Annotated in this window: 46 protein-coding genes and 1 pseudogene (2 of these 47 only partly in view); 30 read left to right on the forward strand and 17 right to left on the reverse strand. The window is 61.7% G+C overall.

Features of this window, described 5'->3' with window-relative positions:
- Window positions 1-1,775: the 5' portion of a S9 family peptidase gene (locus tag BLV47_RS31550; RefSeq protein WP_092320439.1), read on the reverse strand. The gene continues 280 nt to the left of window position 1, outside the view; the window shows 1,775 of its 2,055 coding nt (coding positions 1-1,775); it begins with the start codon at window positions 1,773-1,775; its stop codon lies beyond the left edge, outside the window.
- Window positions 1,776-1,875: 100 nt separating this feature from the next.
- Between BLV47_RS31550 and BLV47_RS31555 the strand changes: the two genes are divergently transcribed.
- From BLV47_RS31555 to BLV47_RS31565, 3 genes are read left to right on the forward strand one after another with little or no spacing between them, the layout of a single operon-like run.
- Window positions 1,876-2,370 (forward strand): MFS transporter, encoded by a 495-nt coding sequence (locus tag BLV47_RS31555; protein WP_092320440.1) that lies wholly within the window; start codon window positions 1,876-1,878, stop codon window positions 2,368-2,370.
- 32 nt (window positions 2,371-2,402) lie between these two features.
- Window positions 2,403-3,179, forward strand: coding sequence for a class II glutamine amidotransferase (locus tag BLV47_RS31560; protein WP_092320441.1), 777 nt, complete (start codon window positions 2,403-2,405; stop codon window positions 3,177-3,179).
- Window positions 3,180-3,189: 10 nt separating this feature from the next.
- The gene (locus tag BLV47_RS31565) at window positions 3,190-3,732 is read left to right on the forward strand and encodes a DUF2937 family protein (RefSeq protein ID WP_092320442.1); all 543 of its coding nucleotides are present in this window, start codon (window positions 3,190-3,192) and stop codon (window positions 3,730-3,732) included.
- A gap of 104 nt (window positions 3,733-3,836) precedes the next feature.
- On the opposite strand, the gene BLV47_RS31570 is transcribed toward BLV47_RS31565, so the two are convergent.
- On the reverse strand, window positions 3,837-4,757 hold the full coding sequence (locus BLV47_RS31570; RefSeq protein ID WP_092320443.1) for a LysR family transcriptional regulator: 921 nt from the start codon (window positions 4,755-4,757) through the stop codon (window positions 3,837-3,839).
- Window positions 4,758-4,894: 137 nt separating this feature from the next.
- Between BLV47_RS31570 and BLV47_RS31575 the strand changes: the two genes are divergently transcribed.
- The 4 genes from BLV47_RS31575 (at window position 4,895) to BLV47_RS31590 (ending at window position 8,618) form a co-directional block, all read left to right on the forward strand.
- A complete protein-coding gene (locus BLV47_RS31575) occupies window positions 4,895-6,178 on the forward strand; it encodes an MFS transporter (protein ID WP_092320444.1) in 1,284 nt (427 codons plus the stop codon).
- Between the two features lie 72 nt (window positions 6,179-6,250).
- Complete coding sequence (locus tag BLV47_RS31580) at window positions 6,251-7,003, forward strand: 5-oxoprolinase subunit PxpA (RefSeq protein WP_092320445.1); 753 nt, start codon at window positions 6,251-6,253, stop codon at window positions 7,001-7,003.
- Window positions 7,000-7,704, forward strand: a complete 705-nt coding sequence (pxpB, locus tag BLV47_RS31585) for a 5-oxoprolinase subunit PxpB (RefSeq protein ID WP_092320446.1) — start codon at window positions 7,000-7,002, stop codon at window positions 7,702-7,704. The genes BLV47_RS31580 and pxpB overlap by 4 nt, the downstream gene beginning before the upstream one ends.
- Complete coding sequence (locus BLV47_RS31590) at window positions 7,701-8,618, forward strand: 5-oxoprolinase subunit C family protein (protein ID WP_092320447.1); 918 nt, start codon at window positions 7,701-7,703, stop codon at window positions 8,616-8,618. Before pxpB ends, BLV47_RS31590 begins: the two co-directional genes overlap by 4 nt.
- 72 nt (window positions 8,619-8,690) lie before the next feature.
- On the opposite strand, the gene BLV47_RS31595 is transcribed toward BLV47_RS31590, so the two are convergent.
- Window positions 8,691-9,869 carry a vWA domain-containing protein gene (locus BLV47_RS31595; protein WP_092320448.1) on the reverse strand — a complete coding sequence of 393 codons (1,179 nt, stop codon included), beginning with the start codon at window positions 9,867-9,869 and terminating at the stop codon, window positions 8,691-8,693.
- 164 nt (window positions 9,870-10,033) lie between these two features.
- A complete protein-coding gene (locus BLV47_RS31600) occupies window positions 10,034-10,879 on the reverse strand; it encodes an AAA family ATPase (RefSeq protein ID WP_047284378.1) in 846 nt (281 codons plus the stop codon).
- 263 nt (window positions 10,880-11,142) lie between these two features.
- On the opposite strand from BLV47_RS31600, the gene cysK reads away from it, so the two are divergent.
- From cysK to BLV47_RS31620, 4 genes are all read left to right on the forward strand, one after another.
- Window positions 11,143-12,117, forward strand: a complete 975-nt coding sequence (cysK, locus tag BLV47_RS31605) for a cysteine synthase A (protein WP_092320449.1) — start codon at window positions 11,143-11,145, stop codon at window positions 12,115-12,117.
- Between the two features lie 225 nt (window positions 12,118-12,342).
- Window positions 12,343-13,281 (forward strand): aspartyl/asparaginyl beta-hydroxylase domain-containing protein, encoded by a 939-nt coding sequence (locus tag BLV47_RS31610; RefSeq protein ID WP_060838044.1) that lies wholly within the window; start codon window positions 12,343-12,345, stop codon window positions 13,279-13,281.
- 350 nt (window positions 13,282-13,631) lie between these two features.
- Window positions 13,632-14,495: a DMT family transporter gene (locus tag BLV47_RS31615; protein WP_092320450.1), complete on the forward strand. Its 864-nt coding sequence runs from the start codon at window positions 13,632-13,634 to the stop codon at window positions 14,493-14,495.
- 342 nt (window positions 14,496-14,837) lie between these two features.
- Entirely contained in the window at window positions 14,838-15,209 is a 372-nt protein-coding gene (locus BLV47_RS31620; RefSeq protein ID WP_092320451.1) for a hypothetical protein, read from the forward strand.
- Window positions 15,210-15,280: 71 nt separating this feature from the next.
- On the opposite strand, the gene BLV47_RS31625 is transcribed toward BLV47_RS31620, so the two are convergent.
- The 3 genes from BLV47_RS31625 to BLV47_RS36305 form a co-directional block, all read right to left on the reverse strand.
- Window positions 15,281-16,174, reverse strand: a complete 894-nt coding sequence (locus BLV47_RS31625; protein ID WP_092320452.1) for a DMT family transporter — start codon at window positions 16,172-16,174, stop codon at window positions 15,281-15,283.
- 71 nt (window positions 16,175-16,245) lie between these two features.
- Window positions 16,246-17,967: a methyl-accepting chemotaxis protein gene (locus BLV47_RS31630; protein ID WP_425272213.1), complete on the reverse strand. Its 1,722-nt coding sequence runs from the start codon at window positions 17,965-17,967 to the stop codon at window positions 16,246-16,248.
- A gap of 104 nt (window positions 17,968-18,071) precedes the next feature.
- On the reverse strand, window positions 18,072-18,245 hold the full coding sequence (locus BLV47_RS36305; RefSeq protein ID WP_167365727.1) for a hypothetical protein: 174 nt from the start codon (window positions 18,243-18,245) through the stop codon (window positions 18,072-18,074).
- Window positions 18,246-18,287: 42 nt separating this feature from the next.
- Here BLV47_RS36305 and aceK point away from each other — a divergent pair, with 42 nt between their 5' ends.
- The 5 genes from aceK (at window position 18,288) to BLV47_RS31655 (ending at window position 26,331) form a co-directional block, all read left to right on the forward strand.
- The gene (gene aceK / locus BLV47_RS31635) at window positions 18,288-20,009 is read left to right on the forward strand and encodes a bifunctional isocitrate dehydrogenase kinase/phosphatase (RefSeq protein WP_092320454.1); all 1,722 of its coding nucleotides are present in this window, start codon (window positions 18,288-18,290) and stop codon (window positions 20,007-20,009) included.
- A gap of 131 nt (window positions 20,010-20,140) precedes the next feature.
- Window positions 20,141-24,052 (forward strand): ATP-dependent RNA helicase HrpA, encoded by a 3,912-nt coding sequence (gene hrpA / locus BLV47_RS31640; protein WP_092320455.1) that lies wholly within the window; start codon window positions 20,141-20,143, stop codon window positions 24,050-24,052.
- Window positions 24,053-24,287: 235 nt separating this feature from the next.
- Window positions 24,288-25,409, forward strand: coding sequence for a beta-ketoacyl-ACP synthase III (locus BLV47_RS31645; protein ID WP_092320456.1), 1,122 nt, complete (start codon window positions 24,288-24,290; stop codon window positions 25,407-25,409).
- Between the two features lie 80 nt (window positions 25,410-25,489).
- A complete protein-coding gene (locus BLV47_RS31650; protein ID WP_060838052.1) occupies window positions 25,490-26,104 on the forward strand; it encodes an RNA polymerase sigma factor in 615 nt (204 codons plus the stop codon).
- Window positions 26,098-26,331, forward strand: a complete 234-nt coding sequence (locus BLV47_RS31655) for an anti-sigma factor family protein (RefSeq protein WP_060838053.1) — start codon at window positions 26,098-26,100, stop codon at window positions 26,329-26,331. Before BLV47_RS31650 ends, BLV47_RS31655 begins: the two co-directional genes overlap by 7 nt.
- A gap of 127 nt (window positions 26,332-26,458) precedes the next feature.
- On the opposite strand, the gene BLV47_RS31660 is transcribed toward BLV47_RS31655, so the two are convergent.
- From BLV47_RS31660 to BLV47_RS31670, 3 genes are all read right to left on the reverse strand, one after another.
- On the reverse strand, window positions 26,459-27,781 hold the full coding sequence (locus tag BLV47_RS31660; RefSeq protein ID WP_092320457.1) for a putative porin: 1,323 nt from the start codon (window positions 27,779-27,781) through the stop codon (window positions 26,459-26,461).
- A gap of 331 nt (window positions 27,782-28,112) precedes the next feature.
- A complete protein-coding gene (locus BLV47_RS31665) occupies window positions 28,113-28,514 on the reverse strand; it encodes a hypothetical protein (protein ID WP_167365728.1) in 402 nt (133 codons plus the stop codon).
- Window positions 28,495-29,862, reverse strand: a complete 1,368-nt coding sequence (locus BLV47_RS31670) for an MFS transporter (RefSeq protein ID WP_092320458.1) — start codon at window positions 29,860-29,862, stop codon at window positions 28,495-28,497. Before BLV47_RS31670 ends, BLV47_RS31665 begins: the two co-directional genes overlap by 20 nt.
- 84 nt (window positions 29,863-29,946) lie before the next feature.
- Between BLV47_RS31670 and BLV47_RS31675 the strand changes: the two genes are divergently transcribed.
- Together BLV47_RS31675 and BLV47_RS31680 are read left to right on the forward strand one after the other, a co-directional pair.
- Window positions 29,947-30,852 (forward strand): LysR family transcriptional regulator, encoded by a 906-nt coding sequence (locus BLV47_RS31675; protein ID WP_092320459.1) that lies wholly within the window; start codon window positions 29,947-29,949, stop codon window positions 30,850-30,852.
- A gap of 86 nt (window positions 30,853-30,938) precedes the next feature.
- Complete coding sequence (locus BLV47_RS31680) at window positions 30,939-32,063, forward strand: GNAT family N-acetyltransferase (RefSeq protein WP_092320460.1); 1,125 nt, start codon at window positions 30,939-30,941, stop codon at window positions 32,061-32,063.
- 16 nt (window positions 32,064-32,079) lie between these two features.
- Here the strand turns inward: BLV47_RS31680 and aqpZ are convergent, their stop codons facing one another.
- From aqpZ to BLV47_RS31705, 5 genes are all read right to left on the reverse strand, one after another.
- Window positions 32,080-32,778 carry an aquaporin Z gene (gene aqpZ / locus BLV47_RS31685; protein WP_092320461.1) on the reverse strand — a complete coding sequence of 233 codons (699 nt, stop codon included), beginning with the start codon at window positions 32,776-32,778 and terminating at the stop codon, window positions 32,080-32,082.
- Window positions 32,779-32,970: 192 nt separating this feature from the next.
- Window positions 32,971-34,803 (reverse strand): ABC transporter ATP-binding protein, encoded by a 1,833-nt coding sequence (locus tag BLV47_RS31690; protein WP_092320462.1) that lies wholly within the window; start codon window positions 34,801-34,803, stop codon window positions 32,971-32,973.
- A gap of 91 nt (window positions 34,804-34,894) precedes the next feature.
- A complete protein-coding gene (locus BLV47_RS31695; RefSeq protein ID WP_016967472.1) occupies window positions 34,895-35,458 on the reverse strand; it encodes a peptidylprolyl isomerase in 564 nt (187 codons plus the stop codon).
- Window positions 35,459-35,461: 3 nt separating this feature from the next.
- On the reverse strand, window positions 35,462-36,265 hold the full coding sequence (locus BLV47_RS31700; RefSeq protein ID WP_092320463.1) for an alpha/beta fold hydrolase: 804 nt from the start codon (window positions 36,263-36,265) through the stop codon (window positions 35,462-35,464).
- Window positions 36,266-36,295: 30 nt separating this feature from the next.
- Window positions 36,296-37,219, reverse strand: a complete 924-nt coding sequence (locus tag BLV47_RS31705) for a PA3225 family LysR-type transcriptional regulator (protein WP_092320464.1) — start codon at window positions 37,217-37,219, stop codon at window positions 36,296-36,298.
- 49 nt (window positions 37,220-37,268) lie between these two features.
- Here BLV47_RS31705 and BLV47_RS31710 point away from each other — a divergent pair, with 49 nt between their 5' ends.
- The 3 genes from BLV47_RS31710 (at window position 37,269) to BLV47_RS31720 (ending at window position 39,459) form a co-directional block, all read left to right on the forward strand.
- Entirely contained in the window at window positions 37,269-37,583 is a 315-nt protein-coding gene (locus BLV47_RS31710; RefSeq protein ID WP_092320465.1) for a 3-phosphoglycerate kinase, read from the forward strand.
- Between the two features lie 157 nt (window positions 37,584-37,740).
- Window positions 37,741-38,340, forward strand: a complete 600-nt coding sequence (locus BLV47_RS31715) for an FMN-dependent NADH-azoreductase (protein WP_092320466.1) — start codon at window positions 37,741-37,743, stop codon at window positions 38,338-38,340.
- 258 nt (window positions 38,341-38,598) lie between these two features.
- The gene (locus tag BLV47_RS31720; RefSeq protein WP_092320467.1) at window positions 38,599-39,459 is read left to right on the forward strand and encodes a carboxylate/amino acid/amine transporter; all 861 of its coding nucleotides are present in this window, start codon (window positions 38,599-38,601) and stop codon (window positions 39,457-39,459) included.
- Between the two features lie 82 nt (window positions 39,460-39,541).
- Here BLV47_RS31720 and BLV47_RS31725 read toward each other — a convergent pair whose 3' ends face one another.
- Window positions 39,542-40,840 carry a mechanosensitive ion channel family protein gene (locus tag BLV47_RS31725; RefSeq protein WP_092320468.1) on the reverse strand — a complete coding sequence of 433 codons (1,299 nt, stop codon included), beginning with the start codon at window positions 40,838-40,840 and terminating at the stop codon, window positions 39,542-39,544.
- A 193-nt stretch (window positions 40,841-41,033) separates the two neighbouring features.
- Between BLV47_RS31725 and BLV47_RS31730 the strand changes: the two genes are divergently transcribed.
- The 9 genes from BLV47_RS31730 (at window position 41,034) to BLV47_RS35880 (ending at window position 56,445) form a co-directional block, all read left to right on the forward strand.
- The gene (locus BLV47_RS31730) at window positions 41,034-42,374 is read left to right on the forward strand and encodes a DEAD/DEAH box helicase (protein WP_092320605.1); all 1,341 of its coding nucleotides are present in this window, start codon (window positions 41,034-41,036) and stop codon (window positions 42,372-42,374) included.
- 408 nt (window positions 42,375-42,782) lie between these two features.
- Window positions 42,783-44,525: a ShlB/FhaC/HecB family hemolysin secretion/activation protein gene (locus BLV47_RS31735; RefSeq protein ID WP_092320469.1), complete on the forward strand. Its 1,743-nt coding sequence runs from the start codon at window positions 42,783-42,785 to the stop codon at window positions 44,523-44,525.
- 27 nt (window positions 44,526-44,552) lie between these two features.
- Window positions 44,553-53,255: a hemagglutinin repeat-containing protein gene (locus BLV47_RS31740; RefSeq protein WP_244168985.1), complete on the forward strand. Its 8,703-nt coding sequence runs from the start codon at window positions 44,553-44,555 to the stop codon at window positions 53,253-53,255.
- A complete protein-coding gene (locus BLV47_RS35865; protein ID WP_143038327.1) occupies window positions 53,256-53,531 on the forward strand; it encodes a hypothetical protein in 276 nt (91 codons plus the stop codon).
- 118 nt (window positions 53,532-53,649) lie between these two features.
- Complete coding sequence (locus tag BLV47_RS35870; protein ID WP_143038328.1) at window positions 53,650-54,117, forward strand: hypothetical protein; 468 nt, start codon at window positions 53,650-53,652, stop codon at window positions 54,115-54,117.
- 433 nt (window positions 54,118-54,550) lie between these two features.
- Complete coding sequence (locus tag BLV47_RS31745) at window positions 54,551-55,000, forward strand: hypothetical protein (protein WP_092320470.1); 450 nt, start codon at window positions 54,551-54,553, stop codon at window positions 54,998-55,000.
- A gap of 134 nt (window positions 55,001-55,134) precedes the next feature.
- Window positions 55,135-55,473 (forward strand): hypothetical protein, encoded by a 339-nt coding sequence (locus BLV47_RS31750; RefSeq protein ID WP_208605322.1) that lies wholly within the window; start codon window positions 55,135-55,137, stop codon window positions 55,471-55,473.
- Between the two features lie 11 nt (window positions 55,474-55,484).
- On the forward strand, window positions 55,485-55,898 hold the full coding sequence (locus BLV47_RS35875; RefSeq protein WP_143038329.1) for a hypothetical protein: 414 nt from the start codon (window positions 55,485-55,487) through the stop codon (window positions 55,896-55,898).
- Between the two features lie 349 nt (window positions 55,899-56,247).
- A complete protein-coding gene (locus tag BLV47_RS35880) occupies window positions 56,248-56,445 on the forward strand; it encodes a hypothetical protein (protein WP_143038330.1) in 198 nt (65 codons plus the stop codon).
- Window positions 56,446-56,658: 213 nt separating this feature from the next.
- Here the strand turns inward: BLV47_RS35880 and BLV47_RS31755 are convergent.
- Window positions 56,659-57,671, reverse strand: a pseudogene (locus tag BLV47_RS31755) (IS3 family transposase); it runs 150 nt beyond the window's last position.

The following is a 57,671-nucleotide window of genomic DNA, read 5'->3' on the forward strand; positions in this document are numbered from 1 at the left end:
TGCGGCTCCTCGGGGTTGCCCCATTCGTCGTATTCGGTGACGGTCAGTGGCAACTCCGGGTCGAGCATGGTGTTGAGTACATCGACGAAGGGCACTTCGGCGATGGCCACCCGGAACAGCTCGGGGCGCTGGTTGAGCACCGCGCCGATCAGCAGGCCACCGGCGCTGCCGCCGCTGATGGCCAACTGCTGGGCGCTGGTCAGGCCCTGGGCGATCAGGTGTTCGGCGCAGGCGATGAAGTCGCCGAAGGTATTCTGCTTGTGTTCCTGCTTGCCGGCGCGGTACCAGGCTTCCCCCAGCTCGCCGCCGCCACGCACGTGGGCGATGGCAAAGGCCACGCCGCGATCGAGCAGGCTCAGGCGCGCGTGGGAAAACCAGGGGTCGAGGCTCTCGCCATAGGCGCCGTAGCCGTACAGGTACAGGGGCGTCGGCCGGCCCAGGCACTCGCGCTTGACCACCAGGCTGATGGGCACCTGGGTGCCGTCGGCGGCGGTGGCCCAGAGGCGCTGGCTGACGTAGGCATCAGGGTCGAACGGGCCCAGTACCGGGGTTTCCTTCAATACCTGCTGCTGGCCGTCGGCCAGTTGCAACTGACGCACCTGGGCCGGGCGATTGAGCGCCTCGTAGCGCAGGCGGATGCGCGAGCTGGAAAACTCCAGGCTGTTGTGCACGTGCAGGCTGTAGGCCGCATCCGGCAGTTGCACACGATAGGCGGGCAGGCCTTGCGGGTGCACTTCGATGATCGGCAGGCCGCCTTCGCGCAGGCTCAGGGTCATGGCGCCGGCGTTGAGGGTCACGCCGTCGAGCATCACCTCGGGGTTGTGCGGCACCAGCCGTTGCCAGTCGCTTTGCTCGGGGATCGCGCCGGTGTCCGCTGCCTGGTAGAGGGCGAAGTTGATGCCTTCGCGGTTGCTGCGGATGAACCAGGTCCACTGGCCGTCGAGCTGGCCATGGTCGACATCGTATTCATGGCCTTCGACCCGGGGCGCCATGCAGGTAAAGGGCTGCTCCGGCCGTGCGGCGTCCAGGACCCAGGTTTCGCCGGTGGTCTTGCTGCCCAGGGACAGCAGCAACTGGCGTTCGGAGCTTGAGCGGTAGCAGTGCAGGAAGAAGCGCCCGTCCGGCTCGTGGAACACTTCCTCGGCGGCCGTGCCGTCCAGGCGGTAGCGCAACAGTTTGTGCGGGCGGTGAGTGTCGTCCAGCTCGCCGAAGAACAGGGTCAGGCTGTCGTTGGCCCAGGTCATGCTGCCGTCGCAGTTGTCGAAGGACAGCTCGCTGACCTTGCCGTTGGCCAGTTCCTTGACGAACAGGGTGTAGATTTCCTCGCCGGTGGTATCGAGGCTGTAGGCCAGGCGCTGATGGTCGGGGCTGATGCTGAAGGCGCCGAGGGAGAAGAATCCGCCGTTGGCCAGGGCGTTGGGGTCCAGCAACAGCTGTTCGCGGCTTTCGTCCACCGTCAGGCTGTCATCCGTCGGACGCGGGCAGCGGTAGTGGCGAGGGTATTCGTCACCGGCGGTGGTGCGGGTGTAATACAGGTACGGGCCCCAGGGCGAGGGCAGGGACAGGTCGGTTTCGAGGATCCGGCCCTTGATCTCCTGGAACAGCGTCTCGCGCAGCGGCGCCTGGTGCGCCAGCTGGGCGTCGAGGTAGCTGTTTTCAGCCTTCAGGTAATCGAGCACCGCGTCGGTGTCGCGTTCCTGCAGCCAGGCATACGGGTCAGCGCCGGCGGCCTTGTGGGCAATCGGGGCACTGCTGTCGTTGGCGGTTAAGGGCATGGTGGGCTCTCGGGCGATGACAAATGAGGGCTGGGCAGACGGCGTTGCAGCCTGACACGGGAAAAGTCGTTATCATAAGCGCCTCTTTGCCTGCCTTGCCATGGACACCATGACCGAGAACGACTATCTGATCGCCTGGGGGCTCTATGCCTTCGCCGCCTTGGGCTGCCTGCTGGTGTGGATGCGCCTGACCCGCTGGATGTGGCGCTGGCTGCGCGAGCCGCTGCGTGTGCTGATGGCGGTGCTGCTGTTCAGCCCCACCATCATCGACTCGGTCAAGGATAAATTTGCCCCGGCCATTGCCATCACGGCCCTGGACATCGCCTTCAAGGTGGGCAACAACGCCTGGCGCGCGGTATCCGACCTGTTCATGTACGGCATGATCGCCTTTGGCGTGTACCTGCTGTTCGTGCTGATCCGCTGGCCCATCGAGCGCGCCGCCAGGGAGCGCCGCGCGCGTAACGAAGCGGCGAAAGCCGCGGCCAAGGCCGCCGAAGTCGAGGATGACCAGCCCTTTGGCGCTGCCGGCAACGACCGTTATGGTCGGCCTGCCGCGGGCACTCCCCTGAATACGCGGGTCGAGCCGCGTCTGTAACCTGGCCCCGGCATTCAAGCGAGAGTCCGAGCATGTGTGAGTTATTGGGCATGAGCGCCAATGTACCGACCGATATCGTCTTCAGCTTTACCGGGCTGATGCAGCGCGGTGGCCGCACCGGCCCCCACCGCGACGGTTGGGGCATCGCCTTCTACGAAGGCCGTGGCCTGCGCCTGTTCCAGGACCCGGCGGCCAGTTGCGAGTCGGAAGTGGCCAATCTGGTGCAGCGCTACCCGATCAAGAGCGAAGTGGTGATCGGCCACATTCGCCAGGCCAACGTCGGCAAGGTCTGCCTGGCCAATACCCATCCCTTTGTCCGCGAACTCTGGGGCCGCAACTGGTGCTTTGCCCATAACGGCCAGTTGGCGGACTTCCAGCCCCAGGCCAGCTTCTATCGCCCGGTGGGCGACACCGACAGCGAGGCGGCGTTCTGCGACTTGCTCAATCGGGTACGCGAAGCCTTTCCCGAGCCGGTGGAGATCGAGCAACTGCTGCCGATTCTGATCCGTGCCTGCAGTGAATACCGCAGCAAAGGCGTGTTCAACGGGCTGCTCAGTGACGGTGACTGGCTGTTCTGCTTCTGCTCCACCAAGCTGGCGCAGATCACCCGGCGCGCGCCGTTCGGCCCGGCCCGGCTCAAGGATGTCGATGTGATCGTCGACTTCCAGGCCGAAACCACGCCCAACGACGTAGTGACGGTGATCGCCACCGAACCGCTGACCGAAAATGAAACCTGGACCCGCTATCAGCCGGGCCAATGGAGCCTGTGGCGGCGCGGTGAATGCGTCAGCCACGGCCAGACCGAATAAGGACATCTCTATGTTGCTCAGTTATCTGCGGCTGGTGTTGTTCGCCGCCGGCCTGCTGGTCGGTGTGCAAGTGCCGGGTTTCATCAGCGACTACGCCAAGCGCGTGGAAGCCCACTTGATTGAGTCGCAGAACAGCCTGCGGGGCTTCCAGGGCACCGCGCAGCAGTTCTTCAAGGGCGACCTGAATGCACTGGTGGCCCACTACCGGGCCAGCGAAGACCCGGTGTTCCGCAGCGATGCCGAGAGCCTGAGCGGCTTGCTGCAGCGCCAGCTGGCCCTGGACAAGCAATACCAGGCCATGCAAGGCCCCTGGTACATCCGCCTGCTGCAAGTGGCCCTGGCGGCCGATCCGCAGATCCGCAAGGAAACCTGGGACGGCTACAGCTACCAGATCCTGTTGACCCCGGAAGCGATGATCTGGGGCATGAGCGGCGCCATGCTGCTGTCCTTTGGCCTTGAGTGCCTGTACCGCCTGATCGATTGGGTGGTCCTGGGTGGCCGGCGCTTGCGCCAGAGCCGACCCATCGAAGAACGCGATCTCAAGGGCCTCTGACCTCTGTAGGAGCCGGCTTGCCGGCGAAGGGGCCCGCAGGTCCTGCGCCTGGCTGCAGATCGCTTTCGCTGGCAAGCCAGCTCCTACGAGGGGGAGGGCGAGGTTTACTGGGGGGCGATCAGCACCAGGTAATCCTCGCCGACCTTCTGCCCATAGCGCTGCACCACGCGCTGGCACAGCTGCACGATGTCCTCCACCAATTCCACGCCGACCCGCCACGACACCACCACCTGCAGGTTCGGTGGGCGCTGGTCGATGGCCAGTAGGGTCAGTTCGCCGCGGGCCAGTTCTTCGCGCACCAGCACCGGCGGCAAAGCGCCAATGCCGAAGCCGTCGCGCAACAGGCGGGTGATGGCCGATACCGAGTTCACGCAATTGAGCCGTGGCGCCAGCACCCCGTTGGCCTGCATCAGGCTCAGCACTTGCTGGTGGGGCAGGGAGTTCTTCGAGTAGGTGATGATCCGCTCCTGGGCGAGTTCCGCAAGGCTGGCGTAGTCACGGTTGTAGATCGAATTGCTGGCGGCGATCCAGCCCACCGGGTGGCTGGCCACTTCCAGGCTGCGGATGCTTTCCTGGCGCAGCAGGTCGGTCTGCAGCACCAGGTCGAGAAAGCCTTTTTGCAGCTGGTCGCACAGATTCAGCGAGGTGTCGGCCACCAGCTCGATTTCCACTTGCGGGTAGTGGTCCATCATTTCCGTCACCAGGGGGCTGAGCCAGGTGTGGATCACCGTGTCCATGACCCCGATGCGAATTCGTCCGACCTTGCTCGACGGCGCCTCGATGGACTGTTTCAGCACATGCAGGGTGTCGAGCATCTGCTCGGCGTGCTCCAGCACCTTGAGCCCTTGCGGGGTCAGGCTGACGCCCCGCGAGTCCCGCAGGAACAGCTTGACTCCCAGTTCGCCTTCCAGCACCGCGATGCGGCTGGAGATCGCTGCCTGGGTGGTGAAGAGTTTTTCCGCGGTGAGGCTGAAGCTCTTGAGCCGCGCCACCCAGACGAAGGTTTCGAGAAATTTGAGATTCATGGGATCAACTTTTCTTATGCCTTGGGGCGGTTTTTATTAGTTGGACGCGCCGGGCGTCCGAGTCGAAGAATGCGCCAACCCACGATATGCGTCGTCTGGGCCCAGAACAACACCAATAAATCACCCTGGAGATCGCCATGAGTGCGCCCGAAACCCTGGCCGCCAAGGCCCCGCGCCGCGCCGGTCCGTTTGACTGGTACCGCGACATAAACCAGCAGGAGCGCCGCACCTTCTGGAGTTGCAAGATCGGTTATGGCCTGGATGGCATGGACACCCAGATGCTCAGTTTCGTGATCCCGACCCTGATCGCGTTGTGGGGCATTACTTCCGCCGAGGCCGGCCTGATCCATACCAGTACCTTGCTGGCCTCCGCCCTGGGAGGCTGGATCGCCGGGATTTTGTCCGACCGCATCGGCCGGGTACGCACCCTGCAATTGACCGTGCTGTGGTTCGCATTCTTTACCTTTCTGTGTGGCCTTGCGCAGAACTACGAACAATTGCTGATCGCCCGGACCCTGATGGGCTTCGGTTTCGGCGGCGAGTGGACCGCCGGGGCGGTGCTGATTGGTGAGGTGATCCGCGCCAAGAACCGTGGCAAGGCGGTGGGCATGGTGCAATCCGGCTGGGCCCTGGGCTGGGGACTGACGGCGCTGCTGTATGCGCTGCTGTTCTCCCTGCTGCCGCCGGAAGATGCCTGGCGTGGCCTGTTTATGCTGGGCATCCTGCCGGCGATCTTCGTGATTTTCGTCCGTCGCCTGGTCAAGGATCCCGAGGTCTACCGGGAAACCCGCGCCCGTGAAGTGCCAAGCAATCCGGCGCGGTTCTACGAGATCTTCGCCCCGGGGATTCTCAGCACCACCCTGCGTGCGTCCTTGCTGGCGGCAGGGGCCCAGGGCGGCTACTACGCCATCACCTTCTGGCTGCCGACCTTTCTCAAGACCGAGCGCGGCCTGAGCGTGTTGAGCACCGGCGGCTACCTGGCCATGGTGATTGCCGGCTCCTATGTGGGTTATGTGATCAGCGCCTACCTGACCGACATTCTCGGGCGCAAGAAGAACTTCGTGCTGTTCGCCGCAGGGTCTTTCACCATCGTCCTGCTTTATACGCAGATGCCGGTGAGCAATGCCGTGATGCTCTGGCTGGGCTTTCCCCTGGGGTTCTTCGCCTCGGGGATCTTCAGCGGCATGGGGGCGTTCCTCACCGAGCTGTTTCCCACGCGCATCCGCGGTTCCGGCCAGGGCTTCTGCTACAACAGCGGCCGGGCGCTGGCGGCACTGTTTCCGCTGCTGATCGGCCTGCTCAGCCAGCATGTGCCCCTGAGCGTGGCCATCGGCACCTTTGCCGCGGTGTCCTACGGGGTGGTGGTGCTGGCGGCCCTGAGCCTGCCGGAAACCCGCGGCAAGGAACTTGAGGCGCGCTAACTGATAATCTGCGCGGGCATTGTGCGACAGCCCTGCAGCTGATCTACAACAAGAACCACAGGAGCACTGACCATGAGCCGCCTGTTATTGAATTGCGACATCGGCGAAAGCTTTGGCAACTGGACCTTGGGCCTGGATGCCGAGGTGATGCCCTTTATCGACTGCGCCAACATTGCCTGCGGCTTCCATGCCGGCGATCCGGGCATCATGCGCAAGACCGTGGCCCTGGCCCTGGCCAATGGCGTGCGTATCGGCGCCCATCCGGCCTATCAGGACCTGGCCGGTTTCGGCCGCCGCTCCATGAGCTATTCGCCCGAGGAAATCCGCGACCTGCTGCACTACCAGATCGGCGCGCTGGACGGCATCTGCCGGGCCCAGGGCGCGCGGGTCAGCTACGTCAAACCCCATGGCGCGATGTACAACGACATGATGGCCAAGCCGGCCCAGTTGCGCGCGGTGATCCAGGCGGTGGCGGCCTACGATCCGCAATTGCCATTGATGCTCATGGCCACCCGCGACAACAGCGCGGCCCGGGCCCTGGGCGACGAATACGGCGTGACCCTGTGGTTCGAGGCCTTTGCCGATCGCGCCTACGACAACGCCGGGCACCTGGTGTCACGGCAACTGCCGGGGGCGGTGCACCACGACTCGGCCACCATCATCGACCAGGCCCTGACCATCGCCCGGGGCGAGCCCCTGACCGCCAGCGACGGCAGCGCCTTGCTATTGCAGGCCGATACCCTGTGCGTGCACGGCGACAACGCCAGTTCGGTGGCTGCGGTGCAGCGCATTCGCCAGGCCCTGAACCAGCAGTCCGGCCTATGAAGCCACAGGTTGAAGTGGTCGCCATCGATTGCCTGATGGTGCGGCTGTTCGAGGTGATCGCCGAGGACAACATGCCCTGGATGCTGGCCGCCGCCGAAGGGTTGCGGCAGGCCTTTGGCGAATCTCTGGTCGATCTGGTGCCGTCCTATACCACGCTGATGGTGCACTACGACCTGCTGGCCCTGAGTCCGTCCGAGGCCCGGCAGCGGATCGAGGTCGCCTTGACCGATCTGAAGCCCGGCGCCACCCAGGCCGGGCGCGAGCATGTGCTGCCGGTGTGGTACGACCTCAGTGTCGGGCCGGAACTGGCGCTGTTGTCCCGCCGCAGCGGGTTGTCGGTGGCCGAGGTGATCCAGCGTCACAGCCAGCGTGAATATCAGGTGTTTGCCCTGGGGTTCGCGCCCGGATTCGCCTTCATGGGGCTGGTGGAAGAGGTGCTGGCGGCGCCGCGGCTGAACACCCCGCGCAAGCGGGTGGCGGCGGGCAGTGTGGGGATTGCCGAGCGACAGACTGCGGCCTATCCAGTGGTATCGCCGGGTGGCTGGAACCTGATCGGGCGCACTCCGAGTCGGTTGTTCGACCGCGAGCGCGACGGCTACAGCCTGATGCAACCGGGGGACCGGGTGCGCTTTGCCGCGGTGGACCGCAGCGAGTTCCTGCGCCTGGGAGGCGATGACACGCCGTTGGAGGTGCCGGCATGAGCCGTTTGACGATCGAGGCCAGCACCCCGCTGTGCCTGCTGCAGGATGCCGGGCGTTTTGGCGTGCGCCATTTGGGCGTGACCCAGGGCGGGGCGCTGGATTGGGTGTCGATGTCCTGGGCCAACTGGCTGCTGGGCAATGCCCTGGATGCGCCGGTGGTGGAAATCACCCTGGGCGGCTTTACCCTGCTGGCCGAGGACTATTGCCTGCTGGCCCTGGCCGGTGCTGATCTTGGGGCTTATGTCGATGAACGTCCCTTGAGTCCGGGGCGCAGTTTCATCCTGCAAAAGGGCCAGCGCCTGCGCTTTACCCAGCCCTTCCTTGGCGCCCGGGCCTATCTGGCGGCACCGGGCGGTTTTGACGCGCCCAAGGTCCTGGGCAGTTGCGCCAGTGTGCAGCGCGAGGCCCTGGGCGGGCTCGACGGTTACGGTCGGGCGCTGAGCGAGGGTGGGGTGCTGGGCTATTCGGGCACCGGCGGGGCGCTCAAGAGCCTGTCGGCTGCGCAGTTGCCGGATTGGCGATCCGCTGCACCGCTGGAGGTGATCCTCGGCGCGCAGATCGGCCAGTTCAGCGGCCTGAGCCTGTTCGATGCCTTCAACAGCACCTGGACCCTGGACAGCCGTGCCGATCGCATGGGCGCGCGCCTGCTCGGGCCGTCATTGCAGTATCTGGGCCGGCCGATGATTTCCGAGGGTATTCCCCTGGGGGCGATCCAGGTGCCGCCGGATGGTCAGCCGATCATCCTGCTCAATGACCGGCAGACCATTGGTGGCTATCCGCGACTGGGAGCGTTGACGCCCTTGTCCCTGGCACGGCTGGCGCAGTGTCTGCCGGGCAGCGAGGTGCGCCTTGCTCCGGTGGTGCAGGAGACTGCACATCGGCAGCAGGTGGCGTTCTTGCGCAGGTATGGGTGAGTGTCTGAAGGGCTTCGCCAGCAAGCTGGCTCCTACAGTGTCTTGTAGGAGCCGGCTTGCCGGCGAACCGGCTTACTTGGACAGAAAGCGCATGCCTTCTTCCAGGCCGCGCAGGGTCAGCGGGTACATCTGGTCTTCGATCAGCTCGCGAACGATGTTGGTCGAGGCGGTGTAGCCCCAGGTGTCCTTCGGGTAGGGGTTGATCCAGATGAGCTTCTTGTACTTCTCCATGAAGCGCTGCATCCACACATAACCGGCCTCTTCGTTCCAGTGTTCGACGCTGCCGCCGGCCTGGGTGATTTCATACGGGGCCATGGCGGCATCACCGACGAAGATCACTTTGTAGTCGGCGCCGTACTTGTGCAGCAGGTCCTGGGTCGAGGTGCGTTCCGAGCCGCGGCGCAGGTTGTTCTTCCACACCGACTCGTAGATGAAGTTGTGGAAGTAGTAGTACTCCAGGTGCTTGAACTCGGTCTTGCAGGCCGAGAACAGTTCCTCGCAGATCTTCACGTGGGCATCCATGGAGCCGCCGATGTCGAACAGCAACAGCAGCTTGATGTTGTTGCGCCGTTCCGGGCGCATCTGGATGTTCAGCAGGCCGGCGTCGCGGGCGGTGTGGTCGATGGTGCCGTCGATGTCCAGCTCGTCCGCGGCGCCCTGGCGGGCGAACTTGCGCAGCCGGCGCAGGGCCACCTTGATGTTGCGGGTGCCCAGTTCCACCGAATCGTCGAGGTTCTTGTACTCGCGCTGGTCCCAGACTTTCACCGCCTTGCCCTGGCGCTTGCCGGCGTCGCCGACACGGATGCCTTCCGGGTTGAAGCCGCCGGAGCCGAAGGGGCTGGTGCCGCCGGTGCCGATCCATTTGTTGCCGCCGGCGTGGCGTTCCTTCTGTTCTTCCAGGCGCTTCTTGAACTCTTCGATGAGCTTGTCCAGGCCGCCCAGGGACTGGATCTGCGCCCGTTCCTCGTCCGTCAGCGAGCGCTCGAATTCCTTGCGCAGCCAATCCTCGGGGATCAGCGCCTGCAAGTGCTCGTCGAGCTTTTCCAGGCCGTTGAAGTAGGCACCGAAGGCCCGGTCGAACTTGTCGAAATGACGCTCGTCCTTCACCAGGATCGCCCGGGCGAGGTAGTAGAACTCGTCCATGTCGGCGAAGGTCACGCGCTGCTTGAGCGCGTTGATCAGGTCCAGCAGTTCGCGCACCGACACCGGGACCTTGGCCGCGCGCATTTCATTGAACAGGTTGAGCAGCATGACTATCGCTCTCTAATAATCTTTGGGTCTGTTCAGAAGCTCGCCGAGCGGCGATCAGGCAAGGCAAAAACAGGAGAGGAAGCGGAGTTTAGCCTGCTAAGTGAGCATTCCGAACCTGTTTTTAACGCAGCATGATCGACGCGCAGGCCGCTTCTGGGCAGAGCCTAGCGGCTGCCGCGACGGCTCATGAACGCCAGGCGTTCCAGCAACTGCACATCCTGCTCGTTCTTCACCAGGGCGCCGGCCAGGGGCGGGATGGCCTTGGTCGGGTCGCGCTCGCGCAGCACCGCTTCGCCGATGTTGTCGGCCATCAGCAGCTTGAGCCAGTCCACCAGTTCCGAGGTCGAGGGCTTCTTCTTCAGGCCCGGCACCTTGCGCACGTCGAAGAACACGTCCAGGGCCTCGCTGACCAGGTCCTTCTTGATGTCCGGGTAATGCACGTCGACGATCTTCTGCAGGGTGGCGCGGTCGGGGAAGGCGATGTAGTGGAAGAAGCAGCGACGCAGGAAGGCGTCCGGCAGTTCCTTCTCGTTGTTGGAGGTAATGATGATGATCGGCCGTTGCTTGGCCTTGATGGTTTCGTCGATCTCGTAGACGTAGAACTCCATCTTGTCGAGCTCTTGCAAGAGGTCGTTGGGGAACTCGATGTCGGCCTTGTCGATCTCGTCGATCAGCAGGATCACCCGCTCCTCGGATTCGAAGGCCTCCCAGAGCTTGCCCTTCTTCAGGTAGTTGCGGATGTCGTGGACCTTGTCCACCCCCAGCTGCGAGTCGCGCAGGCGGCTGACCGCGTCGTACTCGTACAGGCCCTGGTGGGCCTTGGTGGTGGACTTGATGTGCCAGGTGATCAGCTTGGCGCCGAAGGATTCGGCCAGTTGCTCGGCGAGCATGGTCTTGCCGGTGCCGGGTTCGCCCTTGACCAGCAGCGGACGCTCCAGGGTGATGGCGGCGTTGACTGCCAGCTTCAGGTCATCGGTGGCGACGTATGCGCTGGTGCCTTCGAACTTCATCTGCAATTCCTCGAACGGTGACGGCGAGCTGCCCGGGGCAGGTCGATTGAATGGGGAGTGATGGCGCGACTATAACGCGCAGTCCGGTCGACTGTGAACGTAGACGCCCCATTCAGTCTCTGAATGGAGCGTCACCGGGTGACTTGGTCAGTCTGTGCCGGTGCCGCTTGCGGGCGGCCTGCAGCTCCTGCGGCGCGACTGGACGCTCAAGGGCGCCAGGCATACCCTTGAGCACTTCTTCACTGCTGCATAAGGACCCAGCCATGAGCCGAATTTTTGCTGACAACGCCCATTCCATCGGTAATACCCCCTTGGTGCAGATCAACCGCATCGCCCCGCGCGGGGTGACCATCCTGGCCAAGATCGAAGGGCGCAACCCGGGCTACTCAGTGAAGTGCCGGATCGGCGCCAACATGATCTGGGACGCCGAAAGCAGCGGCAAGCTCAAGCCGGGCATGACCATCGTCGAGCCCACCTCGGGCAACACCGGGATCGGCCTGGCCTTCGTTGCAGCGGCTCGTGGCTACAAACTGATGCTGACCATGCCGGCGTCCATGAGCATCGAGCGGCGCAAGGTGCTCAAGGCCCTGGGCGCGGAGCTGGTGCTGACCGAGCCGGCCAAGGGCATGAAGGGAGCGATTGAAAAGGCCGCCGAAATCCTGGCCAGCGATCCGTCCAAGTACTTCATGCCACAGCAGTTCGATAACCCGGCCAACCCGGCGATCCACGAGAAAACCACCGGTCCGGAAATCTGGAACGACACCGACGGCGCCGTGGACGTGCTGGTGGCTGGGGTCGGCACCGGCGGCACCATCAGCGGCGTGTCGCGCTACATCAAGAAGACCCAGGGCAAACCGATCCTGTCGGTGGCGGTGGAGCCGGCGACGTCGCCGGTGATCAGCCAGAAGCTCGCCGGTGAAGAGATCAAGCCCAGCCATCACAAGATCCAGGGCATCGGTGCCGGCTTCGTGCCGAAGAACCTCGACCTGGCCATGGTCGACCGGGTGGAACTGGTGACCGATGAAGAGTCCAAGGCCATGGCCCTGCGCCTGATGCAGGAAGAGGGGATTCTCTGCGGGATTTCCTGTGGTGCGGCGATGGCGGTGGCGGTACGCCTGGCGGAAACCCCGGAAATGCAGGGCAAGACCATCGTGGTGATCCTGCCGGACTCCGGCGAGCGCTATCTGTCGAGCATGCTGTTCAGCGACCTGTTCACCGAGCAGGAAAACCAGCAGTAACGCCCCCGGGCATTCGCCGGCTTGCCGGCGAATGCTGATCCAAGTCAGCCGCGGGCCTGGTCGCTTGTGCTATTTAAGCGCCTTTGTTGCACGACCGTTAACACTGAATGTTGAGTCGTGCGGGTTTTTCCAGGGTCCAGGAGTGTTTATCATTGCCGGCTGCCAGGTTGGGTGAACACTCCCCCACACAGCCTGCACAGGTGCCTATTTCCAAGGAGTCGTTGCATGAGCTTTTCCTTTGCCGCCAAGTTCGCGGTGTTGTCGCTGTTCGTCGGCAGCATCCTTTACGTGCATCTGCGCGGCAAGGCGCGTCTGCCGGTACTGCGCCAGTTCGTCAACCATTCGGCGCTGTTCGCCCCCTACAACGCCTTGATGTACCTGTTCTCCGGGGTGCCTTCCAAGCCATACCTGGATCGCAGCAAGTTCCCCGAGCTGGATATCCTGCGGGACAACTGGCAAGTGATCCGCGAAGAGGCCATGCACTTGTTCGACGAGGGCTATATCCGCGCGGCGGAGAAGAACAACGATGCCGGCTTCGGCTCCTTCTTCAAGAAAGGCTGGAAGCGCTTCTACCTCAAGTGGTACGACAAGCCACTGCCTTCGGCCGCCGCCCTGTGCCCCAAGACCGTCGAGCTGGTGAGCGCGATTCCCAACGTCAAGGGCGCGATGTTCGCCCTGCTGCCCGGTGGCAGCCACCTCAACCCGCACCGTGATCCCTTTGCCGGTTCCCTGCGCTATCACCTGGGCCTGTCGACCCCCAACTCCGATGCCTGCCGGATTTTCGTCGATGGCGAGGAATACGCCTGGCGCGACGGTGAAGACGTGATGTTCGATGAAACCTATGTGCACTGGGTGAAGAACGAAACCGAAACCACCCGGGTGATCCTGTTCTGCGACATTGAACGGCCGTTGAGCAGCCCGCTGATGACCCGCATCAACCGTTGGGTCAGCGCCCAGTTGGGACGTGCCACCGCGCCGCAGAACCTCGATGACGAGCGCGTCGGCGGGATCAACCAGGCCTATGCCTGGAGCAAGCGTTTCAGCGACAGCTTCAGTGGCGTGGTCAAGCAGTGGAAGCGCCGCAACCCCAAGCTCTACCGCATTCTGCGTCCGGTGCTGGCGGTGCTGGTGCTGGTGCTGCTGTGGAAGTGGCTGTTCGGATAAATCTTGCAACCCATCTCGGGCGCTGGTTATAGTCAGCGCCCTGTGAGTCCTGCTATTCACGTTCTTCCTCTTCGAGAACCATCGGCACATGGCTTTTTCCCCTCTCAACGCGGTAGTGCTTTCAGCGGTCAACGCTGGCGTCGTGCCGTGCGGGAATCAGCAGCCTGTGCAGATCGGTCAGTACCCCTCACCTGTCAGTAGCACGCCGGTGTACGCGGTCGTATCACCGCCGGGCGTTGGCTTTTCGGGCTGATCGGCATCGCTGCCGTTCCCTGTGCCCGCCTGAACCAAACACTACTGAACTTCAGCCTCGGCTGAATTGGCTTCTTGCCTGATTACAGGTGGTATTCATGTTGCTCATTTCCAAAAAGTCCGCGCTTGCGGCGGCTTCCACGAGCCTGTTCGTCCTGCTCTGGAGCAGTGGCGCGATCTTCTCCAAATGGGGGCTGGCCCACGCGTCGCCCTTTGCCTTCCTGCTGTTGCGTTTTGTCCTCGCCCTGATCGGCCTAGTGCTTCTCATGCCCCTGCTCAAGCTGCGGCTGCCTCGGGGCCGCCGGGCCATGGGCTTTGCCATGGCCACCGGGCTGGTGCTGCTGGGGGCCTACCAGATCTTCTACATCCTGGCCCTGGACCTGAAGGTCACCCCTGGCGTCATGGCCACCATCATGGGGGTGCAGCCGATCCTCACCGTGGTGCTGATGGAGCGTCAGCGCTCCTGGAGCCGCCTGTTCGGCCTCGGCCTGGGGCTCGCCGGGCTGATCATGGTGGTGTACCAGGGCATCGGGATGGCGGGGATATCCGTTTCCGGCATGCTCTGCGGCCTGCTGGCCCTGGTCAGCATGACGGCCGGTTCGATCATGCAGAAGCGCATCACCGACAACCCCTTGGGCACTCTGCCGGTGCAATACCTGGCGGGCCTGGTGCTGTGCGCGCTGTTCGTGCCGTTCCAGCCGTTTCACTTCGAGTACAGCGCCGGCTTCGTGATTCCGCTGCTGTGGATGGGGCTGGTGGTGTCGGTGCTGGCCACGCTGCTGCTGTACCGCTTGATCGCTCAAGGCAACCTGGTGAATGTCACCAGCCTGTTCTATCTGGTGCCGGCAGTGACCGCATTGATGGACTTCGTGTTTTTCGGCAACCGTCTGGCCTGGCTGAGCCTGATGGGCATGGGCCTGATCATTGTCGGCCTGGTCTTCGTGTTCCGTAAGAGCGCCTGACAGTTGCGGGCAACTATCTCCTCGGTGGTTGCCCTGACCCGCGGCCGAGCGCAATGCTCGGTCGCTTTTGCGCATTATTGATGCAATTAATGATCGACTATAAGCACGAATAGTGGCTAGATGCCACTATCGTCGTGGAGTTCTTTGCCGGTCAATAAAGGTCTGATTTCAAACCTTGCATGTGCACGTAATGAGCGACTGAAGCGAACCCTCAAGGTTCTTTTGATAACCAGATGCTTGGACTTTTTTGTTGGTATTCCAAATTCGTCCATCAGACAAACCTTAAAAACTAAAGCCGGTGCCTAGACTGACGACACAGTCCTTAAACAAAGGAGAGTCAGTATGAACGTAACGTTCGCTTCAACCGCTTTCGGTTTGCTTTTGGGACTGTCGAGCAGTTGCTTCGCCGCTGCTCCCGTGGCGCAAGGAGTCATCCGCTTTACCGGCAGTATTGTCGAGTCCAATTGCGCGTCCAGCGCTGCCAGCACCGGCTTGAGTCTGCGCCAGTGCCCTCAGGGTTCACGGGGAGGGGCGATTGATGTGACCCGCGTCGGGGCCAGTGTCAGCGCGGTGGATCGTTCGGCGGTCAAGCTCAAGCTCCTGGCCGACAGTGGCTCCCAGGGCCGCTACTACGATCAGCAGTACGCGTTCGTCGATCAGTCCGGCAAGGCGGTAACCTCCGGCACCTACCTGATTACCTTGAGCGTTCCATAAGGCCGCCGCCAGCGTTGCGACTCGGAGCTCCGGCACACCGAGTCGCAGGCTGATCAGAACCAGGCGCTGCTTCAGGTCACCGATTTTACCGAGGGCCGCAGCACCAGCCACAGCGCCACGCCAATCAGCGCACCGCCATACAGGTGCGCCATGGATAGCGGCTCATCCAGCAGCAAGGCCCCCCACAACACGCCGAACGGCGGAATCATGAAGGTCACGGTCATCGACCGCACCGGGCCGATGGCGCTGAGCAGGCGGAAATACAGCACATAGGCAAAAGCCGTGCAGCCCAGCCCCAACCCCAGCAACGACAGCCACACGCTCCAGCCACCCCAGCTGGCTGGCGGCTGGCTGATGGCGTTGTAGGCGAACAGCGGCAACAGCAACAGGCTGGCGCCGAGCATGCTGCCCAGGGCCGAGAGGCGGCTGTCCAGGCCGCCAGCCTGATCCAGCCAGCGCCGGGCAAGGAACCCGGCAAAGCCGTAGCAGGTGGTGGCCATCAGGCAGGACAGGGCACCCAGCAGCAGGTCATGGTCGAAGGCCACGGGCCCGGCACGGGTCAGGATGCCGACGCCGAACAGGCCCAGGCAGACGCCGGCGATCTTGCTCAGGCTCAGCCGCTCATGAAAGAACAGCCCGCCGATCAACACCCCCATCAAGGGCGTGGTGGCATTGAAGATCGCCGAGTAGCCGGCGGGCAGCACCTGGGCGGCCACCGAATACATGGTTGCCGGTATGCCGGAGTTGATGACCCCGAGCAGCAGCACGGTCTTGAGCTTGCCGCGAAAATTCCAGTCGACCCGCATCAGCGCCAGCATGACCAAGAGCCCGAGCGCGGCGATCGACACGCGCAAGAACGCCGTGGGCACGCTGCCCAGCACCGGGGCGATGATGCGCATGAACAAGAAGCTCGCGCCCCAGATGGCGGCCAGGGACAACAGGCGCAAGAGGTCGACAAGTCTCACGGCAATTTCCTTTATCGAAGGGCGGCGATCTTGCCCAGAGCCTGAGAGCATGGCAAACCCTATCGCACCCGCTACAGGATAAATCGTGTCACCAATCCATTAAGGTCCACTGCCAGGCGCGACAATTCCTGGCTGGCGGCGGAGGTCTGGGTGGCGCCCGCAGCTGTCTGGGTCGACAGATCGCGGATGTTCACCAGGCTGCGGTCCACATCCCGGGCCACCAGGGCCTGTTGCTCCGCGGCACTGGCGATCACCAGGTTGCGCTGGCTGATCTGTGAAATCGCCCCGGTGATCTTCTCCAGCGCGCTGCCGGCGCCGTTGGCTTGCTGCAGGGTTTGCCCGGCCTGTTCGGCGCTGCTTTGCAGGGCGCTGACGGTGGCGTCGGTACCGTGCTGGATGCGGCTGATCATCTGTTCGATTTCTTCGGTGGAGTCCTGGGTACGTTGGGCCAGGGAGCGCACTTCGTCGGCCACCACGGCGAAACCACGGCCGGCCTCGCCAGCTCGGGCTGCCTCGATCGCGGCATTCAGCGCCAGCAGGTTGGTCTGGCCGGCAATGGCCCGAATCACCTCCAGCACCTTGCTGATGTCCTGGGCCTGGGACGCCAACCCCTGGGCCTGCTCCGAGGCACCCAGCACTTCGCTGACCAGTTGCTGGATCGAGGCAATGGTCTGGCTGACCTGTTGATGGCCGTGACGGCTGTCCTGGTCCGAGGCTTGGGAGGCTTCGGCGCTGGAGACCGCGTTGCCGGCCACCTCATCCACTGCCGCGCTCATCTGCGTGACGGCGGTGGCGGCCTGCTCGATTTCATCGTTCTGCAACTGCAGGCCGCGGGTGCTCTGTTCCATCACCGAGCTCATTTCCTCGGCGGCCGAGGCCAACTGCTGGGATGATTCGGCGATGCCGCGGATGGTCGAGCGCAGGTTGTCCTGCATGCCGGCCATGGCCGTCAGCAGTTGCGCCGGTTCGTCCCGGCCCTGGCCGTTGACGCTCTGGCTCAGATCGCCGGCGGCAATGGTCCGGGCCACTGCCAGGGCCTGGGCCAGTGGTGCGGTGATGCTGCGGGTCAGCAACCAGGCCAGTAGCAGGGTGCAGGCCAGGGCGACGACGATGATGGTGCCGACGATCCACAGCGAACGTTGATAGAGCGCGGCGGCATCCTCAGCGGCGCCGTCGGCGCCTTGCTGGTTGAACTGGATCAGTTCCTCCAGGGCCGTGTCCAGTTGGTTGCCCAGGGGCGCCAGTTCGACATTGAGCCGGGTGTAGGCCTGTTCTTTGAGACCGGCGTCGATCTGCTGGATGATCTGTTGCATCAGGCTCGTGTACTGGCCAATCAAGTGTTTCAACCGCTCCAGCATGGCCGCTTCCTGCTCGCTGGTCAGCAGGGCCTTGTGTCGTTCCAGACGCTGGGCCAGTTCCTTGCGTTCGTCTTCGATCACGCGCTTGCTTCTTTCCCGGCTCGCAGCCTGGTCATTGACCAGCAGTCGCAGTGTTTCCAGGCGGATGGTGGCGATATTGGCGGCGCTGTCATGGATGTTCTCGATGCTGGGCATCCATGAGGCCTCGATGACTTTTGCACTTTCGCGCAGGGTTGCCATCTGCCCCAGGCAGAACAGCCCGACTGTCACCAGCAAGGCGGCCAGGACCGCAAAACTCAGGCTGGCTCGCAAGCCGATTCGAATATTCCTGATCGACATCATGTGCTCCTTGAATACATTAGAAAAACATTCGTCCCTCGCTGATTTAGCGCTGTTGTTAGGGGAGGGTGGGCGCTTTATATGGCAAAGTGCCATCACATTGAAAGGCCCTGAATAGAGCTGTTTTGCTGGTGATCGTGGGATTGTTAAGGCACAGGGAGGCGTTTTGGCGGTACAGGCTTGAGCCGGGCATCAGGCCTTCACGCCGGGTACTGGAAGGCCTGCGGGTGAATCGATAAAGCCCAGGCTTTGCCGACTTCAGGGTTTTTTATTGACCGATTGGTCGATTTAAAAAAATTGCCGGCAATCGTCAGCAAAGATTTCCCGGCCCGGCGGACCGGGCGAAAAATGCGCTTCTCCTCGGGTCGTTTCACTGGCTAAGCTCTGGCATCGCAAATTCCCGCAGAGGTCTACCTATGCCGCAGTCATGGCCCGCCGCCGATATCGCTCGAATGATCCTCGACGGCTTCGACGACTACCGCGAGCACTTCCGCCAGATCACCGATGGTGCCCGGCAACGCTTCGAGCAGGCGCAATGGCAGGAAGCGCAGAAGGCCTCGGCGGCGCGAATCAATCTGTATGAGGAGAAGGTCGGGCAAACCGTGACTCGCCTGCATCAGGCCTTCAGTGACGATTCATTGATGGAGGTGGCGCAGTGGCCGCTGGTGAAAAGCGCCTATATCAGCCTGATCGACCTGCGTTTCGACGATGAGCTGTCCGAGACTTGGTACAACTCGATCTTCTGCGGCCTGTTCAGTCACGACCTGATCAGCGATGGCTGCATGTTCATCCACACCACCCGGCCCAGCCTGCGTCGGGCCCGGGCCGCGCAAACCCGCAGCTACCGGCCCCAGGGCAACCTGTCGGCGATGCTCGAACAGGTGTTCGCCGACTACCGTTTCAGCGAGGACTATGCCGATCTGGCCGGCGACCTGCGGCGCCTGGAGGCGCAACTGCGGGAGAACCTGCCGGACTGGGTGTGCAAGGACCCGGAGCTGACCCTGGAGCTGTTTTCCTCGGTGCTCTACCGCAACAAGGGCGCCTACCTGGTGGGGCGCATCTTCACCCATGAAGAACAGTGGCCGCTGGTGGTCCCGCTGCTGCACCGCGAGGGCCGGGGCATCCAGATCGACGCACTGATCACCGACGAGGCGGATGTCTCGATCATCTTTTCCTTCACCCGCTCGTACTTCATGGTGGACGTGCCGGTGCCGGCGGAATTCATCGGCTTCCTCAAGCGCATCCTGCCGGGCAAGCACATCGCCGAGCTGTACACCTCCATCGGTTTCTACAAGCACGGCAAGTCGGAGTTCTACCGCGCCCTGATCAACCACCTGGCCAGCACCGATGACCGTTTCATCATGGCCCCCGGGGTACGCGGCATGGTCATGAGCGTGTTCACCCTGCCGGGCTTCAACACCGTGTTCAAGATCATCAAGGACCGTTTCTCGCCGTCGAAGAACGTCGACCGGGCCACGGTGATCGAAAAATACCGCCTGGTAAAAAGCGTCGATCGGGTCGGGCGCATGGCCGATACCCAGGAGTTTGCCGATTTCCGCTTTCCCCTGAGCAAGTTCGACCCGGCGTGCCTTGAAGAACTGCTGGAAGTGGCGCCGTCCACGGTGGCCGTGGAAGACCAGACCGTGCTGATTCGCCACTGCTGGACCGAGCGCCGCATGACCCCGCTCAACCTCTATCTGGAACACGCCAACCCGGACCAGGTGCGCGAAGCGCTGGAGGATTACGGCCTGGCGATCAAGCAACTGGCGGCGGCCAACATCTTCCCCGGCGACATGCTGCTGAAGAACTTCGGCGTGACCCGCCACGGCCGGGTGGTGTTCTACGACTACGACGAAATCTGCTTTCTCACCGAAGCCAACTTCCGCCACATTCCAGCGCCCCGCACCCCGGAAGACGAGATGGCGTCCGAACCCTGGTATTCCATTGGCCCCCACGACGTGTTCCCCGAGGAGTTCCCGCCGTTCCTGTTCGCCGATGCCGGTCAGCGCAAGCTGTTCGACCAGTTGCACGGCGAGCTGTACAACGCCGACTACTGGAAGGGCCTGCAAGACGCCATCCGCGCCGGCAAGATCATCGATGTCTTCCCGTACCGGCGCAAAGGCCTGGAAGACGAGTAGACGTGTAGGAGCCGGCTTGCCGGCGAAGGGGCCCGTGAGGACGCCTTCGCCGGCAAGCCGGCTCCTACGTATTGCCTGCGCTTTTCTGCGACAATCGCGCCCTGCCTAAATAGACGACCCTTGCGTACCTGATGACTTCCGAATCGCCCGCTATCGATCAACTGCTGAAAAACCTCGATCACGCCATGCTCGCCGACCGCCACCGCTTGCGTCGGCAGTTGCTTGAACTGCGCAAGAAGCCCGACGAGGCCAAGCTCGCCCAGTGGCTGGAGCGGATGCAGGCGTCGTGCAACCTGGTGACGGCGCGGCGTGCCAGCGTGCCGCCGATTCGCTATGACGACAGCCTGCCGATCGCCGCCAAGCGCGATGAGATCAAGGACGCGCTGCTCAAGCATCAGGTGCTGATCATCGCCGGCGAGACTGGCTCGGGGAAAACTACCCAGCTGCCGAAGATCTGCCTGGAGATCGGTCGCGGCCAGCACGGCCTGATCGGCCACACCCAGCCCCGGCGGATCGCTGCCCGCAGCGTTGCCAGTCGGGTCGCCGAAGAGCTGGCCACGCCCCTGGGTTCGTTGGTGGGCTACCAGGTGCGCTTCGAGGATCAGAGCGACTCCAGCACCCTGATCAAGCTGATGACCGACGGCATCCTGCTGGCGGAAACCCAGAACGATCGTTTTCTCGAACGCTACGACACGATCATCGTCGACGAGGCCCACGAGCGCAGCCTGAACATCGACTTCCTCCTCGGCTACCTCAAGACCCTGTTGCCACGGCGCCCGGACCTGAAGGTCATCATCACCTCGGCGACCATCGACCTGGAGCGCTTCTCCAAGCATTTCGACAACGCGCCGATCGTCGAAGTCTCCGGGCGCACCTTCCCGGTGGAAACCTGGTATCGCCCCCTGACCCTGGAGCAGGACGAGGAGGGCAACCGGGTCGAGGACGACCTCACGGTGGATCAGGCGATCCTTGCCACCCTGGATGAAATCGCCGCCTACGAGCGCAGTGAACGCCGCAGCCCCGGAGACGTGCTGGTGTTCCTGCCGGGCGAGCGGGAGATCCGCGACGCCGCGGAAATGCTGCGCGAGGCCCAGCTCAAGCACACCGAGATCCTGCCGCTGTACGCGCGCCTGTCGCCGGCGGAACAGCAGCGGATCTTCCAGTCCCATCCGGGCCGGCGCGTGGTGCTGGCGACCAACGTCGCGGAAACCTCGCTGACCGTGCCGGGCATCCGCTATGTGATCGACAGCGGCACCGCGCGCATCAGTCGCTACAGCTACCGGGCCAAGGTCCAGCGCCTGCCCATCGAGGCGGTGTCCCAGGCCAGTGCCAACCAGCGTAAAGGCCGCTGTGGCCGGGTCGAACCGGGGATCTGCGTGCGCCTGTACAGCGAGGAGGATTTCCTCGGCCGGCCGGAGTTCACCGATCCGGAGATCCTGCGCACCAACCTGGCGGCGGTGATCCTGCAGATGCTCCATCTGCGCCTGGGTGAAATCACCGCGTTCCCGTTTATCGAACCGCCGGATGGTAAGGCCATCAGCGACGGTTTCAACTTGCTGCAAGAACTCTCGGCCGTGGACCGCAACGGCCAGCTGACGCCCCTGGGCCGACAACTGGCGCGCCTGCCGGTGGACCCGCGCATGGGCCGCATGCTGCTGGAAGCGGCCAAGCTCGGCAGTCTCCAGGAAGTACTGATCGTTGCCAGTGCGATGTCGATCCAGGACCCCCGCGAACGTCCGCCGGAGCGCCAGCAGGCCGCCGATCAGGCCCACGCGCAATGGAAGGACGTGGACTCGGACTTCGCCGGGCTGGTCAACCTGTGGCGCGGCTTCGAAGAACAGCGCCAGGCCCTGACCGCCAGCCCGTTGCGCAACTGGTGCCGCAAGAACTTCCTGAATTACCTGCGCCTGCGCGAGTGGCGCGACTCGCACCGGCAACTGAGCCTGATCTGTCGCGACCTGCAACTGAGCCTGAACAAGGAACCGGCGGACTACCCGAAACTGCACAAGGCGGTGCTGGTGGGGCTGCTCAGCCAGATCGGCCAGAAGACCGAGGACGGCGACTACCTCGGGGCTCGTCAGCGGCGTTTCTGGGTCCATCCGTCCTCGGGCCTGGGCAAGAAGCGTCCGCAATGGCTGATGACCGCCGAGCTGGTGGAAACCACCAAGCTCTATGCGCGCATGGTGGCCAAGATCGAGCCGGACTGGATCGAGCCCCTGGCTGGCCATCTGGTGAAGAAGAACCACTTCGAGCCCCATTGGGAGAAGAAGCGCGGCCAGGTGGTGGCCTACGAGCAGATCACCCTGTTCGGCTTGATCGTGGTCGGGCGCCGGCCGGTGCACTACGGCCCGGTGGACCCGGTGGTGTCCCGCGAGTTGTTTATCCGCGAGGCCCTGGTGCGCGGCGAGATCCAGTCCAAGGCCAAGTGCCTGAGCGCCAACACCCAGTTGCTGGAGCAGCTCGACGCCCTGGAAGCCAAGGCTCGGCGCCGCGACATCCTGGCGGACGAGGAAACCCTGTTCGCCTTCTACGACGAGCGCCTGCCGGCGGAGATCCACCAGACCGCGACCTTCGACAGCTGGTACCGGGTGCACAGCCAGAAGAACCCGCAGTTGCTGATCATGCGCGAGGAAGACGTGCTGGCCCGCGAGGCCAGCGAAGTCACCGCCAAGCAGTACCCGGACACCCTGCATATCGGCGATCTGGAACTGGCCCTGAGTTATCACTTCGAGCCCAACCATCCCCGCGACGGCGTGACCCTGCGGGTGCCGGCGCCGCTGCTGCCGGCGTTGCCGGCCGAACGCCTGGAATGGCTGGTGCCGGGGCTGATCGAGGCCAAGTGCATTGCCCTGGTGCGCAACCTGCCCAAGGCCCTGCGCAAGAACTTCGTACCGGTGCCGGACTTCGTCAAGGCGGCCCTGCAGCGCATGGTCTTCGCCGAAGGTTCGTTGCCCCAGGCCCTGGGCCGCGAGTTGCTGCGCATGACCGGTGCGCGGGTCAGCGACGAAGCCTGGAGCGAAGCCGCGCAGCAGGTGGAAAGCCACCTGCGGATGAACCTGGAAATCGTCGACGCCCAGGGCAAGTTCCTCGGCGAAGGTCGTGACCTGGCCGAACTGACCGCGCGTTTCGCCGAAGCCAGCCAGGCTGCCCTGGCGGTGCCGCAGACCGCCAAGAGCCAGCAGCCGGTGGAAGCCCGTGTGTTTGCCGCGGTCGCGGAAAAGACCCAGCAGAAGATCGCCGGCCTGTCGATGACGGTGTACCCGGCCCTGGTGGAAGAGGCCGGGACGGTCAAGGAAGGGCGCTTCTCCACCGCCGCCGAAGCCGAGTTCCAGCATCGCCGGGCCCTGCAGCGCCTGCTGCTGCAGCAACTGGCCGAGCCGGCCAAGTTCCTGCGCGGCAAGTTGCCGGGGCTGACCGAGCTGGGCCTGCTGTACCGCGAGCTGGGCCGGGTCGATGCGCTGGTGGAGGACATTCTCCTGGCCAGCCTTGACAGCTGCATCCTCGACGGCGAGGCCAGCCTGCCCCGGGACGGCGCCGGGCTGGCCTCCCTGGCCGAGCGCAAGCGCGGCGCCTGGACCGAGCATGCCGAGCGCCTGGCGCGCCTGACCTTGGAGATTCTCAAGCTCTGGCACGGCCTGCAAAAACGCTTCAAGGGCAAGATCGACCTGGCCCAGGCCGTGGCGCTCAATGACATCAAGTCGCAGTTGGCGAACCTGGTGTACCCGGGCTTTGTCCGGGAAACCCCGGCCCTGTGGCTCAAGGAACTGCCGCGCTACCTCAAGGCGGTGGAGCTGCGTTTCGAGAAGCTCGGCAGTCAGGTGCAGAAGGATCGGGTCTGGAGCACCGAGCTGGCCGGTCTGTGGAGCCAGTACCAGACCCGTGCCCAGAAACATGCCCAGGAAGGCAAGCGCGATCCGCAGTTGGAGCTGTACCGCTGGTGGCTGGAGGAGTACCGGGTGTCCCTGTTCGCCCAGCAACTGGGGACCAAGGTGCCGATTTCCGACAAGCGCCTGAACAAGCAATGGAGCCTGGTCGACGCCTGAGCCAGGCACCCCCGTGCAGGGTCGGCTCCGTCGATCCTGCAATTGCGGCGAAAGATCGGTGGTTATGGCAAACTCCGCCGTCATAAATGCCGGCCCCGGTTATCTGCACCCCAGCCAGCCTGGGCGGATCGGAATAAAGCGATGCCAGGAACGCCTCCTTCAGCGGGAGTCGTCCCTTTACGGTTTGGCACGACGGTGCCAATACCTTCTGCCTCAACACATTAGAGGAACGACCGTGCATAACGTCGTCATCAGCGGCACCGGCCTGTTTACCCCGGCCAACAGCATCTCCAACGAAGAGCTGGTGGAGTCTTTCAACACCTACGTCCAGCAGTTCAACAGCGACAACGCGGCAGCCATCGAGCGCGGCGAAGTGCAGGCCCTGACTGAATCCAACGCCGCTTTCATCGAAAAAGCCTCCGGGATCAAGAGCCGCTTCGTCATGGACAAGGCCGGCATCCTCGACCCGCAACGCATGGTTCCGAACCTGCCGGAGCGTTCCAACGACGAGTGGTCGGTGCTCTGCCAGATGGCCGTGGCCGCCGCCGAGCAAGCCTTGCAACGGGCCGGCAAGACTGCCGCTGACATCGACGGGGTGATCGTCGCCTGCTCCAACCTGCAGCGCGCCTACCCGGCCATCGCCATCGAAGTCCAGGCTGCACTGGGCATCCAGGGCTTCGGTTTCGACATGAACGTGGCCTGCTCCTCGGCAACCTTCGGCATCCAGGCCGCTTGCAACAGCGTGCAGCTGGGTCAGGCCCGGGCGATCCTGATGGTCAACCCGGAAGTCTGCACCGGGCACCTGAACTTCCGTGACCGCGACAGCCACTTCATCTTCGGCGACGCCGCCACCGCGGTGATCATCGAGCGCGCCGACCTGGCCACCTCCAAGCACCAGTTCGAGATCGTCAGCACCAAGCTGCTGACCCAGTTCTCCAACAACATCCGCAACAACTTCGGCTTCCTCAACCGCGCGGCAGAAGAGGGCGTCGGTGCCCGCGACAAGCTGTTCGTCCAGGAAGGCCGCAAGGTGTTCCGCGACGTGTGCCCGATGGTGGCCGAGCTGATCGCCACCCACTTGGCGGAAAACCAGCTCAATGTCGGCGACGTCAAGCGCTTCTGGCTGCACCAGGCCAACCTCAGCATGAACCACCTGATCGTCAAGAAGCTCCTGGGCCGCGAAGCCTCGGTGGAAGAGGCGCCGGTGATTCTCGATACCTACGCCAACACCAGTTCGGCCGGCTCGGTGATTGCCTTCCACAAGTACCAGGATGACCTGGCCAGCGGTTCCCTGGCGGTGCTCAGCTCCTTTGGCGCCGGTTATTCGATCGGCAGCGTCCTGCTGCGCAAGCGTTGATCTAGGCTGATTCGGGTGTGGCGCCGGGCGCTATTGGCGCGTCACACCCTTTCAAACCTGCATGATTGAACGAGGCACGAATGGCTGCTGCTGATGACGCGCAACTGCTAGAGCGCCTTTTGGCGGGTGAGCAAAAGGCTTACAAGGAACTGGTCAGTACCTACCAGAGCGCCATGCGCGCGGTGGCTTACGCGATTGTCGGCAATCGCCATGCCGACGAAGTGGTGCAGGATGCCTGGCTGTCGGTGGTGCGCAATCTGGCGGGCTTTCAGGGGCGCTCCAGCCTCAAGACCTGGCTGCTGACCATCACCGCCAATGCGGCCAAGGGCCGCTACAAGCAAAATCGCCGGGAAGTGTTGCTCGATGACCTGCCCGCGCCCCATGGCACCGTCGGCGACGAGCGTTTCTCTTCCACGGATGGCCACTGGCTGGTGGCGCCTTTCGCCTGGCACGAAGACACCCCCGAAGCCTTGCTGACCGAATCCGAGCTGCGCGACTGCCTGGAGCACACCCTGCTCAGCCTCTCGGAACTGCAAAGCAGCGTCCTGCTGCTGCGCGAGCGCCAGGGCCTGGAACTGGAAGAAATCTGTAATCTTCTGGGGCTCACGCTCTCCAATGTCCGGGTGCTGTTGCATCGGGCACGTCTGAAGGTCTTCGCCACCGTGGAGCATTTTGAGGAAACCGGCCAATGCTGACCTGTAAGGAACAAGTGGCGCGATCCAGTGATTATCTCGACGGCCAGTTGAGCTTTCGCGAGCGCCTGATGGTGCGCCATCACCTGCTGTTCTGCCCCAATTGCCGGCGTTTCATTCGGCAGATGCGCCTGCTCCAGGCCACCTTGCGGGTGCTGCCGGAGCCACCCCTGGAGGGCTTGGATGCCTTGGCCGAGCGTCTGGCGACGCAACGCAGCAAGGACGTCTGAGAGGACAAAACACAGGCCGACGCGGCGACGACGAACGGATGATGGGGGGCGTTGCCCCGCGCCGGACTGTTGAAACCCGGCAGACGCTGCTCGCGCGAGCAGCGTCTGCGGTGTACGAGCTGGTCGCTTAGAACTTGGCTTCGGCGTCCAGTTGCAGGGTGTTGGTATTGGCGTCGCGCTGGGTGCGGCTGGAGTAGTCGGCCTTGGTCAGGAAGTAGGTAGCGCCCAGGGCGAAGTTCTTGTCGATGTCGTAGCCGACCTTGAACTTGTGGCCACGGGAACCGGTGGTGCCGTTGGCGAAGTCGGAGTCGGTAAAGGCACCGACCACGGCATTGCGCTGCACGTCGCGGTAGTTGTAGTCGAGGTTGAAGCCGAACACTTTCGACTTGGCGCCCAGCAGCCAGGCGGTGTCCTGATCGTTCACCGCATCGTTGTTCTTCACGTACTGGCCGTAGAACGACAGCGGCATCGGCAGGCCGCCGATGTCGATCTGGCTGAAGCCTTCGTACAGGCGGAACTGGTTGTCCGCCGAGTTGCCGTTGACCGCCAGGGCGCAAGGGGTGGAGGTGCCGGTGCAACGGCTGTCCTTGTCGTTCTGGTAGGCATAGACGCTGCCGCCGACGGTCAGCTTCAGGTTGTCGGTGATGGCGAAGCGGCTACCCAGTTGGCCGGCGGTCAGGCGCAGGTCGTGACGGAACTGCACGCCTTCACCGTCGACGTTGTCCTTGAGGCTGTAGTTGCCCAGGCTGCCGAACAGCTCGGCGCTACCGCCCAGCGGGTATTTGTAGGTGACGGCCAGGCCTTCAGGGTTGATGTCACTGTCCCAGATCACGTCGCCCATGCTGACCCAGGGTTGCAGCATCTTGCCGCCGATCACGTGCAGGTTCTTGACCGCGTCCGGGTGATAGTCGATGTAGCCCAGGTCCAGCCAGATCTGTTTCTTGTCGAAGTAGTTGTCCATGTCCTGGTTAGTGGAGCGGGCATCGTCGCCGCCGCCGGTGGCGATGCGGATGCCGGTGTCCACCTGCGGGTTGATCTCGCTGTAGGCGCCCAGGCGCGCACGGATGCGCTGACGATCCTTGTCGCGGCCGCCGTTGTTGGCTTCGCCGTCGATCTTGACGGTTTCCTGGCGGATTCGAACGTCGCCCTTGAACTGCGTCTTGGCCGCCCAGGCCAGCTTCTGGTCGAAGGCGCTGAGCTCGTTGGCTTTCTTGGCGGCTGCGGCCACTTGTTCGTTGGTTTCTTGCTGCGCTTGCTGAGCGATTTGCTGGGCCTTCTGATCCTTGGCCAGTTCGGCTTGCAGCTCCATGTACTGCGCCTGGGAAATCGAGCCGTTGGCCTTGAGCATGTCGAGCAGTTTGGCGTCGACCGCAGCACTGGCGGGAACGCTCATGGCCAGTAACAGGCCACCACACAGGGCCGCCGCGGTTTTCGTGGAAGCAAGACGCATAGCAATCTCCGAAGGTAAGAGTGGATGGCTCAACCATCCAGGACACAACCGACCTGTGCAGATCGGAAAACAGTGGTCGGGTAGAACCCGGCGCTCTAAAAACAGGCGCCAGTATCACGATGGTTTATGACAGCGGGGTGGCAAAGTAATGGCGTGTCGATGACGATTGCTGACTGCAATTCCCCCTGTGCGGGGGCGTTGTCGGTGTCGGAGAAGGGGGGAGGTCGAGGGGCGATCAGCCGCCGTTCAGCGGGCCGGTGTCGCGCAGCAAGAGGTCGGAGAACCGGGGCGGATGGCTTGGCCCGAGCTCGGGGCTCGGGCCTGGCGGCGGTCAGGGGCAGGTGGTTTCGTGCAGGTACAGCCACTGCGCCGTGTTGTTCTGGACACGGATGATCGCCAGGGACAGGCGCGAGGTTTCGAGCGAGTCCAGGCGCTGGATTTCCTTGTAGCGGATCGCCGCGCACAGGCCTTCCTGCCACACGCAATGCAGATCGCTGAGCCTGATTTCCAGCCCCGGGCGCTTGCCCAGGCCCGTGTGAAACAGCTGTTGCACCTGCTCGCGGCCGATCAGGGCGCCGCCGGTGGTGACCATCTGGAAGTCTTCGGCCAGCAACGCCAGCAAGGGGTCGAGACAGGCCGCGCCGTCCCCCTGCCGGTTGCTGAAGACGCTGTGAATCAGTTGGTGAATCTGGTGCACGCTGTGTTGCGCTTGTTCAATGATCGAGTTGGGCATGGGTGGCCTTCATGGTGGGGAGTTGGTTCAGGGTCAGCAGCGGCAGCAGACCGGCTGCGGCGGCCAGCAACAGGCTCAGGTGGTAGGCGCCGCTGGCGTCGGTGTAAGCCAGCAGCAGGTTGTAGAGCATCAGCAACCAGGCGGCGCCAAGGCTGAAGGCCATCTGCCGGTTGATGTTCCAGATCACGCTGGCCTGGTGCGTATCGGCGCCGTCGAAGTCCAGCAGGGCGGTGGTTTGCGCGGTGTTGGCGCCGGCACCGCCGCCCAGGCCCATCAGCAGGTAGGCCGCCATCAGCAACGGCAGGTCGGCTGCCGAGTCGACCCAGCACAGGCAGGCGATGCCGGCGCTGTGCAGCACCAGGGCCATGGCGAACAGCCGCGCGGCGCCCAGGCGGTTGTAGCCGCGCCCGCCCGCCAGCATCGCCAGCAGCGCGCCGGCGGCGTACAGCAGCATGAACATGCCGCTGTGCCGGGCGCTCAGGTGCAGGTGCTCCTGGAGGAAGAACAGGCTCAGCAGATTGACCCCGGTGAAGATCCCCGGAATGGCGTGATAGATCGCCACCGACAGGCCCAGGCGCGGGTGTTTCAGCAGCCGCAGTTCGACAATGGGCCGGGCGCAGGACTTGCAGTGACGCCGATAGCACTCGGCCAATAGCAGCCCGACGAGCAGGCTCGGTGCCGCCTGATACGCCGGGTAGCCGCTGCCGTACAGCGACATGCCCAGCAGCAGGCCAGCCAGGCTCGCGCTCACCAGCAGCAGGCCGCGCAGGTCCGGGCGATCCACGGGCGCTGCGCGTTCAGGGGCGATCCAGCACCAGGACAGCAGCGCCGCCAGCAGCGACAGCGGCAGGCTGGCGAAGAACACCCAGCGCCAGGAGCCGTGATCGACAATCGCCCCGCCCAGCGTCGGCGACAGCGCCGGCGCCAGCAGGGCCACGGCCATCACCAGGGTGGAAATCCGCGAGCGTTGCCCGCCCTGGAACAGGTTGAAGGTCAGCGCCTGCCCCAGGGGAATCAGCAGGCCGCCGGCCATGCCCTGGACCAGCCGCCAGAACACCAGCGACATGAAGCTGTCGGCCAGCCCGCACATCAGCCCTGCGCCGCTGAACAGCAGCATCGAGGCGCAGAGCACCTGGCGGTTGCCGAAGCGCCCGGCCAGCCAGGTGCTGACGGCGATCACCAGGGTCAGGCCAAGGATGTAGGCGTTGGCCACCCAGGCCACGGCGGCGCTGGACACCTGCAAGTGGCTGGCAATGCTGGGCAGGGCCACCGCCGACATGAAGATGTTGACGCAATCGATAAAGAACCCGAGGAGAAATACCACCGCCACTTTGTATCTGTAAGTCATGCCGTCGCCCTTTTTGCGCGCAGCTTAGGGAGCTTGGGGGTGGAGTGTCGAGGTGCCTATACTTGACACATTGTTTAATGAGATTTGACAGTGAGCGATCATTTTCACGGCCAGCTGCACCGGGTGCAGACCTTCCTCGCGGTGGTCGACTTCGGTTCCTACACCCGCGCCGCGCAGTACCTGGGGATCAGCAAGGCCATGGCCAGCCTGCATGTGAAGGCTCTGGAGCGGGCGCTGGCGAGCACCTTGCTGGTGCGCACCACGCGGCAGGTGACCCTGACCGAAACCGGCCAGGACCTTTACCACGAATTCAAGGGGATTGTCGCCAATATCGACACAGCCTTCGACAACGTGCTGCATGGGCGCAACCGGGTCAGCGGCAAGCTGCGCATCAGTTCCACGGCGGAGTATGCCGAGACGTTCGTGTTGCCGATCCTGCCGCTGTTCACCGCGCGTTACCCCGAAGTGCGCCTGAGCTATCACTTCAATTCATCGCTGAATGATTTGGTGGCGGAAAAGCTCGACCTGGTGATCCGCCTCGGCCACCTGGCGGATTCGGGCTTCAAGGGACGCCAGCTGGCGGACTACGCCATTGCCCTGGTGGCCAGTCCGGCGCTGCTTGATGGCCGGGAGTTGCGGCGGATCGAGGACCTGAGCGCGCTGCCGTGGATCGGCAACAGCAACCTGGCCGGGCCGCCCGGTTGGACCTTCAACCATCCGCGCCGTGGTGAGGTGGAGGTGAAGGTCAGCCCCGGGCACGAATCCAACTCGGCGACGGCGATTCGCGCCCTGGCCCTGGCGGGCCTGGGGCTGGCGGTGCTGCCGGAGTGGATGGTCCTCGATGACCTGGGCAGCGGCCGCCTGGTGCGGGTTTTGCCCGAATACCGGTTGGCTGCTCAGCCGGTGCACGTGCTGTTTCCCAACAGCGCGCACCTGCCGCGCAAATCCCGGGTGTTCATCGATTTTCTCGCCGAGCACCTGGGGCGTTGAGAACGTGCCCAGGTGCCAGCGGTTTCGGTGAGCCCGGGGATGGGGGATACTCGCCGGGTTGTCCGATCTGAACTCCGGGGACCCCGATGCCGCTGCAATCCTTGAACAGTCTGTCTGCCGTCGATCCCGCGCAATGGGATGGCTTGCTCAAGGACGGGCAACCCTTCGTGCGCCATGCCTTTCTCAGTGCCCTGGAAGACAGCGGCAGCCTTGGTCCGCGCTCGGGCTGGCAGGCCGAGCACCTGTTGCATGTAGAGGACGGCCGCCTGCTGGCGGCCCTGCCCAGCTATCGCAAATGGCACTCCTACGGCGAGTACGTGTTCGATCACGGTTGGGCCGATGCCTGCGCCCGCGCCGGCATCGACTATTACCCCAAGCTGCTGACGGCGGTGCCGTTCAGCCCGGTCAGTGGCGCGCGGGTGCTGGCGGCGACTCAGGCGGATGCGTTCGAGTTGTTGAAAAGCCTGCCCGGCTACCTGGAGATCGAAGGGCTTTCCAGCGCCCATATCAACTTCACCGACGACTTCAGCGACGCCGCCCTGGAACAGCAACCGGGCTGGTTGCAGCGCCTGGGCTGTCAGTTCCACTGGCAGAACCGTGGCTACCGTGACTTTCAGGATTTTCTCGACGCCCTGAGCTCGCGCAAGCGCAAGCAGATGCGCAAGGAGCGCGAGCAGGTGGCGGGGCAGGGCTTTGATTTCCAGTGGTTCGAAGGCCATGAACTGGACGAGGCGCAGTGGGATTTCGTCTATGCCTGCTACGCCAATACCTATGCGGTGCGGCGCCAGTCACCGTACCTGACCCGGGCCTTCTTCAGCCTGCTGGCCGAGCGCATGCCCGAGGCTATCCGCGTGGTCCTGGCCAAGCAGGGCGGGCGCCCGGTGGCCATGGCCTTCAGCCTGGTGGGCGGCGACAGCTTCTACGGCCGCTACTGGGGCTGCCTGGCGGAGTTCGACCGCCTGCATTTCGAGACCTGTTTCTACCAGGGCATGGAGTACGCGATTGCCCAGGGACTGCAGCGTTTCGACGCCGGAGCCCAGGGCGAGCACAAGCTGATCCGCGGCTTTGAACCGGTACTGACCCGGTCCTGGCACTACCTGCGCCACCCCGGGCTGAACACCGCGGTGAAGGATTTCCTGCAACAGGAACGGGCCGGAATTCGCGCTTATGCCGAAGAAGCGAGGGACGCCTTGCCCTATCGGCAGGCGTGACCCTCGCCGTCTTCGCTCAGCTGTCTTCCTCGCCCAGCCAGCGGTAGACCACGCCGCCGATCACCGCGCCGAGGATCGGTGCCAGCCAGAACAGCCACAGCTGCTGCAAGGCCCAGCCGCCGACGATCAGTGCCGGGCCGGTGCTGCGGGCCGGGTTGACCGAGGTGTTGGTGACCGGGATCGAGATCAGGTGGATCAGGGTCAGGGCCAGGCCGATGGCGATTGGCGCCAGTCCCGCCGGGGCGCGCTTGTCGGTGGCGCCGAGGATGATCACTACGAACATCAAGGTCATCACCAGCTCGCAGACAAACCCCGCGGCCATGGAATAGCCGCCGGGGGAGTGGGCGCCATAGCCGTTGGAAGCCAGTCCCGAGGCCAGTTCGAAACCGGGCTTGCCGCTGGCGATGAAGTACAGCAGCGCCGCGGCAATCACCCCGCCGAGCACCTGGGCGACGATATAGGCCGGCAATTCCCTGGCCGGGAAGCGTCCACCCACCACCAGCCCGACGGACACCGCGGGGTTCAAGTGGCAACCGGAGATATGGCCGATGGCGAAGGCCATGGTCAGCACCGTCAGGCCGAAGGCCAGGGCGACGCCGAGCAGGCCGATGCCGACATTGGGAAAGGCCGCCGCGAGCACGGCGCTGCCGCACCCGCCCAGGACCAGCCAGAAAGTACCGAGCATTTCGGTAACGGAACGTTTGAACAAAGACATGGGTGAATCCTTGATAGGTCAACCTATCAACGCGATACAACTGTTATGCATCCCGCAGGTTAACTACAGGTTCCGCTCCGGAACCTAGGGTCAGTACAGCAGGCTTTCGGCGCAATTCCAGTCCGCCTAAAAAAACGCCAGAGCCCCCTGAAATAGCGGGCTCTGGCGCTTGGTGGAGCCGCTGCAGAGGCATCAGTCGATGCCGACGAAACCTCCGGTCTGGTGCTGCCACAGGCGCGCATACAGACCGCCATGGGCCAGCAGTTGGGCGTGGGTGCCGGTCTCGGCGATGCGTCCCTGTTCCAGGACCACCAGGCGGTCCATGCGGGCGATGGTGGAGAGGCGGTGGGCGATGGCGATTACGGTCTTGCCCTGCATCAGGGTTTCCAGGCTTTCCTGGATCGCCGCTTCGACTTCCGAGTCCAGGGCCGAGGTGGCCTCGTCCATGATCAGGATCGGCGCGTCCTTGAGCAGTACCCGGGCGATGGCGATGCGCTGGCGCTGGCCGCCTGACAGCTTGACCCCGCGTTCACCGACATGGGCATCGAAACCGGTACGGCCCTGGGCATCGGACAACAGCGGGATGAAGTCATCGGCGCGGGCCTTGCGCACCGCCTCCCAGAGTTCCTCGTCCGTGGCGTCGGGGCGACCGTAGAGCAGGTTGTCGCGGATCGAGCGGTGCAGCAGCGAGGTGTCCTGGGTGATCATGCCGATGCGTTCGCGCAGGCTTTCCTGGGTCACTTCGGCGATGTTCTGGCCGTCGATGAGGATCTGCCCGCCCTGCAGGTCGTACAGGCGCAGCAGCAGGTTGACCAGGGTCGACTTGCCGGCCCCGGAAGGACCGATCAGGCCGATCTTCTCCCCGGGACGGATGTCCAGGTTGAGGTCGCTGATCACCTTGTTGGCCTTGCCGTAATGGAACTGCACATGCTCGAAGCGCACGCCGCCATTGGCTACGGCCAGCTTGGGCGCCTGCTCGCGGTCGGTGAGCTGCAGCGGCTGGGCGATGGTCTGCAGACCGTCCTCGACCATGCCGATGTTTTCGAAGATGCCGTTGATCACCCACATGATCCAGCCGGACATGTTGACGATGCGGATCACCAGGCCGGTGGCCAGGGCGATGGCCCCGGCGCTGATCAGCGACTGGCTCCACAGCCACAGGGCCAGGCCCGTGGTGCTGACGATCAGCAGGCCGTTTAGGCTGGTAATGGTCACGTCCATGGCGGTGACCACGCGCCCGGCCAGCTGGCTTTTCTCGGTCTGCTCGGCGATCGCCTCGCGGGCGTAGCTCTGCTCGAAGCGGGTGTGGGCGAAGAGCTTGAGGGTGGTGATGTTGGTGTAGCCGTCGACGATCCGCCCCATGAGTTTGGAGCGGGCGTCGGAGGCATCCACCGAACGCTTCTGGATACGCGGCACGAAGTAGCGCATGGCGCCGATGAAGCCCGCGATCCACAGCAGCAGCGGGATCATCAGGCGCCAGTCGGCGTCGGCGAACAGCACCAGGGAGCCGATGGCGTAGATGGTCACGTGCCACAGGGCATCGATCACCTGCACCGAGGAGTCCTGTAGCGAATAGCCGGTCTGCATGATGCGCTGGGCAATGCGTCCGGCGAAGTCGTTCTGGAAGAAGTTCAGGCTCTGGCGCAGCACGTAGCTGTGGTTCTGCCAGCGGATCAGGCTGGTCATGCCGGGGTTGATGGTCTGGTGCATCAACAGGTCGTGCAGGCCCACCATCAGCGGCCGGAACAGCAGGGCCACCACCGCCATCCAGGCCAGTTCCAGGCCGTGGTCGCTGAACACCTGGGCGCTGGGCGTGCCCTGGGCCAGGTCGATGATGGTGCTCAGGTAGCTGAACAGCGACACCTCGATCAGGGCCACGAACAGGCCCACCACCAGCAGGGCGACGAAGCTCGGCCAGACTTGCTTGATGTAGTGGAAGTAGAACGGCAGGACCCGATTGGGCGGGGTGGCGCTGGGGGCGTCGCGGAAGATATCGATCAGTTGTTCAAAACGACGAAAGAGCATGGGGGTCTTGAAGCCCGGGGTGCGGGCTCTCCTGTTCTGAAAGCGGACGGGGCGCCGGTTGCGGCGCCGCCGTCGGGACAGGCTGGCGGATTCAGTCGATGCGCTTGGCCGACTTGATCAGCACCGGGTCCACAGGCACGTTTTGCATGCCTTGCTTGGTGGTGGTCTGGGAATTGACGATCTGGTCCACCACGTCCATGCCGCTCACCACCTTGGCGAATACGGCGTAGCCGGCATCGCGGCCCGGATCGAGGAAGGCGTTGTCGGCGACGTTGATGAAGAACTGGCTGGTGGCCGAGTTGGGGTTGGAGGTGCGGGCCATGGACAGGGTGCCGCGCACGTTATGCAGGCCGTTGGAGGCTTCGTTCTTGATCGGGTCGCGGGTGTCTTTCTGCACCATCTGCGCGGTGAAGCCACCGCCCTGGACCATGAAGCCCGGGATCACCCGGTGGAAGATGGTGTTGGTGTAGAAGCCGCTGTCGACGTAGTCGAGGAAGTTCTTGCTGGAGATCGGTGCCTTGACCGGGTCCAGTTCGACTTCGATCTTGCCGAAGCTGGTGTCCAGCAGGACGTGGGGCGCCTTGGCCGGTTGGGCGGCCATCAGGTTGGCCGCGAACAGCACGGAGCCGGCGACGAGGGCGATTTTTTTCAGCATGGTTCAGTGATCCTGGGTGGTGGTGTCGACTGTGGTTGTAAAGTCCAGCAGGGTTTGGTTGAAGCGCTGCGGCTGGTCCAGCGGCGTGGCGTGACGGGAATCCTCGATCACCACCAGCCGTGCATCCGGCAGCAGTTTGACATAAGCCTCCTTGACCGCCACTGGGGTGTAGTCGTGGTCGGCGCTGACGACCAGGGTTGGACAGGTGATACGGCCCAGACGTTCCTGCACCCCCCAGCCGACGATGGCGTCGAAGCTGGCGAGATAAGCACGTTTGTCGTTTTTTGCCCAGCGCTCGGCCATTTTCCGCCGCAACTCGCCTTGCTCCGGCTTGGGAAACAGCCGCTGGCCCAGGGCCCGGCCGATGGTGGCCAGGCTCAGCACCCGGGCCAGGCTCCAGCGCTTGAACCACTGCCAGTAGTCGTTTGTGCTGCGCACCTTGACTTCGGGGGCGCTGTTGACGATGCACAGGCTCTTGAGCAGTTGCGGCTGATCCACACCCAGCTGGAAGCCGATCATGCCGCCCATGGACAGCCCGACATAGTGCGCGGGGCCCAGGTTCAGGTGTTCGATCAGCGCCACGATATCGGCGGTGAAGCCCGGGATGCTGTAGCGCTCCCGGGGTTTGTCGGAGCGTCCGTGGCCGCGCAGGTCGGGGACGATCAGGCGGTAGCGGCTTGAAAGCTCGGGGATCTGCTTTTCCCAGTCCTGGGCGCTGGAGCCCAGGCCGTGAACCAGCAGCAGGGGATCACCCCGGCCGTATTCCTCGTAGTGCAGGGTGCAACCTTCATGCTCGAAATACGCCATGGCAGAACTCCTGTTCTGGTGGTGGGGATGTCAGGCTTGTTCGGGGGCGGCAAAGGCCGCATCCAGGGGCGCGGTGTCGAAGGTGCGCAGCAGTTCCACGAGAATCTGCGTGGCCGGGCCCAGGGGTTTGTCCTTGTTGGAATAGAGGAAGAAGGTCGGGTGGCGACTGCCGCCCTGGTCCAGGGGCAGGACCTTGAGCAGGCCTTCGCGCAGCTCCCGTTCGATCAGGTGCCGGGGCAGCCAGGCAAAACCCAGGCCGCTGCCAACGAAGGTCGCGGCGGTGGCCAGGCTGCCCACGGTCCAGCGCTGCTCGGCGCCGAGCCAGCCGACATCCCGCGGTTGCTGCCGGCCGGAGTCGCGGATCACCACTTGCAGCTGGCTTTCCAGGTCCTGGAAATGCAGTTCCCGTTGCAGGCGATGCAGGGCGTGTTCCGGGTGGGCCACGGCGACGAACTCCACCGCGCTCAGTTCGGTGCCCAGGTAGCCGGAAATGTTGAAACTGCTGATGGCCAGGTCGGCCACGCCTTCGAGCAGCACCTCCTCGACCCCGGACAGCACTTCCTCGCGCAGGCGCACGCGGCAGCCGCGGCTTTGCGGCATGAAGGCGGTCAGGGCGCGCACCAGCCGCGCATTGGGGTAGGCGGCGTCCACCACCAAGCGCACTTCGGCTTCCCAGCCCTGTTCCATGTGGTGGGCCAGGTCTTCCAGCTGGCTGGCCTGCTTGACCAGTTGCCGGGAGCGACGCAGCAGCACGCCGCCGGCTTCGGTAAGCACGGCCTTGCGCCCGTCGATGCGCAGCAGCGGCACACCGAGCTGGTCCTGCATGCGCGCCACGGTGTAGCTGACCGAGGATTGCGAGCGGTGCAGGGCTTCGGCGGCCTGGGCGAAGCCGCCATGATCGACCACCGCCTGCAGGGTGCGCCATTGATCCAGGGTCACGCGGGGCGCTTTCATGAGGGACTCCTCTTGTCCTAAGCTGGCGCTCCTTATTGGAGACTGCCGAATGAGAAAATTCTGTTGTGTGTTGCTGGCGCTGTTGCCCCTCGGCGCCTGGGCCTATCCCATCGATGTCGAGAAGCAGTTGAACGGCCTGAGCATCGACTACACCACCTTTGCTACCGATGAAGACATCGGCTCCATCCAACTGAACAACTTCGGCAAGCGCGACGCCGTGTGTTCGGTGGTGTTTCGCAATGGCCCCGAGTCGCCGCGCACCCGCAAGGTGGAAGTCGCTGCGGGGCAGAGCAAGAACGTCACCGCCAAGTTCAACCGCAATATCATCAAGCTGCGCCTGGAACTGAACTGCCAGGCCAAGTGATCGAAGCAGGCCGGTCCAGGGAATTGCACTGGGGCCGGCTGTGCTTATAAACGAATTTATTGATTGGTTATAGCAGTTATTTGCGCTTTTTCATCGATATCACTCTGTTTAATCTGCCCCCCATCGACTTACGCATACCCCGATGGAGGCTTCAGCCATGTCCCGCGTCCTGATCATTGAAAGCAGCGCCCGCCAGCAGGATTCCGTATCCCGGCAACTGACCCAGACCTTTATCCAGCAATGGCAGGCCGCTCACCCCGGCGACTCGATCACGGTCCGCGACCTGGCCCGCAACCCGGTGCCGCACCTGGACGCCAACCTGCTGGGCGGCTGGATGAAACCCGCCGAGCAGCGCAGCGCCGCCGAGCAGGACTCCCTGCAACGCTCCAACGAATTGACCGAAGAGCTGCTGGCCGCCGACGTGCTGGTGCTGGCCGCGCCGATGTACAACTTCGCCATTCCCAGCACCCTGAAGGCCTGGCTCGACCATGTGCTGCGCGCCGGGGTGACCTTCAAGTACACCGATACCGGGCCCCAGGGCCTGCTCACCGGCAAGCGCGCCTACGTGCTCACTGCCCGGGGCGGTATCTACGCCGGCAGCAGCGCCGATCACCAGGAACCCTACCTGCGTCAGGTGATGGGCTTTATCGGTATCCACGACGTCGAGTTCATCCACGCCGAAGGCCTGAACATGGGCGGCGACTTCCATGAAAAGGGCCTGAACCAGGCCAACGCCAAGCTGGCTCAGGTGGCCTGAGCCAGGGTGCCTGGGTCGAGGCGCCGCTCAGCGAAGGGCTTTGTGGCGCCGTTAATCTGCAGATAATCCCCCGGTGTTGAAGTAGCGCCTGCGGATCCCCTTCAAGCCGGTTCGCGCATCGAACCTCCCTTTGCACTGGTTGCTCCTTCAGTGCTGACGCCCGATTGCACGCTTAGCGAGATCGGGCTTTTTTTTGCCCGGGATTTCATCTGCGCGGGCAAAACCGCTATCGTCGCCGCCATTCAAGACGAGGCGAACATGGGCTATCTACTTTTTGTCACCCTGATCCAGGCGTTTTCCTTCAGCCTGATCGGCGAATACCTGGCCGGGCATGTCGACAGCTACTTCGCGGTGCTGGTGCGGGTGCTGCTGGCGGGGCTGGTGTTCATTCCACTGACCCGTTGGCGCCGGGTGGAGCCGGCCTTCATGCGCGGCATGCTGCTGATCGGTGCGCTGCAGTTCGGCATCACCTACGTGTGCCTGTACCTGAGCTTTCGCGTGCTGACGGTGCCAGAGGTGCTGTTGTTCACCATCCTCACGCCGCTGCACGTGACCCTGATCGAAGATGCCCTGAACCGGCGCTTCAACCCCTGGGGCCTGCTGGCGGCACTGGTGGCGGTGGCGGGCGCGGTAGTGATCCGCTATGACAGCGTCAATCCGGATTTCTTCATCGGCTTCTTGCTGCTGCAACTGGCCAACTTCACCTACGCCGCCGGGCAAGTGCTGTACAAGCACCTGGTGGCGCGCTACCCCAGCGACCTGCCGCACTACCGGCGCTTCGGCTACTTCTACCTGGGCGCCTTGCTGGTGGTGCTGCCGGCGTTCCTGCTGTTCGGCAAGGCCCATTACCTGCCGGACGCGCCGCTGCAATGGGCGGTGCTGCTGTTTCTCGGCCTGGTGTCCACGGCATTGGGCATGTACTGGTGGAACAAGGGCGCGTGCCTGGTGAGCGGTGCCACCCTGGCGGTGATGAACAACCTGCATGTGCCGGTGGGGCTGTTGATCAACCTGCTGATCTGGAACCAGCACGAAGACCTGGGACGCTTGTTGCTGGGCGGCTTGGTGATCCTCGCGGCGGTATGGATCAGCCGTCGCGGCGCCCGGCACCCCAACCTGTAGGAGCCGGCTTGCCGGCGAAAGGGCCCGCAAGCGTTGCGTCTGGCCGCTCAACGCCTTCGCTGGCAAGCCAGCTCCTACCGGGTTACAGAGCGTGCTTCTCTACCGTCGGCACATGGCTGGCGCCCGCTATCGCCGGCAGCAAGCCGGCCCGCAGGTCGGTGCCGCTGGGCTGCTGGTAGAGGTTCAGGCCGAACTCCGGCATCACCGCCAGCAGGTAATCGAAGATATCCCCCTGGATGCGCTCGTAATCGACCCAGGCGGTGGTGCGGGTAAAGCAGTAGATCTCCAGGGGAATGCCCTGGGCCGTGGTCTGCATCTGGCGCACCATGCAGGTCATGTTCGGCTGGATCTCCGGGTGGCTCTTGAGGTACGCCAGGGCATAGGCGCGGAAGGTGCCGATATTGGTCATGCGCCGACGGTTGGCCGACAGCGCGGCGACGTTGCCCTGGGCTTCGTTCCAGGTCTTGAGCTCGGCCTGCTTGCGCCCGATGTAGTCGGTGAGCAGGCGCACCTTGCTCAGCCGCACTTCTTCGTCGTCATGCAGAAACCGCACGCCGCTGGCGTCGATGTACAGGCTGCGCTTGATCCGCCGGCCGCCGGACTGCTGCATGCCGCGCCAGTTCTTGAACGACTCGCTCATCAGGCGCCAGGTGGGGATGGAGACGATGGTCTTGTCGAAGTTCTGCACCTTGACTGTGTGCAGGGTGATGTCCACCACATCGCCGTCGGCGCCGACCTGGGGCATCTCGATCCAGTCGCCGACCCGCAGCATGTCGTTGCTGGTCAACTGCACGCTGGCGACGAAGGACAGCAGGGTGTCCTTGTAGACCAACAGGATCACCGCCGACATGGCGCCCAGGCCCGAGAGCAGCAACAGCGGCGAGCGGTCGATCAGGGTGGCGACGATGATGATCGCGCCAAACACGTACAGCACCATCTTCGCCAGTTGCACATAGCCCTTGATCGAACGGGTGCGGGCGTGTTCGGTGCGGGCGTAGATGTCCAGCAGGGCATTGAGCAGGGCACTCAGGGCCAGCAGTTGGAACAGGATGGTGAAGGCCATGGCCAGGTTGCCGAGGAACAGCAGGCTGGTCTTGCTCAGCTCCGGCACCAGGTGCAGGCCGAACTGGATCACCAGGGACGGGGTCATCTGCGCCAGGCGGTGGAACACCTTGTTGCGGCGCAGGTCATTGAGCCAGTGCAAGGACGGCTGGCGGCCCAGCAACCTGATGGCGTGCAGCACCAGGTAGCGAGCCACCCGTCCGAGCACCAGGGCGACCACCAGCAACAGGGTCAGGCCGATGCCAGCGTGCAGGAGAGGGTGTTGATCGAGGGCTCCCCAGAGGTCCTGGGTATTGAGCCAGAGCTGTTTGAAATCCATGGGCTAAAACGATTCTTCTATGGGACACGAGGGGAGGATTAGAGCATTTAACCCTGGAAAAGTTACGGTTAAGGACAAATCGGCTCACAAAAAACCAACTCTTTGCCACCGTTTGCACAAAGAAACTCGGCCTGCGCGCTCGAAACCGTTACCCTATGCAGCTGTTTTTTTGCATATCTTCGAGGTAGCACCCGTGTTTTCCCAATTCGCCCTGCACGAACGCCTGCTCAAAGCCGTGGCCGAGCTTAAATTTGTCGAGCCGACGCCGGTGCAAGCTGCGGCTATTCCGCTCGCGCTGCAAGGGCGTGACCTGCGGGTGACGGCACAGACCGGCAGCGGCAAGACCGCGGCTTTCGTCCTGCCAATCCTCAATCGCCTGATCGGCCCGGCGAAGATCCGCGTCAGCATCAAGACCCTGATCCTGCTGCCGACCCGGGAACTGGCCCAGCAGACCCTCAAGGAAGTCGAGCGCTTCTCCCAGTTCACCTTCATCAAGTCCGGCCTGATCACCGGCGGTGAAGACTTCAAGGTCCAGGCCGCCATGCTGCGCAAGGTGCCGGACATCCTCATCGGCACCCCGGGCCGCATGCTGGAGCACCTCAATGCCGGCAACCTGGACCTGAAGGAAGTCGAAGTACTGGTGCTCGACGAAGCCGACCGCATGCTCGACATGGGCTTTGCCGAAGATGTGCAGCGCCTGGTGGACGAATGCCCGAACCGCCAGCAGACCATGCTGTTCTCCGCCACCACCGGCGGCTCCGGCCTGCGCGAGATGGTCGCCAAGGTCCTCAACAACCCTGAGCACCTGCAACTCAACAGCGTCAGCCAGCTCAACGAAACCACCCGTCAGCAGATCATCACCGCCGACCACAACCAGCACAAAGAGCAGATCGTCAACTGGTTGCTGGCCAACGAGACTTACCAGAAGGCCATCGTCTTCACCAACACCCGGGCCATGGCCGACCGTATCTATGGCCGCCTGGTGGCCCAGGACTACAAGGCATTCGTACTGCACGGCGAAAAGGACCAGAAGGACCGCAAGCTGGCCATCGACCGCCTGAAGCAGGGCGGGGTGAAGATCCTGGTGGCCACCGACGTTGCCGCCCGTGGCCTGGACGTCGATGGCCTGGACCTGGTGATCAACTTCGACATGCCCCGCAGCGGCGACGAATACGTGCACCGCATCGGCCGTACCGGCCGCGCCGGCAACGATGGCCTGGCCATCTCGCTGATCTGCCACGGCGACTGGAACCTGATGTCGAGCATCGAGCGCTACCTCAAGCAGAGCTTCGAGCGCCGCACCATCAAGGAAGTCAAAGGCACTTATAGCGGCCCGAAAAAGGTCAAGGCCTCCGGCAAGGCCGCTGGCGTGAAGAAGAAAAAGACCGACGCCAAGGGTGACAAGAAAAAGGCCGTGGCCAAGTCGCCGACCAAGCGCAAGACCGCCAACCGCCCGAAAAGCGACAGCCTGGTCAGCCAGGACGGCCTGGCACCGCTCAAGCGCCGCAAGCCACAGGCGCCAGCGGCTGAGTAAGCCCGCCGCTTGCTGTCAATAAAAAGCCCGGACCTGATCCGGGCTTTTTTTGGCTGGCTTTCAGAGGTACTCCGGGCCTCGATGGCTTCAACTGGCCTCAGGCTTCCCGAGCCATTTCGGCACCCCGGGCAATCTGGGCCATGCGCCGAGTTTTGGCTAAGCAGCCCAAGTTCGAAGAGACGCTTCTGGCGGATTAACAGGTTGTTGCCAAGAAACCTTCCCTGAAGATTCAGAAGTGTCTGATGTGTCAGTGGCAGGGTAAATCTAGTAGCGGCACCCGCTGCAGGGCCCGGATTCCGGGGGTTGTGCAGTTTGTTGGAGGCGTTCAACGCTTATTTGACGCCAGGTTGATGGCACATTAACATCCCCGCCCTTCCTTGACCTTGCTGCCCTTTCGAAGGATCGAATATGTCTGTCTCCACCCTCGGGATGAGGTTGTGCTGCGCGCTGTCCTGCCTGCTGCTGACTGGCCCCTTGCACATGGCGCTTGCCGCCCCCTTGCCTGCACCGACGTTCAGCCCCGGTGACCAGGAGCTGATCCGCGACCGGCAGAACCGCCTGCTGGAAGAACAGCAGCGGCGACTCGAAGAACTCAAAGACCTGCCCGGCAAGAGCGCCACGCCTGTAGCGCCCAGCGCACCGGCCGACAGCCGCTGCTTCCCGATCAAGGACATCCAGCTCAAGGGCGCCGACTCGCTGTCCGCCAGCGAGCGTGACAGCCTGCTCAAGCCCTACATCGGCCAGTGCCTGGGCGTGCCCCAGCTCAACGAGCTGCTCAAGGTCATCACCAACCGCTACCTCGAAAAGGGCCTGGTCACCAGCCGCGCCTACCTGCCGCAGCAGGACCTATCCAGCGGCCACCTGCAGGTGCTGGTGGTGGAAGGCAAGCTCGAAGGCCTCAAGGCCGCCGACGGCAGCAAGCTCAGCGCCCGCGAACTGAACATGGCCTTTCCCGGCAGCAGCGGTGAGCTGCTCAACCTGCGGCAGATCGAGCAGATGGTCGACCAGCTCAACCGCCTGCCGTCGAACCAGGCGCAGATGGAACTGGCCCCGGGCCAAGCCGTGGGCGGCAGCGAAGTGCTGGTCAAGAACAACCCGCAAAAGCCCTGGCGCGTCGGTCTGTCGCGCAGCAACGAGGGCCAGAAGAGCACTGGCGAACAACAGTGGGGCAGCTCTTTCGAATGGGACAGCCCTTTAGGCCTGGCCGACCAGTTGGTGCTGCGCGGTGGCCACGACGCCATCAGCGACCACCAGAAAACCTCGCGCAACGCCATGCTCTATTACAACCTGCCGTTTGGCTGGTGGAACCTCAGCTACAGCTACAGCCAGAGCGAATACCGCTCCCTGGCTCAGGGGCAGGGCTTCAACTTCAAGCAGACCGGCGACAGCCAGAACCACCAACTGCGCGTGGAGCGAGTGATCCACCGCGATGCCGTGAGCAAGACCTCGCTCAATAGCGGCCTGAGCTACCTGCGCACCAACAACTACATCGAAGACAGCAAGCTCGCCAACAGCAGCAACCGCCTCAGCGAAGCCCAGTTCGGCATCAACCACGGCCGACGCATCGGCGGCGCGTTCGTCAACTTCGACCTAGGGCTGCAGGACGGCATCGGCGCCTTCGATGCCCAGCGCGAAAACCAGCGTGACAAATATGGCAATCGTCAGGCCAACGCGCGCTATCGCAAATACACCGCCACCGCCAGCTACCTGCAGCCGTTCAAGCTGTGGGACGAGTCCCTGGTGTTCAGCAGCCTGGTCACCGGCCAGCGCAGCGAGGATGTGCTGTTCAGCTCGCAACGCATGAGCTTGGGCAGCCAGTCCTCGATCCGTGGCTACAAGGACCAGAGCCTCAATGGCGACAGCGGCTACTACTGGCGCAACGACCTGCGCTGGAGTCGCCCGGTGACCTGGAACTGGCTGCGCCCGGCGTTCGCCGAGTACGGCACTGGGCTCGGCTATGACGTCGGCGCGATCCGCAACGACCGCTACAACGCCGAGCAGCATGGCCGCGTCTCCAGCGACTCCATCGAATTTTTCGCCCGCGGCAAGCACCTCGCCGCCAGCCTGACCTTCGCCCATTCCCTCGAGCGGCCAGATGCCCTGAGTGAGCGGGAAGCACCGATCTACTTCCGTTTGGACCTGTTCCTCTAATTCCGTTTTTTGCCTGAGATTCTTGACATGGACGTTCGCCAATTTGCCTTCCTGGCCCGCCAGCCTTCGGCTGCCCTGCAACCACGCGACACCTTCTGGGGACTGTCGAAACGCGGGTTGGCGTTCATCCTCGCCAACATGATGTTCTGGCAGCCGGTGGTGGCGATGGCCGACGGCATCGTGGTCAACGGCAGCGGTACAACACTGGGGCAGGCGGGCAATGGCGTGCCCATCGTCAATATCGCCACGCCCAACGGCAGCGGGCTGTCCCACAACCAATTCAGCGACTACAACGTCGGCCAGCAGGGCGTAATTCTCAACAACGCCACGCAAAACCTGCAGAACACCCAGTTGGGTGGCTACATCATCGGCAACAGCAACCTGGGTGGCCGCGCGGCCAATGTGATCCTCAACGAGGTCAATGGCGGCAGCCCCAGCCAGCTCAAGGGCTACACCGAAGTGGCCGGGCAATCGGCCCATGTCATCGTCGCCAACCCCTATGGCGTGACCTGCAATGGCTGCGGCTTCATCAACACCCCCAAAGCCACCCTGACCACGGGCAAACCGGTGATCGAGAACGGCCAGGTGCAGCGTTACCAGGTGGACCAGGGCAGCGTTGCAATCGAAGGCGCGGGGCTCAACGCGAGCAATATCGACCGGTTCGAAATCATCACCCGCAGCGCGAAGATCAACGCCGAGATTCAGGCCAAGCACTTGGCGGTGATCGCCGGGGCCAACGATGTCGACGCCAAGACCTTGAACGCCACGGCCCGCGCCGCCAACCCGGCGGATGCGCCGCAACTGGCCATCGACTCATCAGCACTGGGCGGCATGTACGCCGGGGCGATCAAGCTGGTGGGTACTGAGGCCGGAGTCGGGGTGAAGCTGGCGGGGGACATGGCCACCAGCGGTGGTGACCTGCAAATCGATGCCAACGGCAAATTGACCCTGGCTCGTGCTCAAGCCCAGGGCGACGTGCAACTCAAGGCGCAAGCGGTGCAACTGACCGAGTCGGTGTATGCCGACCGGAACGCCAAAGTGGTTGCCGCTGAAACACTCACGGTGGACAAAAACCTGACGGCGGGCGGCAACCTGCACCTCGAAGGTCAGCAGGTGGTCAGTCGCGGTCAGCTCAATGCGGGGCTCCAGCGGCAAGACGACACCCAGATCATTCATCCCGCCAGCCATTTGCAGCTTCAGGGTGGCAGTCTGACCAACACCGGCAGTATCAACGCTCGGGGCCGTCTCACGACCGATCTGGAGCGCTTGGATAACCGGGGTGCGGAACTGGTGGCAGCGGGGGATCTGCACCTCAAGGCCGCAAGCATCGATAACCGTGGCGGTCAGTTGATTGGCCATCAAGCCCTGAAGGTTGAAGGCGATAGTCTGGATAACCGTGGCGGGACCCTGGCCGCCGAGCGGTCACTCAAGGTGGCGCTCGACAGCCTGGACAACCGCGATCAGGGGCTGATCCTCAGCAAAAGCGCAGACTTGACCCTCAATGCCGGCAGCCTCGATAACCGCCAGGGCACCCTGCAAGCCAACCAGGGCGAGCTCAAGGCCAAGGTCAAGCAGGTCCTCGATAACGGCGGCGGCAAGATCCTCACGGGTGCCGGCAAACTGAGCCTGGAAGCTGATGAACTGCGCAACCAGCAAGGACGACTGAACGCCCAGACTGGCAAGCTTGAAGTCAAGAGCACGACCTTCGACAACACTCAGGGGCAGGCCCGCGGGGCGGCAGTCGAGATCAGCAGCAGTTCCCGTCTGATCAATGATCAGGGGCATGTACTGTCCACCGCAGGCGATTTGCAACTCAAGGGCGGCGAGGTCCGCAACAACGAGGGCGAGATCGCTAGCCAGAAGCACCTGCAAGTCTCCGTCGACAGTCTGCAGAACCAGAAGGGCAGCCTCAGCGCCGAAACCATCGGGCTGGCACTTGCCGGCAAGCTGGACAACGACGCGGGGCTGATCGAGTCCCGGGAAAGCCTCACGGTGGACGCCGGTTCAGTGAGCAACGCCAAGGGCCGTTTGCGGGCGCTGGGCGAGCTGGGCGAGAGCCGCTTCAGCATCGGTGGTCGTTTTGATAACGACCAGGGCCTGGTGGAGATCGGCAATCAGCGCTTGCTGCTGAGCAGTGGGGGCCTGAGCAACCAGCAAGGACTGGTGCGCCACCTGGGGCAGCAAGGCTTTGCGTTGTCCCTGGCGGACACCGGCAATGCCGGCGGCAGTTTCATCACCAACAGCCGGCTGGATCTGGACCTGGCGGACTGGAGCAACACCAGCCAGATCCAGGCACAAAAGATCGGCTTGAAGGTCGGGACCTTCACCCAGACCCGCACTGGCAAGCTGGTTTCGGTCGAGGGTGTCGAGGCGAGCGGCAATCATTGGATCAACGATGGCGGCCTGGAAACCGATGGCGACCTGAAGCTGATTCTCAGTGGTTCCTACCAGGGCAACGGCCTGCTCAAGAGCCAGGGGCGCATGACTTTCGCAGCCGCCCGCGCCGACCTTGGCCAGGAGGCCGAGGTGCGCAGCGGTGCTGCCGCCGATTTCACCCTCGGCAGTCACCTGCAGAACCTCGGCACGCTCACGGCCGCCGGTGACCTGCAACTCAAGGTCGACAGCCTGACCAACCAAGGCACCCTGGGGGCGGGCAATGCCTTGCACATTGAAACCCCGACCCTGGTCAACCAGGGCGGGCTGATCTTCAGCGGCGCCGACATGCGGCTGGAAACCAGCAGCCTGACCAACGACAAGGGTGACATCTACAGCCTTGGGCGCCTGGACGTGAATGCCCCGGGACAACAACCGGCCAGCCTGATCGAAAACATTTCCGGCACCATTGAAAGCGCCCATGGCATGCAATTGCTGGCCAACCGCCTGATCAACCGCAAGGAGAAGTTCGCCTTTATTCCGGCCCTGACCTCCGGGCGTATCACCTTGCACTTCACCGACAACTGCAAGGGCAAGCACTGTGCAGCCTCCTACTCGGTGACCGAGGTTTACGGCACGAAAATCACCGAGGATTCCCAGCGCGGTAACCTGATTTCCGGCGCCGAGCTGACCTTCAAGGGCGACAGCTTCGAGAACCAGTTCAGTACCGTTTCTGCCGCCGGTGATATCAGCCTGCAAAGTAACAGCCTGAAGAACATCGGTGCCGGTGGCGGCGAGATCCGTAATTACTCTTATTCGATCTACACCAAGAGCGACAGTGCCTATTACACCTTCGTCAACAACATCGGGCGCTACAACGCCTACAACGACCCCAACTCTGCCAGTTACAACCCTACGGCGATGCCGCTGGGAGCGATTGCCCTCGGCAGCCTGATCGGCTTCAGCAAGGTCGAGACCTCCGGCAGTGGCGAAGTTGCCGCGGCAGTCATCCAGGGCGCCGGCAAGGTGGACATCACCGGCACCCAACTGCTGGAAAACAGCCTGATTCGTCCGGGTGAAACCGTAGCCGCCAGTGCCAGCCGGGTCGGCCTGACCGCCGTGGACAGCAGCACCCAGGCCCTGCCGCAGTTGAGCCTGCAAGCCGCTCCGGACCTGCAGCAACAAGCGGTCAACCCTCTGGCCTTGCCCGGTTTCAGCTTGCCGCAAGGTGACAGCGGCTTGTTCAAGGTCAGCCGCAACCCGCAACACAAGTATCTGATCGAAACCAACCCGGCGTTCGCCAACCTCAAGCAGTTCATCAGTTCCGATTACCTGCTCAGCCGCATCGGTTTCAACAGCGACCAGACCCAGCGCCGCCTGGGCGACGGGCTCTACGAACAACGGCTGATCCGCGAAGCGGTGATTGCCCGCACCGGCCAGCGTTTCATCGCCGGGCTGGACAGCGACGAAGCGATGTTCCGCCACCTGATGGACAACGCGATCGCCAGCAAGACCGCCCTTGACCTGTCACCGGGTGTCGCCCTGACCTCAGCCCAGGTTGCGGCCCTGACCCACGACATCGTCTGGATGCAGGAGCAGCAGATCAACGGCGAGAAGGTCCTGGTACCGGTGCTGTACATGGCCCAGGCCAACAAACGCCTGGCGCCCAATGGCGCGCTGATCCAGGGGCGCGACGTGAACCTGATCTCCGGCGGCACCCTGGCCAACCAGGGCACCCTGCGCGCCAGTGCGCAACTGCAGGCCAGCGCCCAGAACATCGACAACAGCGGTCTGATGGAGGCCAACGAACGCCTGTCGCTGCTGGCCACCCAAAGCATCCGCAATGCCCAGGGCGGGATTCTCAAAGGCCAGGACGTCAGCCTGGTCGCGACCCAGGGCGACGTCATCAACGAGCGTTCGAAAGTCAGCCAGGACACCCGTTATGGCGGTGGAGTCCAGCACAACGACTACCTCAACAGCGCAGCTCGGGTCGAGGCGGGCAACCGCCTGACTATCGACGCCGGACGGGATATCCGTAACAGCGGCAGCGTGCTCCAGGCTGGAGGGGATGCGAGTCTCAAGGCGGGGCGTGATCTGGCGCTGGTGGCCACTGAGCAAGTGAACAGCAGCAGCGGACGCCACAAGAAGACCAGCTGGAGCCAGAGCCAGACCACCCAGTACGGCAGTGAAGTGCAGGTCGGTGGCAATCTTTCCGCCACGGCCGGCCAGGATCTGCAGATGGTGGCCAGCAAGGTCGCGGCCCAAGGCAACCTTGCATTGGCAGCGGCGCGTGATGTTTCCATCGAAGCCGCGGCCAATGAGAGCCACCGCGCGTCGAAGAGCAAAAAGGTCACCAGCAGTAACGATCAGGTACGTCAGCAGGCATCCTCGGTGACCGCTGGCGGCGATCTGTCGATCAAGGCGGGTCAGGACCTGACCTTGGTGGCCAGCCAGGTGAAGGGCGAGCAAAACGTCGCGTTGGATGCCACTCGCGACCTTAGCCTGCTGTCCGCCAAGGACGAGAGCGCCTCTTTCTACTCGAAGAAGAGCAAAGGCTCCTTCGGACGTAGCAGCAGCAAGCAGCAGGAGAGCTACCACAGCACCAACATCGCCTCGGTGGTCGAGGCCGGGAAAGACCTGACCCTCAACACCAGCAAGAAAGCCGATGGTGGCATGAGCATCAACGGTGGCCGCGATGTCACGGTGATTGGCAGCCAGCTCAAGGCCGGTGCAGACCTGATGGTCGGCGCCACCGGTGATGTGGCGATCCTATCCGGCGTTGAGGAGCACGGCTCCTACAGCAAGAAAACCAAATCCGGCTTCCTCGGCCTGTCGAAAAGCGGCAAGAGCCAGTTGCAAACCACCGCGACCCAGGTCGGCAGCGAGCTGAGCGCTGGCAACGATGTGGTGGTGGCCGCAGGCAACGATATCCGCCTGCGGGCCAGTGAAACCAAGGCCGGCAACGATGTGGAACTGCGTGCCGGGCTGGTCAAGGACACGGGTGACATCAACCTGGTTTCGGCCAACGACAGCGCCTACAGCCGCAGCGAGCAGTACAAGAAAAAGGTCGGGCTGTCCTCCTCCGGGGCCAGCGTTTCCTTTGCCTCGGCCAAGGAGTCCGGACGCCAGGCGCAAAGCAACACCAGCGTGGGTAGCCAGGTGCTGGCCGAGCGCGATGCGAGCCTGAAAGCCGAGCGCGACATCAACGTGGTGGGCAGCGGCATCAGCGCCGGGCGCAATGTCAGCCTCGACGCCGGCCGTGACGTCAATGTGGTGGCGGCACAGAACAGCTCGGCGGAGCAGGACTGGAAAAAGAACAAGCAAGTCGGCGTGGGCGTCAGCAGTGACGACAACGGTGTGAGCTTCTTCGCCGGGGCCGAGCGCAACAAGGAAAAGAACCGCGTCGAAACCCAGACCGCCGCCGCCAGCCAGATCAGCGCCGGTGCAGACCTGTCGGTCAACGCCAAGCGCGACATCAATCAAATTGGTTCCGACCTCAAGGCCGAGCACGACATCAACCTGGTGGCCGGCCGCGACATCAAGATCGACGCCGCCCGGGAAGTGCGGGTGACCGAGCAGCAGCGCGAAAGCGAGCGCAATGGCCTGGGCATCACCCTCAACCACAACTATGGCAAGACCAAGGACGCGGTGAACGGCGCCGGCGACGGCGAAAACAACACCAGCAAAGCCTCCAGCACCCTCAAGGCCGTCGACGCGGTCAGCCAGTTCCTCGCCGGGCCGACCGTCGACGTCAAACTCGGCAACAGCAAGCAAAGCAGCAGCCAGGAGATCATCGAGCAGAGCAACCGCTCTTCAACCCTGCAGGCCGGCAACGACCTGAACCTCACGGCCAACAACGACGTGACCGTCAAGGGCAGCCAGCTGGGTGCCGGGCGCGACATCAACATCAAAGGGCGCGACGTCACCCTGGATGTGGCCAAAGGCAGTATCAGCGAGGAAACCCGCAACACCGAGATGTGGGGCGGCATTCACGGCGGCACCAGTGGCGGCTTCAAGATCGGCGTCGGCGGCAGTTTCGGCACCGCCAGCACCGAGAGCAGCCAAGGTTCCTCCACCGTCACCCAATTGGATGCCGGGCGCGACATCAACCTCAAGGCCAGCAACGACCTGAACCTGATCGGCACCCAGGCCCAGGCCGGACGCAACATCGACCTGGATGCCGGCAACGACCTGAACATCCGCGCCGCGCAGAACGACCACAGCAGCGAAAACAACCGCAACAGTGGTGGTGGGGAAGCGGGCTTCACCTTTGGTTCAGAAGGCGTGGGCGTCTACGTCAGCGTCAGCATGGGCAAAGGCAATCTGGAGCGTGAAGGCGAGCGCCAGCAAGAGGCCTATCTCTATGCTGGGGACCGTCTGGGTTTCACCAGTGGCAAGGACACCAACATTGCGGGTGCCAACCTGCGTGGCGATGAAGTGATCGGGCGTGTCGGGGGGGACCTGAACGTCGCTTCGGTCGCCGATACCGGCAAGGTCAAGGGCAAGGAATTCGACATCAGCGTCACCGCCACCTTTGGTCCTGCCCCGGGGCTTAGTGGCTCGGTCGGTTATGGCCAGACCACCGGCAAGACTGATTGGGTTGAAGAACAAACCCGCATCACTGGCAAGAACAAGGTCGATATCCGCACCGAAAACCACACCCAGATCGACGGCGCACTGATCGCCGCCGACAACGGCAACCTCAAGCTGGATACCGGCACCCTGGGCTTCAGCGATATCGCCGGCAAGGACAAGGAACACGGCTATTACCTGAACGTGGGCGGCACCTACAGCTCCGGTAGTGGCACCACACAAGACAGCAGCCAGGTGGGCAAAGGCAAGGAAGGTGAAACCGGCTGGAGCGTCAGCGGCTGGGATTACCAAAAGGACCGCGAGCAGATCGTGCGCGCCACCGTCGGGGCGGGCGAGATCGTGGTGCGCAAGGATGCCGAGACCGGGGCCGATTCAACGGCCGGGCTGAATCGGGATGTGAACAAAGCGTATGAGATCACCAAGGATGAGGAGTCGCGTACGGATCTGTATGCGAGCAGTTCTTCCATTGGAGCGGTGGCGAGTCCGAAGAAGACGTATGAGCAGTGGAAGAAGAATGTTGAGTTGTATGGGGAGAACAGTCGAGACGCGCTGTTAAAGCTCGACGAGCTTATGGCCAGTATGGTCGTGCTAATGACAGCGGGAAGCGATATCGAGTTTGCATCCAGGCATGTGAATAATGTGCTGATGATCCGTGAAAACGCCCGAAAACTCGTCAGTAAGGATGAGAACAAGCGTGCGGAGGGCATGGATTATCTGATCCGAGCAAAAGTCGGCGAAGCGAATGGAGAGCGTGCGCAACTTCTTATCGCTCGAATGAAGGATATCGCCCGCGAGAGCCCGGAAAAGTCACTTGAGCTGGCAGAAATGTTGGCCAGTTTGAAGAACCCTTCAAATGGATCGCTAAATCTCGCCGCTGCTCCTGCCGCAGGAGTGATGGGAGCCTTAGCGTTTGCGCTGGTTTACTCAGTAGCGACGCCCCAGACTCAAGAAAATATGCGTAATACGGCCAACTCGGTTGTGGAAAGCGCCAAAAAAGCAGGTGGTGTTGCAAAGGAAGAGGTGCAGAGGCAGCTAAGAATTTCGATGGGCCTTTGGACGTTGATAACCGTCACTGCGTTTCCAATTCACCTGCTTGATGATGAAAACCGAAAGCTGGTCAATCCGATTGTTGATACAGCAGGATGGAACCCTGCCGGCGGGGGCTACGCTGAGGGCGACGGAGTTATTACAACGCCGCATACCGGTGGTACTCAACTGGATGGAGTGCAGAGGGATGGTGCCTATGTGACTCCGGAGCACAAGCTAAGTCCGGGTATTGTGTATAGTGAAAAGGTATCGGAAAAAGGAACTGTGACCATTGCACAGAACCTCCCTGATAGTAGATTGCCTCTACAAAAAGAAATTGATATTGCTAATATTCTTGCCGAAGAGCGAGGGGTGAGTGTTCTGTTGAGAGGCTCTAATACACCAAGTGGTGACGCGACTATTCGTTTGCCAGATGGCACAAGGCTTCGTGCGGAGTTTAAAACTTTTGAAACTCCAGATGCTCCGGTGTCAGAGCTGACAGATAATCGTATAAAGAGAATATTTGAGCGAAATATTAGTACCGGAAGCTCGCAACTTAATGGTTTTCCAAGTGCGGTGGTAATTGATGCGCGTGCATTGAGTTTGTCATCTGAACAGGTTGCTGGTTATATAGATAGAGCTTTAAATAATGTGGTGCCGAAACGTCCTGAGTTGGAGCAGGTTTTTGCAATTACACAGCATGGGGTTATTCAAATGCCGATTGTGAGGGGGAAGTAAATGGGTACGTATTATTATTTGTGCTGCAAAACTTGCCGAATTTCATTGAACTTAGGAAAGAAGCTGGCGAAGGAAGGGGGGCGATTAGTTGTTCAGGGTGTTTACTCTGACAAGGAAAGGGCTTGGCTCAATGATAAGCGTGCATGGGATATTATTCAGGCCTTTTTTCAGCAACATGAAGGGCATGATTTACTATTCGTTAATGATGACGATTTTTCGCAGATCCAGTTGTATGACTATGTTGAAGGAGACGACTTTTGGGATGGGGTAACTTGATAGGTGGGTTTCTCTATAATAATAATTTTTGTTGTGGTTGATACGTAAAGCTCTAAAAGACGTTACATGCTGGATACAATAGGAGATGTCCGTAGCCTAAATAGAGATGAGGAGTGTGATGGCTGTTTGGCACTTTAAATTTGCTTTGGTTCCTAATGAGGGAATAGTGAGAGTTTTTGGGGGGAGGGTGGAGAAACTACCTGAGTACGGTGGCAGTGGGCAGGGAGATGATTTTCCTAATTATTGGTTAGAAAAAAATGGTCCTGAGTTGTTGTTGGATGGGATTTCCCACCTGCTTTCAGAAATTAAGTCGTGGTCTGACGATGCAAGAGTTTTTGGTTATAAAGATGGTGATCGAATAGAGGTGTGGGAAGATGATGTTTTATGTTATCTGGACTTGAGGGCACTGTCTTTGTCCCTGCTTGAAGATATTTTATGTCTGGCAGCTTCCTCAGACTGTAGCTTGGTGCTGTTTGGTAGTGGTGAGATTGTTGAGCCAACACTATCGTTGGTTGTAGAAAAGATAAAAGAATCTAGAGCTTTTGCTTTTTGTGTTGATCCTGCAGGTTTTTTGCGTAACTTTTGAATTTAGTGTCTGTGGTTTGGTTGGGGTTTTCAGCTTCAGTGTTGAAAATTTCTGCGTGTCAGGTGGGGTTAAATATGGGGCGATGTTTGATTTGCAGAATGCAATTTTCGATAGGATGGTTGGGGTGACCTAAATGGCTAACGCTTCTGAGGCGCGCGTACTGATAGTTCGTTCGGTTGTAAGCGTGCAATGTCATGGGTTTGCAGGGTTTAAATAAGTTGATGATGTGGTTTGTGGTGCAGTATATAAAAACAATAAAGGCGATGGTGCTATTTTTGTTAAAAGGTAGGGGTGATAGTAGGTGGGGGTAAATTGATTTCTGAAGTTGGCGAGGTGGTTGTTGCTGGTTTGCGTAACATTAATGGAGTTGATTTTCAGAAAGCGGCCAAAAATCAAGGTTGAGAAAACTTTCCATTTTAAGTGAGAAGGGGATATGGGTGTTGAGCTTAAAGCCGAGGTGGGGGTCCTGCGGTTTATTGTGAGAGGTACAGAGGCTAAGAGTTGTTTTTTTGATTTTGACGTTGTCTGTGATTGGAATAAGAAGTTTTCAGGTTGTCTGCCGGATAGACTTTTTTGCAGTTTGAACTTTGACGATATAAAAAGACTCGTGGAGTATTTTCATAGGCATAAACTGTCAGTGCTCACTGATAAGGTTGATGGGGCGTTTGTTTTTATGCCGTTGGAAAATGATTTTCAAATAAGGTTTATGGGGGGAGAAGCTGATAGCCTGGAGGAGGGGTATTTTCGGATCGGATTTTTATTTAATTTTGGAGGGAAGGATGAAGATTCTTCAAATGTGTATTTTGGATTTGAAGCTAGTATTGAGTTTTCAGCAGTAGATGATTTTTGTAGCTCTTTGATGGGGTTGGTTCCTGATAAGTAGAGTGGTAGGTGCGGAGTGTTTTACTAAACACTAGCGGAGTTACTACAACGCCGCGTACCGGCGGTACTCAGCTGGATGGAGTGCAGAGGGATGGTGTCTATGTGACTCCGGAGCACAAGCTGAATCCGGGGGGGATGTATAGTGAAGATGGAGCTGCAAAAGGTTTAAGCGGACAGGATTTTGAAAAATATCTTTATAAAGAACTGGGTGGAAAACCAAGCTTTTCGACGAAAGGACGAGAGTTTGACGGGGCTTATGGAGCGAATAACTCTATATGGTACGAGGCTAAATCTGGCCGATACTGGGAGGATCATGCTCAAGCCGGATCTAAAGGTTTTGATAAGTTTAAGTCAGATGTCGGCGCGCATGCTCGAATAGCTAAAGATAATTGCGCTTCTTTTGAGGTCAATTCCAATACACCGATTTCTCAGCATGCCAAGGAGTGGCTGAGTTCAAAAGGGATATTTTTTTAAGGAGTATTAATATGGGTAGCCAAGCATCTGTAGATGTAAGTCTGTCTCGGCTTTGTAGTCCAAAAGATATAGTGATGGCACTACTTGATTCTGGGTGGAGTTTTGATTTTGAAGGGGATGTTCTATTTTTGTTGTCATCAGATATTGACTCTTATGATTGGCAGAAAGAGTATGCTGAGCATTTCAACTTAAAGGAATTTCTCGACTCTCATTCGCCATTCGGGAGGATTGGTATTGCTATGGTTTTTGATGGTAGGTTTGGAGGGGAGTTCTTAATTAGTCGGGATTGTATATCGTTGTCTATTTCAATAAATAGAATTTGTGTTTTTGGTACTGTGCCGGATTTTACTGAGTATGTTTTTAGACTTAAGGAAGTTGTGAGTGACTTTGGTTTTTCTGATATTAGATGTGAATATGTTTCTTGACTGATATTTGGTGTGAAGAAACTGAAGTTGATGATACTGTGCTGGCTGGAAGAGGGGGGCTTCTGAAAATAAGAGTAACTATCTTGTCGCGAACTGAGTGTCGAAGAGCACGAGAGAAAAAACGCGACTTTCAAGCCGCGATTTTTGCTTGCTGAAGTACCTGCTCCTGTATTCACCTTGTTGTAAAATCCATCAAATCATACCCGCCGCGCAGCAGAATTCTGCACACCAGTGACATTTCCTGTGGCACTACTTTAACTTTTGGCGCTTTATTAGATTTTGTATAGAAAATGCCGCGTTGAATGAAGTATCTCGTCAAAAACTAATAGGCTATTTTTAATAGCGAAAAATGAATATTTCAATATTTGAAGTCTCGATCAGAAAAGAAATTAATATAAGAGAGATTTCGGTTGCGCTTACGTGTTTTTTTGGATTTTCGGATTTGAATGCTCTAAGTGTCGATGCTTCTTGGGAATTGTCAGAAGTTATGCAGGAAAATCTATCGGAATCAGGCTGGAATATAATGATGTGGGTTTTAGGAGTTTGACTATATTTTATTGCTGCTTTGAAGTTGTTAGCGAGGTTTTGGCTGGGTTTGCGAAATATCTTGCTTAGAACTTTTGAGCTGAGGTTACTGTAGGTGACTACCTTCATAAAGCTGATGTGGTTAATGATAGGTTTATAATTTTTCAAGCTGGCGGGAGTAGAAAGTTTGGCTTTGAGAAAGGCGATAGTGATGGATTTGATGTTGATGTAGTGGTCAACTAATCCCGGATACTGCGTTAAGTCTTTCCTCGGCCACTGCGGGCGCTAGCCCGCTGTTGAATTGATGTGGCCTTTGCCAGTTGTACCTCTGCATCAAAAAACGACCGATATCCTGCTGCGCCAGAGATGCACTCATGTAGCCCACGGTCGGTATCCATTCCGTTTTCAGGCTGCGAAACAACCGTTCCATCGGTGCGTTGTCGTAGCAGTTTCCGCGCCGGCTCATGCTTTGCGTGAAGCGATAACGCCACAGTCGCTGACGAAAGATTCGGCTGCCGTATTGGCTTCCTTGGTCGCTGTGAAACAGCACGTTCTGGGGGCGGCCACGCTGCTCATACGCCATCTCCAAAGCCTTGATCACCAAGTCGGCATCGGGTTTCGATGAAAACGCCCAGCCCACCACGCGGCGGGCAAACAGATCAATCACAGCCGCCACATAGTGCCAGCGACCTTGAACCCAGACATACGTGATGTCACCGCACCAGACCTCATTCGGCGACGTCACTGTAAACTCACGATCCAGCACGTTCGGGATATCTGGCCGCTCCACCGTCGCCTTTTTGTAGGCATCTGAGCCGGGCTGCTTACTGACCAGTTTCATCTCGTTCATCAGTTTGCGCACCTTGAATCGCCCAATCTCTATGCCGTCCTCGCGCATCATGAACATGATGCGCCGGCTGCCCGCTGCACTGCGGCTTTGGGAGAACAACTCGCTCACGCGGCTGCGCAAAACCAGTCGCTCAATGTTCGGAGATCGACGCTTGCGGCAGTGCGCGTATTAGCAAGATCGGGTGACTTCAAAGACCGAGCACAACAGATCAACAGGTTCTTCAGAACGAAGTTGATCAATTAACGCGAACGCTCGTGTTACTCGGCCATCAAGAACGCGGTGGCCTTTTTTAGGATCGATTTCTCTCGTTCCAGCCGATTGATCCGGGCTTCCAACTCCTGGATTTTTTGCTGCTCGGGCGTCAACGCTTTGCTTTGCGGAGTCACGCCATTGCGCTC

This window comes from Pseudomonas saponiphila, from assembly GCF_900105185.1.
Lineage (GTDB): Bacteria > Pseudomonadota > Gammaproteobacteria > Pseudomonadales > Pseudomonadaceae > Aquipseudomonas > Aquipseudomonas saponiphila.

Excerpts from the sequence above, each read along its gene's own strand:
- BLV47_RS31555 (WP_092320440.1), top strand. The coding sequence starts at position 1,876 with ATGGACACCATGACCGAGAACGACTATCTGATCGCCTGGGGGCTCTAT.
- BLV47_RS31560 (WP_092320441.1), top strand. The coding sequence starts at position 2,403 with ATGTGTGAGTTATTGGGCATGAGCGCCAATGTACCGACCGATATCGTC.
- BLV47_RS31565 (WP_092320442.1), top strand. The coding sequence starts at position 3,190 with ATGTTGCTCAGTTATCTGCGGCTGGTGTTGTTCGCCGCCGGCCTGCTG.
- BLV47_RS31570 (WP_092320443.1), bottom strand. The coding sequence starts at position 4,757 with ATGAATCTCAAATTTCTCGAAACCTTCGTCTGGGTGGCGCGGCTCAAG.
- BLV47_RS31575 (WP_092320444.1), top strand. The coding sequence starts at position 4,895 with ATGAGTGCGCCCGAAACCCTGGCCGCCAAGGCCCCGCGCCGCGCCGGT.
- BLV47_RS31580 (WP_092320445.1), top strand. The coding sequence starts at position 6,251 with ATGAGCCGCCTGTTATTGAATTGCGACATCGGCGAAAGCTTTGGCAAC.
- pxpB (WP_092320446.1), top strand. The coding sequence starts at position 7,000 with ATGAAGCCACAGGTTGAAGTGGTCGCCATCGATTGCCTGATGGTGCGG.
- BLV47_RS31590 (WP_092320447.1), top strand. The coding sequence starts at position 7,701 with ATGAGCCGTTTGACGATCGAGGCCAGCACCCCGCTGTGCCTGCTGCAG.
- BLV47_RS31595 (WP_092320448.1), bottom strand. The coding sequence starts at position 9,869 with ATGCTGCTCAACCTGTTCAATGAAATGCGCGCGGCCAAGGTCCCGGTG.
- BLV47_RS31600 (WP_047284378.1), bottom strand. The coding sequence starts at position 10,879 with ATGAAGTTCGAAGGCACCAGCGCATACGTCGCCACCGATGACCTGAAG.
- cysK (WP_092320449.1), top strand. The coding sequence starts at position 11,143 with ATGAGCCGAATTTTTGCTGACAACGCCCATTCCATCGGTAATACCCCC.
- BLV47_RS31610 (WP_060838044.1), top strand. The coding sequence starts at position 12,343 with ATGAGCTTTTCCTTTGCCGCCAAGTTCGCGGTGTTGTCGCTGTTCGTC.
- BLV47_RS31615 (WP_092320450.1), top strand. The coding sequence starts at position 13,632 with ATGTTGCTCATTTCCAAAAAGTCCGCGCTTGCGGCGGCTTCCACGAGC.
- BLV47_RS31620 (WP_092320451.1), top strand. The coding sequence starts at position 14,838 with ATGAACGTAACGTTCGCTTCAACCGCTTTCGGTTTGCTTTTGGGACTG.
- BLV47_RS31630 (WP_425272213.1), bottom strand. The coding sequence starts at position 17,967 with ATGGCACTTTGCCATATAAAGCGCCCACCCTCCCCTAACAACAGCGCT.
- aceK (WP_092320454.1), top strand. The coding sequence starts at position 18,288 with ATGCCGCAGTCATGGCCCGCCGCCGATATCGCTCGAATGATCCTCGAC.
- hrpA (WP_092320455.1), top strand. The coding sequence starts at position 20,141 with ATGACTTCCGAATCGCCCGCTATCGATCAACTGCTGAAAAACCTCGAT.
- BLV47_RS31650 (WP_060838052.1), top strand. The coding sequence starts at position 25,490 with ATGGCTGCTGCTGATGACGCGCAACTGCTAGAGCGCCTTTTGGCGGGT.
- BLV47_RS31655 (WP_060838053.1), top strand. The coding sequence starts at position 26,098 with ATGCTGACCTGTAAGGAACAAGTGGCGCGATCCAGTGATTATCTCGAC.
- BLV47_RS31660 (WP_092320457.1), bottom strand. The coding sequence starts at position 27,781 with ATGCGTCTTGCTTCCACGAAAACCGCGGCGGCCCTGTGTGGTGGCCTG.
- BLV47_RS31665 (WP_167365728.1), bottom strand. The coding sequence starts at position 28,514 with ATGCCCAACTCGATCATTGAACAAGCGCAACACAGCGTGCACCAGATT.
- BLV47_RS31670 (WP_092320458.1), bottom strand. The coding sequence starts at position 29,862 with ATGACTTACAGATACAAAGTGGCGGTGGTATTTCTCCTCGGGTTCTTT.
- BLV47_RS31680 (WP_092320460.1), top strand. The coding sequence starts at position 30,939 with ATGCCGCTGCAATCCTTGAACAGTCTGTCTGCCGTCGATCCCGCGCAA.
- aqpZ (WP_092320461.1), bottom strand. The coding sequence starts at position 32,778 with ATGTCTTTGTTCAAACGTTCCGTTACCGAAATGCTCGGTACTTTCTGG.
- BLV47_RS31690 (WP_092320462.1), bottom strand. The coding sequence starts at position 34,803 with ATGCTCTTTCGTCGTTTTGAACAACTGATCGATATCTTCCGCGACGCC.
- BLV47_RS31695 (WP_016967472.1), bottom strand. The coding sequence starts at position 35,458 with ATGCTGAAAAAAATCGCCCTCGTCGCCGGCTCCGTGCTGTTCGCGGCC.
- BLV47_RS31700 (WP_092320463.1), bottom strand. The coding sequence starts at position 36,265 with ATGGCGTATTTCGAGCATGAAGGTTGCACCCTGCACTACGAGGAATAC.
- BLV47_RS31705 (WP_092320464.1), bottom strand. The coding sequence starts at position 37,219 with ATGAAAGCGCCCCGCGTGACCCTGGATCAATGGCGCACCCTGCAGGCG.
- BLV47_RS31710 (WP_092320465.1), top strand. The coding sequence starts at position 37,269 with ATGAGAAAATTCTGTTGTGTGTTGCTGGCGCTGTTGCCCCTCGGCGCC.
- BLV47_RS31715 (WP_092320466.1), top strand. The coding sequence starts at position 37,741 with ATGTCCCGCGTCCTGATCATTGAAAGCAGCGCCCGCCAGCAGGATTCC.
- BLV47_RS31720 (WP_092320467.1), top strand. The coding sequence starts at position 38,599 with ATGGGCTATCTACTTTTTGTCACCCTGATCCAGGCGTTTTCCTTCAGC.
- BLV47_RS31725 (WP_092320468.1), bottom strand. The coding sequence starts at position 40,840 with ATGGATTTCAAACAGCTCTGGCTCAATACCCAGGACCTCTGGGGAGCC.
- BLV47_RS31735 (WP_092320469.1), top strand. The coding sequence starts at position 42,783 with ATGTCTGTCTCCACCCTCGGGATGAGGTTGTGCTGCGCGCTGTCCTGC.
- BLV47_RS31740 (WP_244168985.1), top strand. The coding sequence starts at position 44,553 with ATGGACGTTCGCCAATTTGCCTTCCTGGCCCGCCAGCCTTCGGCTGCC.
- BLV47_RS35865 (WP_143038327.1), top strand. The coding sequence starts at position 53,256 with ATGGGTACGTATTATTATTTGTGCTGCAAAACTTGCCGAATTTCATTG.
- BLV47_RS35870 (WP_143038328.1), top strand. The coding sequence starts at position 53,650 with ATGGCTGTTTGGCACTTTAAATTTGCTTTGGTTCCTAATGAGGGAATA.
- BLV47_RS31745 (WP_092320470.1), top strand. The coding sequence starts at position 54,551 with ATGGGTGTTGAGCTTAAAGCCGAGGTGGGGGTCCTGCGGTTTATTGTG.
- BLV47_RS31750 (WP_208605322.1), top strand. The coding sequence starts at position 55,135 with ATGTATAGTGAAGATGGAGCTGCAAAAGGTTTAAGCGGACAGGATTTT.
- BLV47_RS35875 (WP_143038329.1), top strand. The coding sequence starts at position 55,485 with ATGGGTAGCCAAGCATCTGTAGATGTAAGTCTGTCTCGGCTTTGTAGT.
- BLV47_RS35880 (WP_143038330.1), top strand. The coding sequence starts at position 56,248 with ATGAATATTTCAATATTTGAAGTCTCGATCAGAAAAGAAATTAATATA.